The sequence below is a fragment of the Lawsonibacter faecis genome (genome assembly GCF_014287675.1).
Lineage (GTDB): Bacteria > Bacillota > Clostridia > Oscillospirales > Oscillospiraceae > Pseudoflavonifractor > Pseudoflavonifractor faecis.
On sequence record NZ_JACOPQ010000004.1, the window covers coordinates 115,344 to 172,391 of the forward strand.

Sequence of the window (57,048 nt, forward strand, 5' to 3'; positions counted from 1 at the left end):
CGGAACTGAATTTATCACCGTTACAGAAGGGCGTGATCTGCTGGAAACAGTAGGAACTGACGACCAGGCAGAATTCACATTTGGCAGCGGAAAGAACCAGGATAATATCATTGAATTCCAATTTGCCATTCCCGACGGCGCCAATATGCAGCTGGTGAGTGTGGAGAGCAGTGGTCCGCAGCCATACTCAGTCCGGGAAAGACCTTGGGATTCTTCGGGAGGGGAGGCATACACTTACTCTTTTCTTAACCCACGCTGTGATTTCACGATTACGATAAACGCCATCACAGAGGGGGATCTCTCCTACAGTAAGCTGACGGCGAAAAACGAGCTGACGGAAGCCTACAACGCCTACTCCAAGACAGCCTACACGGCTGAAAACTGGAGCAAGCTGACAGCATTTTACAACGATGGACTGGCGGCTATTGATGCTGCTGAGGACGAGGAAAGCATTGCATCGGCAAAGAACGCAGCCATTGCCGCTATGAAGACGGTGGAAGAAGGGTTCCTGGTAGATGAAACCGTCGGAGAGCTGGGCAGCGTCCATGTAATCATTGAGAACACCACCTATTCCGGTGCGCCTGACTCGCTGCGCGGTACATTTGTAGATGCCTATGTGGCGCTTAATCATGACAGCACCATGATGAGCTGCATTACCGCCGCGCTAACTCGCGAGGGTTACGGATGGGAAGGCACGGGCGGAAGCCAGGGCGGCGTGAATGATCCCGGCATCACCTACATCTCCGCAATTACCTATGGTGACGACAAGCTGGAAGAGTTTGACGGGAAGAACACATCCGGCTGGATGGGAGTCCTCAACGACTGGTTTACCAATGAAGGCTTCGCCTCTTTCAGCGCTTCGGCCCAACAACGGGATTACCGAATTGTAGACGGCGATGAAATCCGCGTCATGTTCACGCTGGAGGGCTATGGCGCGGATTTGGGCGGCTCCTGGTCGAGCAGTGATACCAGCCTGGCGGATCTTGAGGTAGATGGCGGAACATTGTCCCCGAGTTTTGACGGAGATGTCCTGGAATACGTCCTGGTCGCCAACGGCAGCCGCGTATCTGTAACACCCACTGCTGCGAACAAAAACTATCAGGTCAAAACTTTCCTGAATGAAAAAGTTGTTGAACGAAATGTAGATTTCTACCGCCGGGGCGAGTCGATCCCGGTCAAGGCCGGCGATATCATCTACATCGGCGTAGGTGAGCCGACATGGTTGTCCATGAACAACCAGGAAACGGAAGCCATCAAGTATACCGGCACCTGGTACACCATCAAGGTCATGGACAGCAACAGCGCGGAAAGCGTCGTTGAGCTTATCGACGCCATCCCCACCATCACCTACGCCGGCTATAAGACGCAGGCAGAAGCGGTGAAACTGGCTCGGGACGCCTATGATGCCCTCAACGCGGAAGCCAAGACCAAGGTTACCAATTTGAACAAACTGACATCGGCGGAAGAAGCAATCCAATTCTACACCGAGATTGACGACGTCAAGGATCTGCTGTCCAAGATCCCCTCTGTAAACAAACTGACCACTGCGGACAGGGGGATGGTGCAGGCCGCCCGGAATGCCTACGATGCGCTGGATGAGGATCAGAAGCTCTATATCACCATCGCCGATGTGGAGAAATTCAACGCCGCGGTGGAGTGGATGGAGGAACACGGCAGCAGCATCAGCGGCGGGACCATCGCCGGCGTCGAAGAGATGCCGGAGGAAGTCGGGGAAACCGGCGGCGGCTCCATCACCATCACACCGGAAGCCTCTGTGAACAGCAAGGGCGAGGCCACCGCCAAGGTGGACGCCGAAACGGTGGAACAGGTGCTGGAGCAGGCCGCTGAGGACGGCAGCATCTCCACCATCGTGGTGGCCCCCGAGATCGACGGGGACGCCTCCAAGGTTACGGTGGAGCTGCCGAAGTCATCGGTCAGCGACATCGCCGGCGACAGCCTGGATCTGACGGTGTCCACTCCCATCGCCGGCATGACCATCCCCAGCGAGGGCCTGTCTGAGCTGGCGAAGCAGAGCGGCAGCACCGTGTCGTTCACCGCGGAATCGGTCACTGTGACCGGCGCCGGCGGCAGCAAGTCGGACGCCATCCGGCTGGATGTGGCGGTGAACGGCAAGAGCGTGGATACCGTGCCCGGCGGTCTGACTGTGACCGTCCCCGCCGCAGACGCCGGCAGCGTGCTGGTGCTGGTGGCGGAAGACGGCACGGAAACCATCATCCGGAAATCCGTCACCGCGGACGGAGAGGTCGCCGGCCTGGTGGACGGCCCCTGCACCGTGAAGGTGGTGGACAACGCCAAGACGTTCACGGACACCAGCGGGCACTGGGCGGCGGACGCCATCGACTTCGCCTCCAGCCGCGAGCTGTTCAACGGCACCAGCGCCACGGCCTTCTCCCCCAACGAGGAGATGACCCGCGCCATGCTGGTCACGGTGCTCCGCCGGATGGAGGACGAAGCGGAAACCGCGGCGGAGAACGCCTTTGCGAACATCCCGGACGATACCTGGTACACCGATGCGGTGATCTGGGCCAGCGAGAACGGGATCGTCAACGGCGTGGCGGAGGGACACTTCGATCCCGACGCCAACATTACCCGGGAGCAGCTGGCGGCCATGATGTACCGCTACGCGGACTTCCTGGGCATGGATACCGCCGCATCCGGCAGCCTGAGCCGCTTCCACGACGGCAGCCAGGTGTCCCCGTGGGCATCCGACGCCATGAAGTGGGCGGTCAGGAACGGCCTCATCTCCGGGAAGAGCCCCACAATTTTGGATCCCAAGGGCAACGCCACCCGCGCGGAGGTCGCGACGATCCTGCAGCGGATGACCGCGCTCATGGTGAAATAAGCGCATCCCCCTAAAAAGGGCGCCCGCAGCCTGCCATTGTGACTGCGGGCGCCCGGACAAAAATGAATACCAGATAAAGAGCGTGAAACCCGCCGCAGGCTTACCCCTCCCGTAACAGCCGGGACAACACACCGGACCGCGCGGGATGGGCGCGGCCAACGAGAGATCATGCGGGACCCATCCGTTGGATGGGTCCCGCATCTTTTCGTACAGCGAGGAGGTGGAGGCAGGAACGTGGAGCCCAGCGAAGTCCTCCGGCTGAAGCAGGCGCTTGCTTTGGACGCGGCGAACGCCGCCGGAGACCGGGAAAGCACCGCATGGCTGGAGCCGGAGCAGTGGAAGAACTATATGGGAAAAGAAACGCGCAAGGCGCTGTACGGCGCGTTTCCCGACGAGGAGCTGCTGGCCGTCCTGCGGGAAACGGCGGCGCGGCTGGGGCGGAATCCCAGCAAGAAAGAGGTGTTCTGCGTCTACCGCGTCTTCCTGATCCAGCGGTTCGGCAACTGGCCCCGGGCGCTGACCGCCGCCGGATTGAAGAGGCCCCGCGAGCAGCGGCGAGCGGACAACCGAAGAAGGAATGAGGAAGCGCTCCGGCGCAGGAAGGCACAGGAATTGTCTGGGCAGGCGGCAGCAAAAGAGGCCGGCCTGACAACAAAAACGGAAGGAGAAGCATGATGAAGGAACGCTTAAAACGCGGCGCGGCCGCGCTCCTGGCATTGATTATGGTGCTGGGGCTGTCGGGAAACGCCTTTGCGGCGGTGTCGGATGACACCTTAACGGCGGCCATCGAGGACACGGCGCAGTACATTTATGAGACGGTGAAAAGCCCGCAGGTGGGCTCCATCGGCGGGGAATGGGCCGTGCTGGGCCTGGTCCGGAGCGGCTATACCGTACCGGAGGAATACTATCAGGACTACTACGCCACCGTGGAATCGTATGTCAGAGCCTGCAAGGGCGAACTCCACGACAAGAAATACACCGAATACAGCCGCGTCATTGTGGCCCTCAGCGCTATTGGAAAAGACGCCCGCAGCGTGGCCGGCTATGACCTGACCAAGGCCCTGGGGGACTACGACAAGACCATCTGGCAGGGGCTCAACGGCCCCATCTGGGCGCTCATTGCCCTGGATTCCCGGGATTATCCCATGCCGGTAAATCCGGAGGCTAAGACGCAGGCCACCCGGCAGATGTATATCGACCGCATTCTGGAGTGCCAGCTCCCGGACGGCGGCTGGAGCCTGTTCGGCGGAACAGAGGCCGCCGGCTCCGGGGACGGCGTATCCGATCCGGACATCACCGGCATGGCGCTGCAAGCCCTGGCAAAGTATCAGGACCAGCCGGCCGTGGCCGAAGCCACAGAAGAGGCGCTGGCCTGTATGTCGAAAAAGCAGAGCACGGACGGCGGCTTCGCCTCCTGGGGTACCGCCAACTCTGAGAGCGTTGTGCAGATGATCGTGGCCCTGTGCGAGCTGGGCATCTCCCTGGACGATCCCCGGTTTGTGAAGGGCGGGAACACCATGCTGGACAACCTCATGACCTTCTATCAACCCGGAAACGGGTTCCTGCATACCCAAAACGGATCCGGCTCCAACCAGATGGCGACGGAGCAGGCGTTCTACGGCATGGTTGCCGCGCAGCGGGCGCGGCAGAACAAAAACAGCCTCTACCGCATGGGGGACGCCATCACCGTGGCGGAGGGTGAAGAAACCCCGTCCGGCGCCGGGCTGGAGGGCAAGCACGCCGACGTAAAGGCCGTGCCGATTACCCAGATGGGCAAGACCTTTGACGACATCACCGGAGCCAACGCCCATGAAAATCAGCCGGCCATCGAGGCGCTGGCCGCCCGGGGGATCATCGATGGCATGGGGGACGGCCTGTTCCATCCCGAGGCGAGCATGACCCGCGCCCAGTTCGCCGCCATCGTGGTGCGGGCCCTGGGCCTGACGCCCGCCGCCAGCGAGGCCTTTACAGACGTGCCCTCCACCGCATGGTATGCCCCCTATGTGGGGACCGCCAGCACCTACGGCCTCATCAACGGCGTGGGCGAAGGCCGCTTCAACCCGGACGGCACCATTACCAAACAGGAGGCCGCCGTCATGGTGGCCCGGGCCGCAAAACTCTGCGGTATGGACACGGCGCTGGACACCGCCGCCGTGCGGGATGTGCTGGCCCAGTTCACCGACTATGTGACCACGCCGGAGTGGGCCCGGGAGGGCCTGGCCTTCTGCTATCAGGAGGGGATTCTGGACGACTCCGCCATGGAGATTCAGGGGAAGACAGAAATCCTGCGCTGCGAGATTGCCCAGATGCTTTACAACCTGCTCAGCAGCGCCAAGCTCCTGTAAAGGAGAGCGCCTATGTGGTGGAAAAAGAACAAGTGGAAAGTGATCGTCCCGGTCCTGATCGTGGCCGTGCTGGCCGCCGCCTTTTGGTACGGCGGCGGCGCGCCGGGCCTGCAGGGCTGGAATGTGGCGGACAATAATACCACGCTGTCCGGCCAACCGGACGCTGCGCCGGAGGACTCAGGAACTGATACCGGGCATTCCGGAGAAACTGTTCCCGAAGAAACGGGCAGCGCGGAGGACGGGACGCAGGAAGCGCCGGAAACGGAACAGCCGGACCTGTCAGAACAGGGCGTTGAAACGGAAGATCCCCCGCAGGAAACGCAGACGGATCTGATTTCCCCGGATGATGAAACCCCGGCAGAGGGCATTGAGAGCCGCCCTGGTGGGACAGAGGGCGGCATGACCGCGCAGGAAAAGCTGGACGCCGCCGCGGAACTCGCCGGCGGGTCCTCCCCCGGCGTGCAGGCCGGCGACAAGGCGTACTCCGAGTCCCAGGGCATGGTCATTGACCCGGATACCGGCAAGGATCAGTATCTCACTGACCCGGTGCCGGAGGGGAAACCCCTGCCGGTGGAGCCCCAGGATGTGGAGATCTCCGACACGGCCTACACCTGCACCATTTCCATCTCCTGCGCCACCATCCTGGACCACATGGACTGGCTGGACCCGGAGAAGGTGGAGCTGGTGCCGGAGGACGGCTGGATCCTGGAGCCCACGGAGGTCACCTTCTACGAGGGTGAGAGTGTTTTTAACGTGCTCCAGCGGACCGGCAAGCAGCAGGGCATCCACATGGAGTTTGAGAACACCCCCATGTACAACAGCGCCTACATCGAGGGCATCCACAACCTCTATGAGTTCGACTGCGGGGAGCTCTCCGGCTGGATGTACCAGGTGAACGGCTGGTTCCCCAACTACGGCTGCTCCCGCTACCAGCTGCAGGCCGGGGACGTCATTGAGTGGGAGTACACCTGCGATCTGGGCGTGGATGTGGGCGGCTACTACTCCACGGGAAGTTAAAACCAGAGATTCCATAGCCGGGGGCGGCTGCTGCCGTCCCCGCGTTCCCGCCCTTTTTCAATGGCCCCTGTCTGCCGACGGAGGCCATCGAAAGAGAGCGGAGCACCGTCAAGAAAGAAGGGAACCGTATCCTATGCCGAACAGAGACGCCTTTTCCAGCTATCACCCTGTCATCAATTTTATGTATTTCGCGCTGGTGCTGGTGTTCAGTATGTTCTTCATGCACCCTGTCAGCCTGCTCATCTCCCTCGCCGGCGCCATCGCCTACCATCTCTACCTGAACGGTCGGAAGGCCCTGCGGTTCCAGCTGCTGTTCCTGCTGCCCATGGCCCTGATGGCCGCCCTCATCAACCCGGCCTTCAACCACGAGGGGGCGACGCTGCTGGCCTACCTGCCCTCCGGCAACCCCCTGACCCTGGAGAGCATCGCCTACGGATTTGCAGCGGCCGCCATGCTGGCTGCCGTGGTCCTGTGGTTCTCCTGCTATACGGCGGTGATGACCTCAGACAAGTTTGTCTATCTCTTTGGCCGGGTCATCCCGGCCCTCAGCCTGGTGCTGAGCATGACGCTGCGGTTCGTGCCCAAGTTTAAGGCGCAGATCCAGGTGGTCAGCGAGGCCCAGCGCTGCGTGGGGCGGGACGTGTCCAACGGCAGCGTGCTCCAGCGGCTGCGAAACGGCATCACCATCCTCTCCATCATGGTGACCTGGGCCTTGGAGAACGCCATTGAAACGGCGGACAGCATGAAGAGCCGGGGCTACGGGCTGCCGGGCCGCACCGCCTTCTCCATCTACCGCTTCGACAGCCGGGACAAAGCGGCCCTGGCCTGGCTCCTTTTCTGCGGCTTCTTTATCCTCTGCGGCTGGATGGCCGGCGGACTCTCCTATCGGTATTACCCCACCATGAAGGGCGCGGCGCTCACGCCCATGACCATCAGTTTCCAGCTGGTCTATCTGGCCCTGTGCCTGACGCCGGTCCTCGTGGACCGCTGGGCGGACTGGTCCTGGCGGAAGCTGGAGAAAGCGGAGGGACAGACGTGCGCCAGAGCATGAACCTGCCGCTGTGCGAGCGGACAAGAGAAGAGTACGGCGGCTGGGACGGCCTGCGGCGGGCCTGCGCCGCTCTGGGGCTGGACGGCGTGGAAGGCATCTGGAGCGGCGGGGACATCCCGGCGGATTTCCCGAAGGACCTGCTGGCGGGCTATCACCTGACTTTCTTCCCGGACTGGCTGGACTTCTACCGGGAGGACCGAAAACGGCTGCTATATAAGTTCGGCAGCATGGACGCCGTGGCGTGGTACTACGGCGGGCGGACGCCGGAAACGCTTGTGGACCTGTACCGGGCGGACCTCCGGCGGGCCGCCGCACTGGACGCCGCCTATGTGGTGTTCCATGTCACCGATGTATCCGTGGAGGAGAATTACACCTACCGCTGGCTCCACACCAACGAGGAGATCATCGACGCCGCGGCAGAGCTCATCAATCTCCTGCTGGGAGACGCCGAGTGGCCCTTTGCTTTTCTGGTGGAAAACCAGTGGTGGCCGGGATTTACGCTGACGGAGCCGGAGAACACCTCCTGCCTGCTGGAGGGCATCCGGTATCCCCGCAAGGGCATTCTGCTGGATACCGGCCACCTGATGAACGCGGAGCGCTCCATTGCCACGCAGCGGGACGGGGTACGGTTTATCCTGGAAATGCTGGACCGCCACGGGCCGCTGTGCCGGTATATTCAGGGGATGCACCTCCACCAGAGCATCAGCGGCGCATATGTCCGCCGGCACTGCGGCGCGCTGCCGATAGACTTCCCGAAGGATCTGCCGGGGCAGTACCGCGCCTGCTATGCCCATATCCAGAACATAGACCGGCACGAGCCGTGGACGGATCCGGCGGTGCGGGAGATTGTTGACCGGGTCCAGCCGGCGTATCTCACCCACGAGCTGGCGGCGCCGGACCGGCAGGCAAAGCTGCGGGCGATCCGTCAGCAGCTTGATACGATTGAGAGAGGAGGCGAGCGTCTTGAATAACCGGAAAGCGCCCTGCCTGTGCATGGACCATCTGACCTTTACCTACCCGGAACAGCCATCCCCCGCCCTCCGTGATTTCTCTCTGACCATCCGGCAGGGTGAATTTGTGGTGCTCTGCGGCCCATCGGGCTGCGGGAAGAGCACCCTCCTGCGGCAGCTGAAGCGGGCCCTGGCGCCCCACGGGAAGCGCGGCGGGACCATCCTCTTTGAGGGCAAGCTGCTGGGGGAACTGGACCAGCGGACGGAGAGCCAGCGCATCGGCTTTGTCCAGCAGAGCCCGGAAAACCAGGTGGTCACCGACAAGGTGTGGCACGAGCTGGCCTTTGGGCTGGAGAGCTTGGGGTACGACACGCCCACCATCCGCCGCCGGGTGGCGGAGATGGCCTCCTTCTTCGGCATCCAGACCTGGTTTTATAAAAACGTCACGGAGCTCTCCGGCGGACAGAAGCAGCTTTTGAATCTGGCCTCCATTATGGCCATGCAGCCCTCCGTCCTCATCCTGGACGAACCCACCAGCCAGCTGGACCCCATTGCCGCAAGTGACTTTCTGGCCACGCTGGGGAAGATCAACCGGGAGCTGGGCACCACCATCCTCCTCACCGAGCACCGGCTGGAGGAGGCGTTCCCGCTGGCGACCACAGTAGCGGTGATGGACCGGGGGGCGCTCCTCTGTACCGGGACGCCCCAAGAGGTGGGCGAGCAGCTACGGCAGAGCGGACATACCATGTTCCTGGCCATGCCCACCCCCATGCGGATCTGGGCAGCCGTGAACGACAGCGCCCCCTGCCCGGTCACCGTCCGGGAGGGCCGGGAGTGGCTGGCCAGTTTCGCAGGCCGGAAGGAAATCGAACCGCTGCGCCCGGAACCACAGCTTCCAAAGGGCGGCGATGTGGTGCTGCGGGGGCGCGAGCTGTGGTTCAAGTATGACAAGGACCTGCCGGATGTGGTCAAGGGCCTCTCCCTGTCCCTGCGGAAGGGGGAATTCCTCGCTTTGCTGGGGGGCAACGGCACCGGGAAGACCACCAGCCTCAAGCTGCTCTCCGGCCTGCGGAAGCCCTATCGGGGGGAGCTGGAAATCTCCGGCTCCGTGGGGATGCTGCCCCAGAACCCCCAGACCCTGTTCGTCAAAAAGACGGTGCGGGAGGACCTGTATGAGATCCTCAAGGGCAGGAAACTCTCCAAAGAGCGGCAGGACCAGCGCGTAGCCCATGTGACGGCCCTGTGCCGGCTGGAGGAGCTGCTGGACCGGCACCCCTACGACCTCTCCGGTGGGGAGCAGCAGCGGGCCGCCCTGGCCAAGGTGCTGTTGCTGAATCCGGAAATTTTGCTCCTGGACGAGCCCACCAAAGGGCTGGATGCGGAATTCAAGCAGGTGTTCGCGGAGATCCTGCAGATCCTGCTCCGCCGCGGCACAGCAGTGCTGATGGTCAGCCACGACATTGAGTTCTGCGCCCGGTATGCCCACCGCTGCGCCCTTTTCTTCGACGGTGGCATCGTCACCGAGGGGACGCCGCGGAACTTCTTCTCCGGCAACAGCTTCTACACCACCGCCGCAAACCGCATGGCCCGACAGCTGCTGCCCCGGGCGGTGACGGTGGAGGATGTGATCGCCGCCTGCGGCGGACAGGTGCCTCCCGCCCCGGCCTTGCCGGAAGATATTCCGCTGCTGCCGGAACCGGAGGAAGCCAGCGCAGACTACAAGCCCAAACCGCTGCCCTGGTGGCGCAAGCTGGGGGCCGTCCTCACCGGCGGCGTCGCTCTGCTCTTGTTTTTGCAGTTCATGAACGTCACCGACCTGACGGCGCTGGTGGGCATGGAGGGCATGACCGAGCTGGCGTCGGACCAGCTGGCGCTGTACGCGTTCTTTATCGCCGCGCTGTTCCTCTTTGCCGCCTGCATCACCCGCAGGTCCCACCGGCCGGATTATCTTGTGCAGACCCCGCGTGAAAAGCGGAAGCTGTCCCGCCGCACCCTTTTTGCCACGGCCCTGATTCTGCTGCTGATCCCCCTGACCCTGTATGTGGGCGTGTTCTATCTGGATAACAAAAAGTACTATTTTATCTCTCTGATGGTGCTTTTGGAGTGTATGGCCCCCTTCTTCCTGATTTTCGAGGGGCGCAAGCCCAAGGCCAGGGAGCTTGTGATCATCGCCGTGCTCTGCGCCATCGCCATTGCCGGACGGGCCGCACTCTTTATGCTGCCACAGTTCAAGCCAGTTATTGCCATGACGATAATATCCGGCGTGGCATTCGGCGGGGAGACAGGCTTTTTGGTGGGTGCCATGACCATGCTGGCCTCCAATGTGATGTTCTCCCAGGGACCATGGACGCCCTGGCAGATGTTCGCTGTGGGCATCATCGGATTTTTTGCCGGCGTCCTGTTCCGAAAGGGGTGGCTGCGGCGCAGCCGGGGGGCGCTGTGCGTCTTTGGGGCGCTGTCCGCCATCCTCATCTACGGTGGGATTATGAACCCGGCGTCGGCGCTGATGTGGGCGCCCGAGCTCAACTGGAAGGTGATTCTTACCTACTACGTCACCGGCTTCCCCTTTGACTGCATCCAGGCCGCCGCCACATGGTTGTTTTTGTGGTTTGCCGCCGAGCCCATGCTGGAGAAGCTGGACCGCATCAAGGTCAAGTACGGGCTGGTGGAGTAGGGGTGGATAGAGAGGAACGATACGATGCAAAATGAAAGCCAACGGAGAATAATTACTTTGCTGCACCTTCTTCTGGAGCAAACGGACGAACGCCATTATGTGACCGGTGCGGACATCCTTCGCTTTTGGGAGGCCCACGACATCCATGCCAGCCGGAAAAACGTCTACAGCGATATCCAACTGCTCGTGGATTCCGGTGTGGACATCATCTGCATCAAAAGCACGCAGAACCGCTACTTCATCGGCTCCCGGCTGTTGGAGCTGCCGGAACTGAAACTGCTGGTGGACGCCGTGGAGTCCTCCCATCTCATCACGGAGAAGAAGAGTGCCGCCCTCATCGAGAAGTTGGGCCATCTCACCAGCCGGTACAACGCCGCGCTCCTGAACCGCCCTGTCTACATGGAGGGCACAGCCAAGCCGGACAACGAGGCTGTGTACTACGCCATCGACGCCATCCAGACGGCGATCCACGAACAGCGGGCCATCTCCTTCCAGTATTTCGAGTATACGCCGAAAAAAGAAAAGGTCCTGAAACACAAGGGGTACCGCTATGGCTTCAGCCCCTACGCCCTCATCTGGAACCGGGATTTCTACTACGCCGTGGGCTGGTCGGAAAAGCACAGGAAACTGGCCCAGTTCCGTGTGGACCGCATGACAGCCATTCAGGAGTCGGACGCCCCCTACATAGCAGACCCGTCCTTCGATCCGGCATCCTATCTCCGGGAGGTCTTTGGCATGTACCATGACGCGCCCCGGCGGGTGACGCTGCTGTGTGAAAACCGCACCATGCGGAGCGTCATAGACCACTTTGGGGAGGATGTGGCCACAGAGGTGGTGGACGCCAAACACTTCCGGGCCACCGTGGATGTGGCGCCCACCCCGCCGTTCTTTTCCTGGGTGTTCACCTTCGGCGGCGCTATCCGCATCGAGGAGCCTGCGGAGGTACTGGAGAAGATGCGGGACATGGCCGCATGGCTGCATACATAAAAACAAGAGGGATCTGTCCAGGGAAGGCCGGGCAGATCCCTCTCACCTTTATGAGGCAGGAGAACCTCTGCGGGGGATGTATCCCCGCAGAGGCCCTTCCCGATTTTAGTCCGAAAAGTATACCGGCCTGCCAATGGATGTAAAGCCCTCGATGCCGGTGATCACCACATTGTTGTATCCGCTGGCGCAGTGGATGATGAGCAGATTGCCGCTCTCGTCCCTGCCGCCTACAATGCCCACATGGGAGTCCTCTGGATAGAATACCAGATCGCCGGGCAGCGCCTCGTCCCAAGCGATGGTGGTGCAGTAACTGTGCTGTGCGGCCGCTCCGCCGCCGTGGCCGATGATGTACTCGCCGCCTGTGGCATTATAGAATACCCAATCAACGTACCCTGAGCAATCCATCCCGTAGGGCCGGTAGGTGCCGGAACTGGAGCTGCCGGGGGCCGTGACCTGCATGGTGGTCCCCCAGCGGGAGTCCCAGCCGAGGACAAGGCTTTTGCCGCCCCAGAAGTAATTGACCTTACCCACCAGCTGGCAGGCGGTTTCTATGATCTCCCGGCGCTCGGCGCTCAGGTCCGCCGGCAACGAGGCAAGCAGTTCCTTGGCGTCGGCCTCCGTCACAGCCAGATTCCCAATGGCCCCGCCCAGAAGGTCGAGATTCTCCAACAGATCGTCCAGCATGTCGTTCTGCTCATCGGTAAAGGCGTAGTGCTCCCGCATCTCGTCCACGGTCTTTCCCGTGACGGAGATCGTCAGGATGGTTTCCGTCCAGCTGTCGTCCTCGCCGTCATCCGGGTCGCTGTCCGGGTGGTCTATGGTTTCCACCTCGGAGGATAGGACGGTCATAGCCCAGAACACCTCCTTCAGCCGTGCTACCCGGTCGGCGTCCAGGGTGACCACATCGACGCCGTCATTGGTCCCCGCGGTTTTCACCGCAAACACCGCCACGATCTCCCGCCAGTCCGGTGGGGCACCGTCTATGATGATCTGGTCGTAGTCCCCGGCCTGCAGTTCCTCCAGCTTGTCGGCATATTCCACATTGACCTGGGCGATGGCTGTACTGAGCGCCACGGAACTGCTGTCTGCAGGTTCGTTGGCGAACAGGATACCGAAGGGCGAGGCGATGAGCATGCCGATCAGGCAGATGAACACCAGCAGGGCGAGGACAACGGAACCGCCGGCGGCCGCCGCGGCGATCAGGCCCCTTGCCGCCGCGAGGATGGCCCGCAGGGCGTTCCCCGCTTTGGCGGCGGCCTTTTTCGCCGCACTGCCGGCCTGCTTTGCCGCCTGGCGGGACATAACCGTCTGCTGTGCCGCACGGGCTGCTTTGGCGCTCTGGGCGGCACGAGCGGCCCCACGCCCCGCCTGGGCGGCGGTTCTCCCGGCATGGTCCGCTGTCTTTACCGCCTGCCTGGGGGCGCCGGCAGCCGGCTTTGCGCGGCGTACCGCCCGGTTCCGGCCAGCCTCCTTTATGGCAGGCGTTCTGCGTTTCCCTTTTGGCAGCGGGCCGGTATCCTGGGCAGGCTCCGCCTTTGGCCGCATGGGCGATACGGTCCCGTCCTGCCTGCCCCCATTCCCAAGCGCAGTTCTGCCGGAGGGCCGGGAATCTCCCACAGGCTGAGCAGACTCCTGCCCACCGCCTGCCGGGTGCCGCATCTGCTCGGCTTTGGCTTGCGCGGACTTCTGCGCCGCCTGCCGTCCGCGCTCCCGGATGAAGGGATGCTGGCCCTGGGTGCGCTCCGGGGTCAGGCCAGACGCCGGCGTTAACGGCTGGGCGCGCAGGTATGTGTCCTTGGTCTTGATCCGCTGCCCGGCGTTACCGGCTGGTTCCGCCGGCCGGCCTGCCGCCGCGGTGTTGACACGGCTTTCCTGCCCCCGTGTACGAACCTCCGGCACGGGATCCCCGGCTGCGGGATCTGCGGGGCTGCCGCCGCGGGAGTCATGCTTTTTCCGTTTCTCCTTGATGAGCTTTTCCGCGCCGCGCTCCATGCGGCGCATACCGCCTGCGGCGGCGTCCTCGATTTGGTCGCCGCCGTAGTCATCCCGCCGCCCCTGCTGGGCGGCGTCCCGGAGCTGCGTCCGCAGTCGGTCCGATCCGTCCTCCAGGCCGCGATGGACCAGTTCCTTCGGCGCGGCCTTTATCTTCTCCCGGACGGAGGCCACAGTATGGGGTTTTTCCTTGATCTTATCCATCCGGCCGCCTCCCCATGAAAGCGGGCCGCATTACGCGGCCCGCCCCGGCGCATGGCTGCCGTCCGTGTCGGAGGGCCTGGTGGTCATCAGGCGGTACAGCCGGTTTTTGGGGAAGTTGTCCATAAAGGGCACGATGGCACTGCCGCACTTGATGAGGCCGCGGCCGGAGTCCACATTGGTGATGTAGGAGAGCTGGTTGTCCGAGATGTTCAGCAGCCTGGCCAGCTCCGTCCGGTCCGTCGCCGCCTGGTTGAGCATGACGAGGAACTCGCTGTTGGCCAGCATGGTCCGGGCGGTGTGGGACTGGAGCAGGTCGTCCACATTCTGTGTGATGCCGGTGCAGCAGGCCCGATACTTACGGACACGTTTCCAGAGGGTGAACAGGAAGTTTGCGCTGTACTCGTGCTGAAACAGCAGGTAAATTTCGTCGATGTAGATCCAGGTATTCCGCCCCTGCTGGCGGTTGCGGATGATGCGGTTGAAGATGCTGTCCAGCACCACCAGCATGCCCACGGGCAGGAGCTGGCGGCCCAGATCCCGGATGTCATAACAGAGGATGCGGGAATTGGTGTCCACATTGGTGGGTTTGGCGAAGGTGTTCAGGCTGCCCTCGGTGAACAGTTCAATAGCCAGCGCCACATCCCGCGCTTCCGGCTCCGGCTGGCGGAGCAGTTCGGCGTGGAAGTCCTGCAGGGTAGGTACAGTGCCCTTATAATCACTGCGGATGTAGTCCCGGTAGCACTGAGCGGCACAGCGGTCGATGATGGACTTCTCTTTTGCGGAGAGTTTCCCAGATCCCATAAGTTGCTCACACAGAGACAGCAGAAACTCGGACTTCAGCACCACCGGGTTCTCCCCGTCGCCGTAGCCCTGCTCCATGTCCATGGCGTTGATGTGGTTGGGCGAGGTGGCAGACACCTCGATGACCTCGCCGCCTAAGCCCTCGATGAGCGGCCGGTATTCGGATTCTGGGTCGATGACAATGATGTCATCCGGCAGGCCGCCTGCGCCGTTCTCCGCTGCCAGGGCCAGCCCCACCATCTCGCGCTTGGCGGTGAAGGACTTGCCGGAGCCGGACACGCCGAGGACAAAGCCGTTGGCGTTGAGCAGTTCCCAGCGGTTGGCGAGGATGAGGTTCTTGCTGATGACATTCTGCCCGTAGTACACGCCGCCCTGATGGCGGATCTCCTGGGCCTTGAAGGGCATGAGGACAGCCAGCGCCTCGGTGGTAAGGGTGCGGAGGGCATCGATGCGGCGCAGGCCCAAGGGTAGCGCCGTCACCAGCCCCTCCGCCTGCTGCCAGTTGAGGGTGGAGAGCTGGCACAGGTGCTTGCGGGCAATGGACTGGAGGGTTTCCGTGTCGCTGTCCAGTTCCTCCTTGGTGTCTGCCAGATGCACCAGCGTCACCACGGCGAACATCATGCGCTGGTCGCGGGTAGTGAGATCGTCCAGCATCTCGCGGGTTTCCTTGCGCTGCTGTTCAAGGTCATACGGGACAACGGCGGAGAAGTTGTTGTTGCTGTTCTGCCGGCGCTGCCAGTTGGTCACATTGGTTTCCACGCCCAGCAGCCGGTTCTGCATCTCCCGCACCGCCTCGTCCGTGGGGACGGGGATCACGTCGATGGACAGCATGAGCGTCCGGTTCAGCTCCGTCAACTCATTGATCATGGAGTCCTTGATGTAGGAGGCGTACTCCTTGAGGAACAGGACCCGTCCGAACTTATCACCCATGACAAAGTGGTCCTTCTTGAACTCCATGCTGTCCGGGCAGATGGCGTCCTTATAGGAGGCCCCCTTCCGCATGCCGTCCTTGAGGTCAAAGTGAAATTCGGTTTCCTCACCTACCCGGTAGAAGTCATGGAGGATCCGCAGACGTTCGATGGCGTCCAGTTCCTCGCTGCGGGAGTCCAATTTGTTGAGCCGGCTGGTAATGTCATTGGTAACACGGTCAAAGAAGGTCTTGGCCTCATCCACATTTTTCTTGTGGGTGGAGACGGTAATGTACCGCTCCTGCACCACGCTGTTGGATGCGTCGGTGACCTTGTCCGTGAGCATGGTGTTGTATTCGGCCCGGTATCCGTCCAGAAAATCCCCACGGGGCGGAAGTAGGATGGTTTCCTCAAAGTTCTGGCGGTTGAGCCGCTTGTTGTTGATGGTGATCTTGGTGGTGGAGCCAGTGTCCAGCGCATTGAGCAATTCGGAATAATTCAGGAACATGGCCGTCTTGTCCTCTTTGGAGGCGATGGCGTAGTTGATATCCGAAAAGCGGATGCACTTGGAGAACTTACTCCCAAACTGAAAAATCCCATCCGGCCAGATGCGGCGGATGGGGATGGTGTCCTGTACAGATCTTGGTACGGTAAATTGTTCCTTGTCCTGCCTCAATGTATTTTGCAGGGTTTTAATCAATCTTCAGGGCCTCCTTCATACTCGAACGCTCCATGAGTTTCGCGTACAGATTGTCCGATTTGAAGACGAGCCGGTGAGGATATATAAATTCCGTGCGGATATAAGCAAGTAGAAACCGCTCCAGCGTCATGCCATTGTACTGGAAAAAACCGCCGAGAGCGAACGGGAAAGCGCACAGGACGCAGACCCATCCGATCTCGGCGGTCGCCAGCACGGAGCGCAGGCCAAAATACACGCCTACGGCAACGGCGACGGCCAGCAGCGCGAAGATGAGCTGGCGGAGCGACAGCCCGAAAAACAGGCTCTCCTGATAGTTTCGGACCTCTTTGTTGATGCGTACCTCGATTGGATTTCACCTCCGTTTCCGTTCCTGGACTTTTGGCAGACAGGAGTTGCCATGTCCGCCGGGGTATGCTAACATCAAAGTGAAAAAATAGCGAGAGGGGTGTACCCATGTTATATGCATATATTTTCCTGGGAGCCGGGATCCTGATCCTGTCCATCCTGTTCCGCCTGGCCGCGGTGTTCCGTCTGACCATCCCGCTGCTGTACGCGCTGGTGGTACCGACGCTGCTGAGCGACTGGTACTACGCCCACTACACGCTGGCCAATGTAATATGGTACGTCCTGCTGGCAGTGACGGTTCTGTCCTGGGTGTACTCCCTGGTGCGGAAAATCTCCGCCATCATGGAGCGGCGCCGGCGCGAGAAAGAAAAAGAGGAAATTTTGATCCAGCGGGTGCGCGAGGCCGGCCGCAACGGCGGCGGTATCGTCCATATCGATGACCTGCAGGATTAACCAAGGCCCATCAGCTCCCGCACCAGACGGTCGCTCATCTTGATAGCGCCCACCAGGACCAGCATGTTGAAAATCAACTCCCCGATATAGTTCCAAACGATAGTAGCGGCAGCCATTGTGTCATCCGCGATGGCTGGCGGCGCCGCGGCAAACTGGGAAAAGATAATACAGGCCAAAACGATCATACAGCCCTCCAGGCAGATGGCGGCGTAGCTCTTGATAAAAGCCACGCCGATGCTGCTGGAGGGCTGTCCCGCGAAACTGGCCAGCGGGATGGGTGCGATGGCCGACGCCATGTAGAGTTTGAAAAAGCGGGAATACACGGTGAGGATCATCACCAGCGAGAGGACCCAGATAAACAGGGATCCCAGGAGCGTCACCGCCCACAGCGGGATACTCTCCAGAAAGCCCACGTCCTCGATGATGGCCACCATCTCATCCGGCAGTGCCGTGTCGGACATGGCCGTGAGGCCGGAGGCATCCATGATGGTGGACACCGCCCCCTGAGCGATGCTGAACAGGGCCATCATCAGTTCCAGACCGTAGGTGACGGCCCCCTGCGCCAGCGCGAACCGCACAAAGGTCTTGACCGCCACCTCCGGGCGCTTGAGTTCCGTAAAGCTGCCGCAGGTCTTGACCACGCCGGCCACGAAAAACAGCACCAGCAGGGCGTAGCCGATGGCTCTCAGCGCGTCATGGATATTGAGAATGACGTCCCAGATCCCGCCGCCTTTGAATTCTTCCGGCGACGTGGAGATGAGCGTCCAGATCTCGGTGAGCTTGTCGTTCCAGGTAGCAAGGGCTGAGTTTAGATTGTCAACGATCCAGTTTCCACTTCCCATTGTGCATCACCTCCGTGTGGGAAGGGTGCGGGAGGACGCCACGTGCGCCCTCCCGCTTTGCCCACTCAGCCGGTGATGAGGGTGAGGATCTCCTTGGTAAATGTGATCACAATGCCGCCAGCGATGGTGAGCATGCCGTTGGCGCGCTGGGAGGGGTCGTGGCTCTTGAGGGACAGGCCCAGCTGGAGGACGCCGAAACCCAGCAGGATGAGGCCGATGGCCCGGATGAGGGAAAAGATGAAGTCGCTCAGATTCGTCACAACCGCCAGTGGGTCGTCCGCCGCGAAGGCGGGGCAGACGGTCATGACGGCGACCAGCACAAAGCAGGAAAGCATTGTGTAAATGCGCTTGACCCGCTTTTCAAATAGATGGTTCATGCTGCATTCTCCTTTTCTTCATTGGCGTCATCGGTGGAAAATGCCGCAAACAATTCATGTCCAGAGATCACCGATGCTTGGTTTTGCCCGTGGTGGATATAGGGTGGCCCGCCGGCCAGCGAAGTCTGACGGACCGCGGGGTGTTTCATCAAATCGTATTTCAGGTCCATCACCGGCCCCGCGCCGCGGATGAGCAGGACGGCGTACCGGTTGTCCAGCCGGCGTACCTCGTCCGGCGTCAGCAGCTCCCGCCCGTTGATCTGCATGTTGGTGGACCAGGAGCCGGACTTGCCCTTGGTTTCCCCGTGGGTCTTGGTGTCGATGGTGGATTTGCCGAGGGCCTCGGAGATGTACTTGTGGGTGCTGGACTCGTTGCCGCCGAGGTACAGCAAGGTGTCCGAGTTGCCGGGGATGGTTTCCCAGGAGTCCTTGAACTGCTCCTTGATCTGCGCCATGTTCTGGATGATGGTGCTGCAGGAGATGTTTCTCGACCTCATGGTTGCCAGTTCACGGGGCAGCCCCGGCAGATTGACCGAGGGTGCCTCGTCCAATATGAAGTGGACGTGCCGGGGCAGCGGGCCGTGGTGGATCTGATCGGCGCAGTAGTAGAGGGTCTGGAACACCTGGGAGTAGAGCAGACTCACCAAAAAGTTGTAGGTGGTGTCATTGTCCGGGATGACGGCATACAGGGCGCACTTCTTCTCCCCCAGGGTGTAGAGATCCATATCGTCGTGGTCCGTGATGGCCCGGATCTGGGGCAGGTTGAAGGGCGCCAAGCGCACAGCGGTGGACACAAGGATACTCTTGGAAGTCTTGCCCGCCGCCATCTTAAAGACCTTATATTGCCGGACGGCGACGCTGTCCGGCTTCTCCCGTTCAATGGCGCTGAACAGCAGATCCAGCGGTGAGACGTGGTCCTCGTCGTCCTCCTTTACCTCCGCATACTCCAGCACCCGCATGACCATGGAAAAGTTCTGCTCGGACTCCGGCGCCTCCTGAAACAGCATGAGGATGATGGCCTGCAGCAGCGCCGTTTCGGCCTTGGTCCAGAACGGGTCCGACTCATGGCTGTTCTTGGGCGTGGTGGCCTGGATGAGGTTGTTGACCAGCCGCAGGGCGTCCTTCTCATCCCGGATATAGCGGAAGGGGTTGTATCCGTCCGACTGCTCCAGGTTAACGAGGTTCAGCACCCGCACATCATAGCCCTGGCTTTTAAGGTAGCCGCCGGTGGCGGTGAGCACCTCCATTTTGGGGTCGGTGATTACATAGTTTGTATTGGCCTCCAGAATGTTGGGCAGCACATAGCTGCGGGTCTTGGCCGCGCCGCTGCCGCCGATGACCAGTACGTTGAGGGACCGGCGGTGCTTGTGGGTATCCAGCCCCAGGCGGACATGCTTTGTCAGGGGCTTATTCTGCTTTTGACAGAACATGGCGTTGACCTGTTTGGGGGACGCCCACTGGGCGGAGCCGTGTTCCTCGCCGTCGCGGGTACGGCCCTGGGTGGTGCGGTAGAGGCAGATCCCCATGACATAGAGGCCGGTGCAGGCGAGAATGCTCATCAGGCTGTGTTCCGTCCAGCGGATCTTCAAAGGGGTCTGCAGGGCTGCGGTCAGGTTCGTCAGCAGTTCCGGCAGGCCGTCCCCGAGGGACTGGGCGATCAGGAGCGCGGCCCAGACCACGGGGATGTAGAGAAACAGATACGGGAGAAGCCCTCCCGATCTGCCCGGTTGATTCAGCGGCATTCACCTCCAAATGTAAAAACAGGGGGCGCACCGCAGTAGTGCGCCCCGTAGGCTGATGGGATGTATGCCCGTTTGATCAGTCCTGTTCGAAGGGATACAGGATGTCCACGCCGAGGGTATGCATTCGGTCCTCATACCGCAGGAGGCCCCGCAGGTCATGGCCCCGGTAGATCCGATCCCGTTTACAGGAAAGGATATAATCCATTTTCTTTTCCGCAGCCTGCTGCTCCAGGAACTGAAGGCCGGGCCTCCGGAGATCCCGCCCGCTCATATAATCCTTGTATACGCCGGCGATCTGCATGCCGTTTTCTTCCGCGAATTGGCGCAGGTAAGTGTCCTGCCCACTGATGCCGATCTCGTCTGCCATCGGGTTGCCGGTATCCACCCGAAGATACAGCCAGCAGCGTTTTCCCCGCAACTGTGCCTTGGGCGGCAGGCTCCCGTGCGCGAACAGCCTTTTCAGCAGTGCCATATCCTCCAGGAGCAGGAATCCTGCGCTGCCGGTGTGTCCTCTGTAGTAGTAAACGGCTTTCATGTGATTTGGCCTCCTTCCACTTTTTTGCAACTCAACCATACCCGAACCGGCCCGGAATATCCAGCACTTTCCCCGAACAGCACCCGATCATCTGGCCTTGGTCCGCGTCTTGGTTTTCTGCCTGGCCGGGGCACGCTGACGCTGTTCCTCCAACCGAGCGCGATAGCCCTGCAGGCGGCCCTCAACAGAGGGCCGCTCCTCACTCGTCGTCCTCGCCGCGCTCCCGGCGCGCGTAGGAGAGCTGGTGCCGGTATCGCGTGAGGCGCGTCCCGACCGGGAATCTTTTTTTGGCGTTCCTGGTTCCATCTCCGGCTGCCGCTCCCGATCCGGCTGCTCCTTTCGGGGGAACTCCGGTTGCTGGTACATCATCTTCTGGAACACCAAATTGGCCCGTTCCACCTCTGTGGCCGGCATGACAACATCTACCATGCTGTTCGGGCCATTGGAGTCCCGGGAGTTTTGGATGGCCGCATAGAGCAATTTCGGTTCCCGCGCCTTGAGCCTGAACTCCCGGTATTCCTCCTGCGTCATGGGAAACACCCGCAGATCCCGCGTCTGCTGCAGCATTTTGCCCATGCGGACCTTGCCGCTGATCTTCTTGTGGTTTTTCGCCAGCGCCAGCGACATGGCCAGCAGGTTCTTGGCTGCTGAACCGCCCAGCCGGACGGCCACCTCTCCGCCGGAGAGCAGCATGCGGACCAGTTGGTCCGCGGCCTCACCGCCTCCGATATTCATCTCGTTCCACCTCCTTTGCCGTGGCCTCGGCCACCTGAATATCATGTTCCATCTGGGGCCGGTTTCGTTCAATAGTGTCACACATGGAAATTTCTTTCCGTGCCTGCCGGATCTCCCGGTTGACGTCCGCCAACTGTCGGTATAGTTCAGCCTTTTCCGCCAGCAACTGCTCCCTGGGGATCCCGCACCGCTCCAGCGTGGAGACGGCGTCCATGTAGCGGGTAAAGGGTTCCTCCATGCCGGGCATGCCGGACTCATAGCAGTCCTTCGCCGGGGCGAGGGCCTCTGCGTCGGAGAGGGCGTCGTAGAGCGCCCGCCGTTTCTTCTTCCGCACATTGAGGATGGTGCGCTGTTTCATCAGGCTGGCCAGCGTTTCCTCTGTGCGGGTATGGACGGCCTGCAGGCCCTCTGCCGTGGAGACGCCATGCGCCCGCAGGAAGGCGAACTGCTCCTTGTAGCTCTCAAACTTCATGATCTCCCTCCTGAGATGGGGCGTCATCTTCGGCGGGTACTGCCGCTGCCCGGCCTTGCCCAGCAGATAGAGGTAGTGGACATACAGGGCCATGAATCCGGTGTACTTCTGCGGGTGGCGCCTGCGGTACGGCTCATACCGGGGCCGATAGACGATGGATGGGCGAGCACCGGCGGCGATCTCATCCAGGTTCCCCTCGATGGCGGCGCGGATCCCATCCTCGGTGAAAAGCGGATTCTTCCGGCCTGGTATCATGAGCCGCTCCTGTCCTTTGAGGCGGAAGCTGAGGCGATTCCCATGCTTGATCTCATATCCCTTATGCTCCATAATGAGGAAGAAGTGGCCGATATCGTTGGCGTCCTCTATGGCCTCCCGGAGATCCGCCTCCAGCATGGCGCGGAAGGTGGGCTGGCCCTTGCTTTGCCGCAGCCACTCGATGTAACTGACCGCCTTTTCTCCCTTGCCCTCCATGATGATGGACAAGCCGTGCTCCCGGCACAGCCGGTCTGAGATGGCACGGATCTGGCTGTAGTAACTGCGGGCATTGCTGTGGTATTTCTCGCCGGTATCCGCATTTACGGAGTTGAAAATGGTGTGCGCGTGGATATGCTCCTTGTCCACATGAACGCCGATGACCGCCTGGTAGCCGGACAGATGCTCTGCGGCGAACTCCTTTGCGATCTCCAGCGCCAGTTCTGGGGTGGCCTCGCCGGGCTTGAAGGATTGGATGATGTGATAATACTGGACGCCGTCCGTCTGACGATAGTGCCGCTTGGTTTTCATCATACGGCTGACGGCGTGCTCCGTGGAGCAGCCCTGGCTGGCGGTCAGGATCTGTTCCTCTGTTTTATCCCCATTGAGGACATACCGGACCCCCACGTCCAGCCGTCCCTTGCGGGCGAGGATCTTCGTAACCGCCATTACAGATCCGCGACCTTTTCCATGAGCAGGTACACCTGCCGCAGCAGGAACAGCGCCTCTTTTGCGTCTTGTCGGGTGGCGATGCCGGCGTTGACGCTCCGGGCGATTTGATTGATATTTACGCCGATTCGGTTGATCTCCCGATATAAGTCGTTGATCTCCGCCGGCTGGCGCTGGCGGATCTCCGTGCGGTTGATGCAGGAGCGGATGACGTTACTTAGAGACAGGCCAGACTCTCTGGCCAGTCGGTCCAGGTGTTCCCGTTCCTCTGCGGTCAGCCGCACAGAGAGAAATTTGCTTTTTTCCTGCACACGTCACCTCCTTTTTCTGCCTGCAGGCGGCATTGGGGCCAGGGGGATTCCCCCTGCAAGCGCATTTGTCATACAAATGCTATGCTTGCGCCATCGCCGCGCAGGGCGCGGCCATTTTCAAGCGGTAGGTGGATTTCAATTCCCTCTCCTGCGGAAAAGAAAAATGCTCACCGCTCACGGGCCTTGAGGTTCAGGTTATCCCGCGGGACGCCGGCCAGATCCAGTTCGCGCTTGTCCCGCACATACGCCGCATAGCGGGCGTAGGCGTAACCTTCGCTGTCAACGAGGATGCCGTCCTGCCGCTTGCGGGTAGAGACCAGCAGGCAGCGGAAGCGGCCGGACTTCTCACTGTACCCGGTAAGGTGGGTCCTGGCGGCGATGAAAGGGGTCTCGGCCAGCAGATCCGCTTGAAAGCGGCGGTATTTGGATTCCGACAGGATGATCTCCCGCACCACTGTAAAGGGGGCGGCCTTGATGATTGGGGTGGTATCTTGCAGAGCAGACACAGAAACCGGCTTTCTGAAAAATCGTGCATACTGTTCTTTTGCTATGGTGCAGACCTCCCTTCAAAAAAGGGTGTATCATTGGACGCCCTTATCATCTGAAACGGGAAAGCAAGGGCGTGTCATTGGACGTCCTCCAGCCCCTGTTCCAGCGCCTGACGGATCCGGCCTCTGGCCAGTGCGGCATAGGCGTCTGTCACCTCGATGCCGGTGGCGGAGTAGCCCTCCAGCACAGCGGCCAGCACCGTGGTGCCGCTGCCGGCAAAGGGGTCCAGGATCCGTCCGCCCGGCTCGGTGATCTTCACGATGTCCCGCATAAGCTGCAGGGGCTTTTCTGTCAGGTGGATGCGATCCTGCGGGTTCCCGTATTTGAATACACCGGGCAGGCAGGGCACGGGACGGCTAATGGGCATGTCCCCGTTGGATCCCCAGACGATGTACTCCGCCTGCTGGCGGAAGCGTCCTTTCTGGGGCCGGCTGTTGCCCTTGTCCCAGACGGCGGTGCCACGCCAGATCCAACCAGCCCACTGGAGGGCGTCCGTAGCTGCGGGGAGCTGCCGCCAGTCGATGAACATACACACCGGGGCGCCGGGCTTACAGATTTTTCTGGCGTCGTACAGCCACTCCGCCGCCCAGCGCGTCCAGGACCGCTGATCCTTGGCGTCGCCGTCAAAGGGCGGCGGGGCATGGTCGCCCATGTTGGAGTATTTCTTGGCCGTGGACTTGTTCTTTTCCGCCTGGGTGCGCCCGCCGGATGCGTAGGGCGGGTCTGTGATCACCGCGTCGAAGGTCCCAAGCGCAAAGCCGGACAGCACCTTCAGCGCGTCGCCTTGGATGATTTCCCACTGGGGGTTATCGCTCATAGGCAGGTTTCTCCTTCTTCTTATTCTTTTGGGGTGTTTGCAGTACAGGTTCCTGATATTCTTCCAAATGCACTGTTCCGCCTTTTTCCGTTATGATTGCAGGCCGGTGGACCCGCTGGCCGAGATCCAGCAGTGTTCCTTCGATGGCATCCGCTACTTCGCCTATATAATGCATATCCCAGGGAAATTCATCTTCCGTCTTGTTGAGGAAGGTGAGGATCGTTTGGTAAACGGCATTGTCGATGGCATCCAACTGCTCGATCTGCCTGCCTGATAATTCGATCTCCGGTTCTTCTGGCGGAATGTTGTCCACCATCACATCATCGCTCCTTCCCTTGCTTGGTTCGCCGGTGCGGGGGCTTTCCCAGCTCCTTCTGGTCTGTCAGGACAGGGATCCCCAGCCTCTCGGCGTGGTTGATCTCCGCCCACATGCCCTCCGTCCAGACGGGGCCGTAGACATTGACCTGCTGGCAGAACTCTACCAGCCGCAGGCCCATCTCCCGTGCCGCCTGATCCTGTGCCGGATTACCAGTGTCGGCAATAGGCGGAAATAAGAGGTGCGGGCAGACGGGCACGTTGCCCTCCGCGAACACCTCCCGCGCTTTTTCTCTGGCGAAGGCGATATTTTTCTCTACCTCGCCACGCAGCGGGGCGCAGATGTAAACGAGTTTCGGGCCGTCCTGCCGGCGCTCCGTCACACGATCCCGAAACACGTCCAGGTACTCGCTCACAGCCTGCCGCATGGCGGAATAGTCCGCCGCGGTTGGGCGGAAGGCATACCACTCCGCCTTTCCGCCATCTTCCCAGATATGCGGTGATACGCCATTACGGAAGTTGGGGTTGCCCGGCACCTGCTTGATGCCGAGGATATCCTTCAGCCGGAGGCGGAGCTTATCTACCACGCCGTCTGTGCGGTTCAGCACCGTAACGCTGATGGCGTCATAGTGGTCCGCATAGCCGGATGTCACAAACTGCACACGGACACGGAGATCCTTTCCCAGCGTTCCCAAACAGGCCCGGCCTGTAAACTTGGGGCTGCCGATCACCATGCCGTCCGCAAACAGTTTCCGAAGTTCCTGTTCGTAAAATGTCATCGCTCCGGCCCATCCTTTTGCGCAGGAGCACTTTTCCAGTGGATCTCATGGTGCGTATTGTCGATATGGTTTGGCATATGACCTCCTTTCGCCGCTATGCGGCGTTTTTCCATAGGCTGAGTTGTTCATCCTCTCACCGAAAACCTGCGTCAATTTCCGAAAATGTCATAGTCCGATTGAACTTCTCGCTGACCTTCCCCGGCAGGGCCTGCAGTTCCAGCATCCTGGCCCACAGATCCGGGTGGTGGTCATAGAGATGGCGGAGTTCCCGCTGTCTGGCGTTGGGGCAGAACCAGCAGCCGCCCCTGTCGGTGAAGTCATAGACAGGCGAAAGCAGCCCCGCCTCCCGGCAGAGCTGCTTTGCGTCCTGTTCCGTATAGCCGTATTTGTCCAGCAGGGAGACACGGCGCCCACCCAGCCGGAGCAGCCGCTCCTGCTCATCCCTGGCGATGCCGATGTACTGTACCGTGTCCGGCGGGAGGCTTTTCTGGTACCGCAAAATCGGTTTCAGTTTGCAGTCCCGCTGGACGGCGCATCGCCCACAGATGGGAAAAGAGCGGAGCAGGCCCTTTTTCGGCCCACGGGTGATCCGCCCGGTGAACAGCCCCACATAGGTCTGCGGTCCACGGAGGACGCGGATCTTTACGCCCATGCGCTCCAGTGCGGGGATGGCCGTGCCATAGATGAAGTCCCGGTGCTCCGGCACCTCGCCGGAGATATGGCTGTCAAACATCACTTCGCAGTACACCGCCTCATCCAACGGTTCCCCGTAACGGAGCGCCAGCAGGATGGTGGCGATGCTGTCCTTTCCAAAGGAACAGGATGCTATATGTTTCAGCCGCCATCATCTCCGCACTCCAGCTCTGCACACAACTCCGCAAACTTTCCAGCCTGCCCGGTCAGCTCCCACGGCAGGCTTGCCCTGGTGAAGTGGCCATAGTTGCAGGCGTCCGCGAAGATGGGCCGGTCCAGTTGTAGGGCGCGGATCATACCCGCGGGCGTGAGGTCAAAGAAACAGCGGACCGCCTGTTCCAGCAGTTCGTCCGGGTATGTGCCGGTGAGGTGGGTATCTACATCCACAGCCACCGGCTCAGCCCGTCCGATGGCATAGGCCAGGGCGACCGTGCATTTCTCCGCGAGGCCGGCGGCCACAATGTTCTTTGCGATGCAGCGGGCCATGTAGGCGCCGCTGCGGTCCACTTTGGTCCCGTCCTTGCCGGACAGCGCGCCACCGCCGTGGGGCGCCAGCCCTCCATAGGTGTCCACCATCAGCTTGCGGCCGGTCAGCCCGGTGTCTGCCTCGATCCCGCCCAGCACAAAGCGGCCAGAGGGGTTGATGAGGATCTCCGTATCCTCATCCGCGGGGAAGATGCGGAGGGCGGGCTGAATGACAAACTCCAGCAGTTCCTCCCGCAGCCGGGACAGGTCCTTATCCTCCGCATGCTGACAGGAGAGGACGATGGCGGAGATCCGCCGGGGAACGCCGAAGGCGTACTCTACGGACACCTGCGCCTTTCCGTCCGGCCGCAGGCCGCTGATCCTGCCCATCGTCCGCGCACAGGCGAGCAGGGCGGTCAGGCGGTGGGCCAACACCACTGGCAGGGGCAGGAGGTTTTCCGTTTCGCTGCAGGCGTAGCCATACACGATCCCCTGATCACCGGCTGCGGTCTGTTCCCCGTGTTGTACTGCCTCTGCGATGTCTGGGCTTTGAGGCTGGATGAGGACCTCCACGTCAAAGTTCCTGCAGTTGTAGCCGGCCCGTCGCACCGTGTCGCGCACGATGGAAGGGATATCCGGGATCGTCAGCGCGGTGATCTCGCCGGCCACCACGAATTTGCCCGCCGTCGCCAGAACTTCACAGGCGACGCGGGCGTCGGGGTCGTGTTCCAGGCAGCAGTCCAGCACCGTGTCCGCTATGGTGTCGCACAGTTTGTCCGGGTGGCCTGCCGTGACGGACTCCGCTGTCAGAATGGTCTTATCTTTCATGCTCATTCCTTCTCTCTTTCTTTTTGGGGAGCGGGAACAGCATCTCTCGGCTGTACAGGGATTCATATTTTCGAAGCTGTTCCGGCGTCAAAGACACAAAGGTTTCCCCGCCGAGGCCGGCGAGGAAAAAGGTGCCGCACACGACATCATACGGATCCCCGTTTTCCAGCCGGAGGAGGCGGTTTGGCTGCAGGCCGGCAAACTTGCCGCTGCTGTTAAATATAAGCGCCACGGGATCCTCATAGGGGTATGTGGCGTCGATGTCCCCGCCGACAATCTCCTGCATGGCCTGCAGGGTGTCTGGGATCTGCCGGGGATATGGCGGTTTCCCCGGCTCTACAACGAGGATTGTCAGATGGTTATCGCTCATGGCAATCCTTCCTCTTGGCGGGAGCGCCCTGTTGACTGCTGCGGCCTGTATCCCGTTGCACAACTTCGCGCTCCCGTTCTATTTGTTGAAACATTTTCAGCGTTTCCCGAAATGCCATATACTGCTGGATCCGTTTCGGGTCATCTGTAATTGTACGCACAGTTTCCCAAAAGGGACTCCCATGTAAGCTGACATCTTCCTGTACAACCAGCGCCGGCCGCTCGCCATTCTCCATTGTGACACGGCAATCCCGCAGATCTTCCGCATGGTCATAAACACCATACGCGATACCAACGATTTTCAATGTTTCCAGTGCATCTACGGTTACGGAAAATCCTGTGGAATTCATGTGCAGTTCTCCCGTCAGAGAGATGGTTTTTCTTGCCATACCGCGCCTCTCTTTCTCTTATCGCTCATGGTGGCCCTTCTTCCTGCCTGGCTTTTCGCCGGAAAACAGATCCATTTCCTGCATGCGCTCGAAGTGCCGGGCTTGCCGCACCTCGTCGTGCACATTTTTCAGCGCAGCCTCCAGTTCCGGCACCGGCAGGCCGTTCTGGCGGTATCCCTCCAGAATGCCGCCATAGTAGGCGGGAGAAGGGATGGCGGGATCCCGCCACAGTTCCCCGGTCATGATGTAGGCCATGACGGTCACGTCTTTTCCGTCACCGGTGCGGACCGTGATATCCTCTTTTTCGTACAGGCGCGGGTATCCCTCATAGACGTCCAAGGATTGCTCACACTCCGTCGTCAGTTTCCACAGCAGGCCGTGGACCTGGCTGCCGGGCAGAGGCTCGATGGTGGCGACGCCGGTCCCGCGCCGGTTGCCGCGGAACAGCAGTTCATAGCCGTCCAGCACCGCAGGTCCAACCACTTGAGCGGCAGGACAGCGGATCGCCATCTGCTCCAAATTGATATTGCTGCCATAGGCAAAATACAGCCGTTCCGTCATATCAGTTCTCCAAAATCGTGAGAGCGCCCACTTTCGCCAACTGGGCAAACATCATGCGGGCCTGCTGCTCCACATCCCCATCCGGCAGCGGGAAGTCCAGGCCGGTAGTTCGCATCACATTGTTCCGCAGAAACCAGATGTAGCTCTCCGTGTCAGGAAACTCCGTGGGGTCAAACACACGGGCGCGCAGCTGGTCCATGATCTCCGCCCCGGTACCGGACAGGATATCTTCTTCCATGCGGATCTTCATCTCGTCACCTCTCCATCTCTCGGTTCTTTTTCTTCTTTTTATTGACTTCGTAACTGTCCTTGTCGTAGCGCCAGGCGCGGTCACCGTCCAGGTTGGCCAGCAGATGGTCGCGGGTATTCTTAAACTCCGGCCCATTGAGGCCCAGGCGCACCAGCCAGACACGGAAGGTGAACAGCTCATTGTCGCTGTGGGTTTTCCGCATGACGGTGCTGCGCTGGGCGATGGCCTGGGCGGACATGGCGAGGCACAGGTTGATGTACGCCGCGGCCCGGCCTGCATGGAGGGTGGAGTTGAAACAGCGCCACTCCACCGTGCCGCGATAGAACACCGAGTGCAGGTTTAAGGCATAATAGCGTGTCCAGTTGTAATGCTCTCCGGAACTGATATCCCCTTCATACCAAATGCGTTCCAACTGCGTCAGATCCTTGGTTTCTTCGGCAGAGAGGGTGCGGGCCTGCCGCAGCATGGGTTCCCGCACTTTTTGACAATATTCCCGCACCCTGTTTGGGTTCACCTGCAATGCCTTAAATAGAATATCTTCTTTGGAGTACATGATGCTCAGGAGGTTTTTCAGGCTCTGGCGGTTGTGGTTGGCAGCGTCCACATGGACATGGAGGCCGCAGGAGCTGTTGACCTTTGCCCCCGCATGCCGGACCTGCCGCACACACTCCTGAAACTTGGGCAGTTCTGCATAGGTGAGCTTTGGCGACACCATTTCAACTTTATACCGTCTGTCGTTTGTATGTTTATAGCCATCCAACGTCTTACACTCACCGTAGATACTGCCATCGCTCATCAGTTTCCATTCTTTGTTTTCTGTGTCTTTAACGACCCATGTATCATAGGCGCCACCTTTATACCGGGGCACTGTTCCAAAATAGTCCGCCAGCGCCTGCGCGGCCTGCTCGCGGGTGATGCCAGTCATCTCTACCTCGACGCCGAAATACTGGTCCTTCATCCCAGTCATGCTGCCGCCTCCTTCCGCAGTTCTTCATCCACGGCCCGGATGCGCCGGCCAATGGCCTCGATTACTGTGACGGTGACGCTGTTGCCTGCCTGCTTGTAGGCTTGGGCATCTGAGTTGATGGCGAGGATCTTGTCGATCTGCTCATCTTCAAAGCCCTGCAGGCGCAGGCACTCTCTGGGCATCAGGCGGCGGATGCGTCCGCCGCGCTCTACAATGCCCTGTACACTGGCGGCATCATGGGCGACTCCAGCCCCGACCCGTCCGGCACGTGTGGAGCTGCCCGGATAGCCCAAGTCCACGCTGTCGCCGGGCACCGCTTCCTGATAACCTTTTCGGGTGGCTTCCTTGATCAGCAGCGCCCCAGAGCGTTCCCCTTTGTGGTTGGACAGAGTTGTCTGACCATAGCGGGCGGTGATGCACCTGGCTTGCCGTGTCCGTTTCGGATGCCCTGCGCACAGATCTACAAAGGGCGCATCCGGCGGAAGCAGGTACAGCCCGGTTTTCACACCGAGGCCGCCACCGCCCGCCGTCTGGGTGCAGGCTACTCCTTCCGGGTCATAGACTCGGTGCCCTTGGGCGCCGCCGAGGAGTTGTATAAGAGCCTTCGCACCATTTCCGAAGACAGGTAATATTTTTCCGGCGAATCGGGGATCAAGATAGCAGATAAGGAACACCCTTCGCCTTGACTGGGGGACTCCAAAATGTTTGCTGTTAAGCACAGACCATTCGACATGGTACCCCAGGTCAGAAAGCGCGGAGAGGATGGCCGCAAACGTCCTGCCGCCGTCATGGTTAAGCAGTCCTGGAACATTTTCGAGCAGAAGATACGAAGGCCGTCTGGCTTCAGCCAGGCGGGCAATTTCAAAGAAGAGAGTACCTCTTGCATCGTCAAATCCTTTTCTGCGGCCAGCGAGAGAAAATGCCTGGCAGGGGAATCCCCCGCATAAGAGGTCAAATTCGGGCAGGTCGTTGGGGTCAATGGTCCGGGCGTCTGGATAGTATCGTTCCTCCTTCCTGATGTCGTGGATCGCACGGTAACTGGCCTCGGCATATTTGTCTATCTCGCAGTGTCCAACGCACTGGAAGCCGCCGGCGCGGGTCAGCCCCGCCCGAAAGCCGCCGATCCCGGCGAACATATCAAAATATCGAATCAGATGGTATCATCTCCCTCCTGCAGCGCACGGAGAAAGCCGAGGACGTCCTCATCGACGGCCCCAGCCTGCTCCGGCTGCGTTGTGGTCTTTGTAAAGGAAACGCCTGTCAGTTCCTCCCGGATGGTTCTGCGGACGGCTTCCAGCAGTTCCTGCTGTTCCATGTAGCCGTTAATCATCCTGCACACGGCTTCCATACGCTGTCCAGGCGCAACGGCGGACAGGCGCTCCCATGCGTCCCGCTGCTCCCGCTGGGCCAGGGAGAAGGAAAGGCTGAGCCGTCGCTTCTCAGGCATGGGCGCCGCTCCCCGACATCTGCCGTACAAGCCGTTCATAGCCCTTGGCGTTCAGGGATACGTCATCGAGGATCACGGGCCGGCACAGGCCGTTTGTGGCCGAAACACGGCGTTTCAGGAGCGCCGCTCCGCCTCCCATAAAAATAGCGGGCATGGCGCGGGTGTCCAGGCCGCACTCCGTGATAGCGGAGAGCAGGTTCTGCACATACAGGTCCGCCTGGGCATGGATGATGCTTTTTGCCTCGTCCGGGAGACTGCTGACGTCGCCCCGCAGGACACACTCGATCTGCGCCGCTGTCAGGGAAAGGCCCAGGGCGCGCCGCACCTGTTCCCCGATCTCGTCGATGCAGCGGATCATGCCTAATTCCAGGCTGCGGCAGGTGGCGGCGTTGGGGAGGCGGTTGTCCAGACGCATCAGGTCCACCGTCCAGCCGCCGATGTCCGCCACTATGACGGACGGCTCGTCCAGCAGCTCCGTCTGTGTCAGCACGGCGGCATAGCCCTGGGGGAACAGTTTCACATCCCGGACGGTGACGGCATAGTCCCGGCCCTCGTAGCGAAAGGACACCGGCTTGCCGTCCCGCAGCAGATAGGCGCGGAACTTCTTCTTGTCCCGGCCAAAACTGGTCAGGGGCAGGCCGGCGGCCAAAATAACGGAGCAAGTGCGCTCGGCGCTGCGGCAGTCCATCTCCCTGGCGATGGCCGCCAGGGTCAGCAGATAGTAGTCCTCCGTCCGGGTCTTGTCTTTCTGCAGGGGCTGCCTGCCGCTGCCCACCACATAGTACGTTCCGCCGTATTCCAGCACATTCTTCTGGGTGTACGGCTCATGCTCATAGGCCACCAGCCCCGAGGGGAAGGAACCGTGGACAGTTTTCATGGCCGCGTAGCCGTGGTCCACGCCGATGGTGATGGAATCTTTTATCGGGTGTCACCACCTTTCTCCGGTTTCTCCCGCTGATGCTTTGCCCACTCCAGCGGAAGGCAGAAACCGTACAGGGAAAAATTCCAGACACAGGGATCCACATCGAATCGCTCTGTGCCGCCGTATTTGGCGCAAAGCCTTGGCATCATCTTGGGGAAGGCCCGCGGACCGCTGGGGACGTGGATACCGTCCCGATATACAACCTCGCTTTGGAGTTCATCTCGCAGTTTCAGATACCCGGCAGTATCGAGATCGCCATAGGCATCTTGCCCGGTCAAGTTGTGGTACACGTCGTTGCCAACATAGGCGATGCTCTCGAAGCTGCAATCTCCATATGGTTCCACATCCGCCAGCGTGTCCGGATCCCGCAGCGCGTTCAGGTATACCGCTTTGCCCTGGGCGATCAGCCAAGCCCGGAAATCAATGAATCCCTCCAGCGTGCAGCCGTTTTCCTTGATGATACTGGCCGCATCCCATAGGCCGAACGGCTCTGCCAAGTCCATGTAAGCCTGAAATATATTGTGAAATTGCCGCGCGGCCCCGGTCCCCATTATCAAAAGGCCGTCCCGCAGATGCTCCGTTATGGCGTCCATATCCTGACCGCAGGCGGTTTTCGCCTCCTGAATCAGCGCCCAGAAGGTATCCTTGCTCATCCCATTGTCAGGTTTCTGTTCTATCGCTCAGCACCTTCCTTCCATTTTTCTTTTTGTTTGCCCGTCTGACGCTCCTGCTTCTGGGGCAGAAGGTCCTGAAAGCCCAGGTCATGCAGTACCCGCGTATAGAGCTGCTTTTCAAAGGCCCGGTATTCCGGGGCAGCGGTATCCACATCCAGCAGGACAGCCTTTTCACAAGTCGTGCCGGGCACGACCTCCCACCGGACGGCGTGGAACCGCAGGGCGGTCAAGTACTGCAGGAGCTGGTGTCCGTCAGCATAGTCAAAAACACCGCGGTTGTCCTCATAGGGGAACTCGCCGGGAATGTTGGGATAGCCGGAGATCGCCAGGGCGGCGTCGTAGAGGCGGAAACCGCCCTCATCAAAATCCGGGGCAATGGTGTCGTAGAACCGCCGGAGCTGCTCCGTACTGTCCAGGGCCGGATAAAAGGACGCAAAGGCTTTCTTCAGCGTTTCCACTATCTGGCGCTCCTGATTAGCGGCATATTCCTTACTGCAGCTCTCCTGGTAGTATTCATCAATGAGCGGTTCCAGTTCATTGATCTTGCTCTGGAGCTGCGCGCATTCCATTCGGCTGAGGTCCAATTCGGCGTTGGATTCCTCCAACGCCTGCCGCAGAGCGGGGTAGTCCCGAACCGCGGCGATCAGGTCCCTGACTTTCATGTCACGCCGCCTTTCTGAGCCGGGCGATCAGGCGGTCCAGCACGGCGATGCGGGATCTCACCTTGCCGGCGGAGGCGTTCAGGCCATGCGCCTGATTTTGGATGCGGCGACGGATGGCCGCGAGCTGCTGGCGGTCCCGGCAGCACTCCAGCACAACATACCGGCCCCGCCCGTTGGACAGGACCTCGCGCTCACCGGAGGCGTCCCGGAGGCTGGCCATGAGGCGCTGGCCCAGCTGCCTGCGGTAGCGGTCCTGCAGGACGTCGGCGTCGCAGGAGACATGGTGCTTTTTCAAAATGGCCGCGATCTCATCGCCGCTGATCTCCATGTTGGCAAACAGCACCTCCAGGATCTCAGTTTTGGCTTTGGGTGGCAGCGCGGGGCGGCCGTGGGATCTCCTGGTCATCGCGTCTGCTCCTTCCTGCGCTGTGCGCGCTGCACCACGTCGGCCCTGTCCAGGGCGGGCGCCTCGCTTGGGAAAACATAGAGCATGCAGTGATGTTCTGCAAGTTCTGCAGGAAAGCCCTGGGGGACATGCTCCGGAGAGTCCGAAACCGCAACCGTCCGGTACTTCCAGTCACGGGGGGACTGGTAGGCGAACAGGTGCTCCCCCGCCCGCCGGATGCTGTAGCTGCTTTTCCCCTCGTGCTGCCGGACATATTCGCCCACAGCCGCTTTCTCCAGCACGAAGCGAGGCTGGATCCCCTGCGCCAGCTCCGGCGCGATGGCATTGATGTATTTCACCATGTCACGGACATTGCCGCATTCAAATTCCGGCGCGTCATAGCCATACCGCTCTGTAACGAGCGCCCACTTCATACGCTCATGAGGGCTGTCCAAAGAAACGACAAAGTATTTCCCGTCGCGCTCCCCGGTGAGAGGCTCAAACCGGACGTCGTCATAGAGCGGCCCATCCAGCGGGCAGTTGTTCTTGAACCACACATAGTAGTTGTCCAGAATGAAGGGATCCGTGATCCCCAGCACAACGCCGGAGATTTTTTTCAGGCGTCCGGCCAGGGCGTCGTCCCGGCAAAACCAGTCATACCAGCCGGCCTCGCACTGCACAGCACGATCCCGGCTGCTGAAGTCCCCTGCACGGAAGCGTTTCTGCCACTCCCGCACACTCATCTCATTCATAGCGTCCCCCTCTCCGGCAGGAGGCGTTCCACGAGGCCGGCAATGGCAGTGAACACGCCGGCCAGTTCACGGGACTCCCTGATGGTGTCCTCCATTTCCTCCCTGGTCATGCGGGTGCATTTGACCCAGATCCGCACATTTTCCTCTGTGGGCGTCAGCAGAACGGCCTTTTCATAAGCCTTGCAGAACACGCCGGCGATCTTGCTCTGGCGGTCGATTTCGGCGTCCTTCTCCCGAATCTCCTTTTTCGCTTTTTCCAGCTCCACCAGCTCCAATGCCGCCTGCCCCTGCTCGTCCTCCGGCAGATCCTGTATCTGCCGGGTGATCTGATACCCCTGGTTGATGGACAGTTCTTTTTTGTCCAGGGCTTCCTTCACGGCGGCGGGGGCGTGTTCGTCGATCTGCATCACCTTGCCCATCGTGCGCTCCCCAAGGCCGACAGAGGCGGCCAACTCTTTGCGGGTGTCCACAGGGGCGGAGTGGACTTCCGGCAATGTTGCCGAAGGTCCACTCTCATACTGGTTCCCGTGGTACGCCTGCTGGTTGGCCTTTGCCCTGGCCTCGATCTCCGGCCGCAGTTTCAGGGCGATCTTGCCCAACTCCCATTTGTCCAGGTTGCGGCGGCCCTTCTGGGTGTCCAGCGCCCACTGCTTGGCCTCCAGCAGATCGTCAAAGGCAAACACCGCCATCTTATAGGGCAGGCTGTGCCGGGTGCAGATCTGCTGGCGGTTGTGGCCGTCTACGATGACCAGGTCCTCATTGACGATAATGGGCGCATAGCAGCCGTTTTGCAGGATGTCCTTCTCCAGCGCGGCAAGCTGCTCCCCGCTGAGAGGGGGGAGCAGCTCCGCCAGTTCCGGCAGGATGGTGGGGGTGCGTTCCGCACTGGTGTATTCAATGCCTGTATTCCGCATGGCGCTCAGGCTGCGGCCTCATCCATGCCGTCCGCAGGCATGGACGCGGCGTTTTCCTCCACCCGGCGGGGAGACAGGAACTCCACCTCCGTGGCTTTGATGAGGAAACCGGGCTGACGCTCCGGCTCGTCCGCGAAAGTGATGGTTTCAAAGTCGCCGGAGGCGGCCAGCTTGCAGCCCTTCCAGGCAAACTCCGCGCAGCGTTCCGCCAGCGGGCCGCGGACCTTGATGGAGATGAAATCCGTCAGGCGGTTGCCCTCCTTGTCCCGGTAGCGGCGGTCCGAGGCGATCCGCAGGATGGCATAGGGCTTTCCGGTGGCCTCATGGATCTTCAGCTCCACGTCGTTGGTCAGGTTTCCGATTGCTACGATTTTCAGCATAGGTGCATTTCTCCTTCTTTATTATTTAATGTAGAGTGAATTGTGGGATAAAAGCGCCGCGGCCCACAGCGGGGCCGCGGCACAGCGGGTGGATCACTTGTCCCAGGTTTCGGGGTCGGTAAGGATGGCGGTGTGGGCGTTGGCGGCCTCCAGCACCTGGTAGTAGGCCCAGTGACGGGAGGACACGTCGGGGAACATCACCAGCTGGCGGCGGTTGTCCGCGATGTAGTCCTCGTCGGCCTCGCGGCCCAGCAGACGGTTGACGATGGTGACGACTTCCGCCCGGTCGATGGGGTCATCTGCCCGGAAGGTGCCGTCGCCGTAGCCCTCCACCCAGCCGTGGATGGCGGCGTCCTTGATATACTCCGCAGCCCAATAGCCGTCGCTCACATCGTCAAAGCCCTCGTACTGCTCCATGATTTCCTCGTCGCCATCGCCGTACACATCAAAGAACCGCGCCGCCATAGCGGTGAACTCGGCGCGGGTGATGGCCTGGTCGCCACGGTAGGTGCGGTCATTGTAGCCCACGGCCACGCCGTAGCCGGTCAGGTACTCCACATAGCCGGCGTACCACGCCTCCGGGTCCACGTCTGTAAACTTCACATTGGCCCCGCTGGGGATGTGCTCGTCCAGCTTGTCAGAGAGCAGGCGGGCGAAGATGGCCGCCGCCTCGCTCCGGCTCATGCTGCGCTCCGGGCCGAAGGTGCCGTCTGTGTAGCCCACAATATAGGCCCCGTGGTACTCGGTATCTGTGACAGCGGGAACGGTCAGTTTGCCGCCCTCATCGGTTTCGCCGCGCTCGCTCTGGCCCAGATCGCCCTTGACAATCACCGTCACGCCCTCCTGCGGGTCGCGCTCATTGTCTGTGACCGTGACGGTGATGCGGTTGTCCTCGTCCATATCGGTCCCGTCCGGCAGGGTGACGGTGATGTTGCCGCCCTTGCCGATGGACACCTCCGCGCCCTCGATGGGGCGTCCGGTTTCGTAGTCCTCCACGGTGACAGTCAGGGTCCAGCGGTCGCCGTCCTCGTCCTCCCAGCCTACGGTGGCGTCGCCGTCCTCATTGGTCGTGCCGGTGGTGCCGGGAACAGTGAGCTGCCCGTTGCTGCCAGTGTTACCGGCACAGTAGTTGTCGTGCTTATCCGTCACGGCGATGAACATATCTTCCACGGGGGACTTATCTTTCACCAGTTGGACGGTGATCGTGGTCTGGTCGGCATAGTCCAGCAGGCGGGAATTGGGCAGACGGATGGACAGGGTATCGTCCGCGTGGAGGGTCACGGTGGCATTGGCAACGGGGTCCTTGGTGTCGGTATCCGTGACGATCACCAGATAACCGCCCACAACGGCCTCTCCCTTGCTGTCCGTGGTGGCCTGATTGTAGATTTTCTCGATTTCCTCGGTTTCCAGCGTTTCACCGCAGACCTCGCACTCCTTGTGCTTGCTGCCCTCGCTGTCGGTGGTAGGCTCCTTGTCGATGATCCAGTCACCGGGCTTGTGGCCTGCCGCCTCGGTGTAGTCGCCCTTGTAGGCGTCGCCGCAGCGGGTGCAGGTGTAGGTGGTGTAGCCCATCTCCGTACAGGTCGGCTCGGTCACAACGGTTTCATAGTCATGACCCAAAGCGTTCTCAATGACGGCCCCACAGCGGGTGCAGAGCTGGGGATCGGTGCAGGTGGCCGGGTCGCCGGGGATATGGCCTGCGGCCTCATCGCCCTCCAGACGGGTGGCTCCACAGCGGATGCAGGTGTACTCGGTCATGCCCTCGCCGGTGCAGGTGGAGTCGGTGATCTCCTTGCCCTCGTCCCAACTGTGGCCCAGCGGGTCGGTATAGTCGGTGATGAACGAACTGCCGCAGCCCTCGCAGATATGGAGGGTACGCCCGCCGCCCTCACAGGTGGCCGGGGTCACTTTGGAAACGTAGTTGTGGGGCAGTGCAGAGGTAATGTCCTCGATGTGGCGCTCCCCGCAGACGGTACACTCCCGCAGGGTGTAGCCGGGGCTGGTGCAGGTAGCGGGAATGACGGTGGTGGAAAACTCATGCTCGGTCTGAGGCAGGTTGGTTTCTTTCACATTGCCGCACCGCTCACAAATATCGATGGTCTTGCCGGGGACTTCACAGGTGGCGTCCCGAACCACCACACTCTGGTAGGCGTGGCCCAGCGCGGCCTCATAGTCCCGCTTTTCGATCATGCCGCAGTCTACGCACAGGTAGCGGTCATAGCCGAGGGTCAGGCAGGTCGCCGGGGTGCTATCCAGCAGCGTCCAGTTGTGATTCTCACCGCAGCCCTTGTCGTCACAACAGCAACCGTCACAGTCCGGGTCTTGACAGCCGCAGTCGGGATTGTCGCAGCCGCAGGTGCAGGAACCATCCTCGGCGGTGGTTTCGTCCCGCAGGTGGACAAAGGCAACACCGTCCTCCACCATGTCGGTATCGTGGTAGGTGTAGGTGATTTCATAGTAAACCGGATAGTCCCCGGCCTCGGTGTAGTTGGGGGCAGAAGTCAGAGTGCAGGCGTCCGCGCTGTGGCCGTAGCGGATGGCGGTGGTCACGCCAGCCTCGGACAAGTCCGACACCGTGACCGTGTGGGGCTGGCCGTCCACCACGCCGAAGTAATCCGCAATGACGGCCTTGGCGACGGTGTAGGCAGTTTCGGCATAGCCGCAGTCAGCGCAGGCGTCCATCTCGACGAACCTATCGTGAGCCAACTCCGGGCGGATGCTGCTTTCCATTGCGTGACGCTCCAGTGTGGAGTTTTCCTCCTTGAAGGTGCCATAGCAGAAAGCGCAATACTCCCCGCTGGTGGTGATGACACGGTGATACTCGCTGTCTACTTGCTCAACGGTGACTTCCTCGGGCAGCTCCTCGAAGAAGTCTGCCGCACAGTCATAGAGCCAATACACATTTTTGCCGCAGGCATAGCTGGTGGCCCCCATGTTGGTATTGAACGTTCCACAGGTCTGGCACACCGCTTTCGTCCAGTGGTAGCCAGTGTAGTAGGCGTCCTGACCAGGGGTGCCGTCCAGCAGGTCGCCCTTGCTCTCCCCGTCCAGGCAGGTGCCGTCTGAATACTTGACGTTGCGGGTCAGGGCCGTTTCTCCATTGCGGGTGTACTCCGGCACACGGAATACCTGGAACGAGGTGGCCTGCCCGCACTCACAGCAGGTAAATGTTTCGATGGTCACCACGGAGTTGGCATCCAATTCGTTGGTACGGTTGAGCGCCTCAATCCAGTGTTCCGCCGGGTCGTGATAGTTGTCCTCCTGGGCGGCAAAGGCGCTGGGCACCATGCCGACGCAGAGCACGACTGCCAGCAGCAGGGCCGTCATGCGCTTCAGGCCATGCCTGGTTGTCTTGCTTTTCAAGTGGTTTTTCCTCCTTTTTTGTGTAGAAATTGCTGGTTTAGCTCTCTTTACTTGCGTTTACTTGGTCACCGCCCCCTTTCCCGGAACTGCTGCACAAAGGTCAGATAGGCGTTCCAGTCCTTCCGGGAGGGAGGGGACAGTGTCTGCACGGCGTAGCCCTCCGCCGCGTATTTTCGGCCCATGCGCTCCGCGGCCTCCTGGCCGGGGCGGTCGTGATCCAGGCACAGGACGACCTTCCGCACCGCAGGGTGCTCCCGGAGAAACACCGACAGGGCACGGTCATCCAGGCAGCACAGGGCCAGCGCATTGCTGTGGAATCCCCGGTGCAGGGTGCAGTAACTCATAAGGTCAATGGGAGCCTCGAACACATACACGGTCCTGCTGTCCGGGACATACGGCAGGCGGAAGCCAACGGATTTGTCGCTGCCGGCGGCGTCGCCCTTGAAACCGCTGCCGTCCCGGTCGTAGGTGCCCCGCAGGCTGGCGAAGGCAGCCTTGCCGTCCCCACCGTAGCCGACGAACACGCAGTTGTGGTGCCCGGCGTCCTCATACAGCAGTCCGGCGTCGAGAAAGCTGCGGATGACGCGAGGTGCGATCCCGCGTTTTTTCAGGTAGGCGCACACCCGGCGGGCATCGGTGTGCCTCGGCGGCAATGCAAACGGTTTCGGCGGTTCCGGCGCCTGCTCAGTCTGCCTGCTCCGCTCCGCGGGGGCATCCCTGGCGTGGCCGTGGAAGGCCAGCAGATCCTCCACCGCCTGTGGGAAACTCCTGCCGCAAAAATGCTGCAGGAAAGTGATGGCATCCCCACCCGTCTGCTCAGAGTAGCGGTACCAGGTGCGGCGGTTCTTGATCCGCAGGCTGTCCATCTCCTTGGTGGAGTGGTAGTGGCCTACCCGCGTTACGGTGTAGCCGAGAGACGTCAGCAGGTCCGGCAGGTCCGTCCCGCGGGCGATCTCCATCTCCTGTTCTGTGAAACGATTGGATCTCGGTTCTGACGTTTTCTCACCTCCAGTCCTCTTGTGAAACAGACCGCCCGGGGCGTCCCTGTCGGGCGCTCCGGGCGGTTCTGGGATCCTGATTTACTTGGTTGTTCTCTTTCTGGGCGGCCGCTCCACATACTCGGAAACGTCGCAGTCGCAGCTGATGAGCTGCCCACCGCATACGGGGCACCGCTCCGCATCACATCCCACATGGTGGTAATGGCCCGGCTTGGCGCCGCAGTCGTGGCAGCGGGCGTCGTCATACGCCATGCCGTCCTCACCGTACTTGATGCGGCGGTAGTAACGGCTGCCGCATTTCACATGGGTCCAGGTGCAGCCGTCTACTTTCAGCATTCGCTGGCCGCAGGCCCTGCAGGGTGCGCCGCCGGCGGCAATCATGGCCTCTAACTCATTCTGCCACATCCTCGTCGCCTCCTTCCTCGGATCCCTCGTCCTCAGACTCCATTTCGGCATTTGCATCCTGGCTCTCAGCGGGGGTGGGGATATCGTCAGGGGCGGATTCCGCCGCCTCCTGCTCCGCCTGCCGTAAGGCGTCCTCGATCAGCCCCAGGACGAACTCCCGCTGGGTCACCTTCCGTCCCTGGCGCTCACTCTCGCGGGCCAGGTAGTCCTTGATCCGCTGGAACAGGTCCTCGCTGATTTGAAATGCCATTGTTCTCGTCTGTGCCATGTCGTTTTTTCCTCTGTTTTCATAGTAGTTGGTGAGCAGTTCCGTGATGTACTCGCTGAGGGACTGGTTTGCCGCGACGCGCTCCGCCGTCACCCTGGCATGCAGGGATTCCGGGATCTGGCAGGAGAGGCCCTTGGTGTGCTCCATGTCTGATTGCCTCCTTTGCTTGATTTGCAACGCAAGTATAGCCGGAAAGCATCACGAAAGCCATTACCAACACCACCAAGGAATGGCGAACAGACGCAGCAAATGCAACAATTTCATCCTGCGTTGGGGAGATGGAAATAACCGGCGTCCTTGTGGTCACGGTAGAACTGTTCCACTGCCCGCAGGCTGCCCGTCACCGGCATCTCCGGCAGGGCCTCCGCCATGCTCTGGAAATATCTCCGGCCGCGGGCGGCGCGGGGATCCAGCACGGCGACGGCACAGGTGTCTGTTTCCGTGCGGATGGCCCGGCCAAAGCCCTGCCGCAGTTTGATCTGCATTTCCGGGATGACAACGGAGCGCAGGAACTCCCGCAGGTTCGGGTAGTCCTCCCGCTCTTTTTCTTTGACAGCGTCCGGGTAGGCGAAGGGCAGGCGCGGGATGATGAGCAGGGACACGCCGTCGCCGGCGAAGTCCAGCCCCTCCCATGCCGCGCCGGTGGCCAGCAGGATACTGCCGGGGGCGGCCCGAAACGCCGCCAGGGTGCGGGCTGGGCGTCGGCCCATCGTAAATACGGGAAAGGGCAGCGCCGCGGCCTGCAGCCGTTCCTTGACCGCCGACATGGCGAGGTAAGAAGTGAACAGCACCAGGGCGTGGCCGTGGGACGCCGCCGCCAGCTGCCGGATCTGCGCGGCCAGCCGGTCATAGTAGTCCGCCGCGTCCAGCGGGATCGGGTCCGGGGGGAGATAGAGGAGGCAGTTGTGCTGATAGTCAAAGGGGGACGGACACACAGTTTCCGTCACGGGCCGCTCCCCTGTCAGGCCGGTGGCGGTGCGGAACCGGCTGAAGTCCTTCCCAACGGCAAGGGTGCCGGAGGTCAGGATGATGGGCTGGTCCTGCCGCCAGAGCGTGGCTTTGAGCTGCGCGGCCAATTCCGACACCGTGCCGCACAGCATGGCCCCGCCGTGGTCGTCGTCTGCCGCGTAGAAGATCATCTCAGGATTCCCCAGATAAAAGAGGGACACAGTAGAGGCGACAGCGGACAGCAGGCGCCAGGTTTCCCTGGTCAGCAGGCCCTCCAGTTGACGGCAGATTACCGTCAGGATCTGATGCGGCCGCTCCAGGAACATCTGGTAGGTTTCAAATCCAGCTCCTTCCTCCACCGGGACCGACAGTCTTTCCGTCAGCGGCGCCACGGCCTCGGAGAGCAGTTCCGCCGCGAGGACATACCGTTCCACATGCAGGCTGCGGATCAGCTCCGAAAAGTCCTGGGCGTTCAGCGTCACGCCGAACATCTGCCGGGCGGTTTCCGGCAGCTTGTGTGCCTCGTCTATGATGATGGCCGCGTTGTCCGGCAGGATGGGCTTTTTCTTTTGGCCGCGGTGGATGAGGTCCGCCAGCAGGAGGTTGTGGTTGCAGATCTGGACCGTGTACTGCCCGCTCTGGCAGGCGTCCAGAAAACAGCGGTACCGGCAGTCCTTCCGTCGGCAATTACACCGCTTGGGGACGCAGATCCGCTCCCGGTCGTAACTGCTCATCCCGGACAGCTGGTCCAGATCCAGCACATGCCGGGCGGCGTGCAGGGCTTGGCGGGCGGCGGGGTTCTTATGGCTGCCCCCCACCTGCCGGATCCGCCGTTCCAGACGGGCATCGCAGACGTAGTGGGCCTTGCCCTTGCGGATGACCGCCTCAATGGGTGCGGAGACCAGCCCCTCGGACAGCAGCACGCCGGACAGCAGGGGCAGGTACTCCTTCTGGATGGCGTTCTGCAGCGCGATGCTGGAGGTGGAGATCAGGATAGGGCGCTGCGGCCTGCCCTCTGCCGCCCGGCACTTGCCATGCAGGATGCCGGCGGTCAGGTAGGCGAAGGTCTTGCCGATGCCGGTTCCTGCGTCGCACAGGGCGATGCCGCCGTCCAGCATGGCATCCAGGATGCTGTGGCACAGCCGGATCTGTTCCGGCCGTTCCGCCATACTCCTTTGGGGCAGCAGGACTTTGAAAATACGGTCAACTTCTTCATGGGCCTTTTCATGGGTGTATTTTTTCATGGATCATTCCGTCCTTTTATCTTTTTTCGTGTTCCCATCGTATTCGCACTCGCCCCCCCGATGGGTTTCGGGAACAATGCGGGCAGGCCCCTGGCCAGGGCCTCACGGGCATATTTCCGGGATCTCTACTGCTTTCAATCCCGGAGCAGCGCCGCCTGTCTTACGCGCAGGCCGTGCTTGGTGTGTCATTGTATGAGCCGTCCCATCTCTTGCCCGGCCTGCCAGGGCCGGCCGCAGGCGGAATCGCTCGCCGGCCGCTGGGGCCGGGTCCTGGCGCGCTGTGGGGTGGGTACGGCTGCGTGTTACCCGCATTGCTGGTATGCACTTTTCAAGGAGCAGCGAAGGGGGAGGTATTTCCCCCTTCCGCTGTCCTCCCCAAAAAGGGGCTGAGTGAATACCCTCACGCCGCAGATTTTTCAAAATATTTTTTCAGGTCCTTCAGGATCCGGTCCCTGCGCTTGATGACGGCCCGCTGGGTCACGCCGATTCGCCGGGCGTATTCTCTGGTGGAGAGGTGGTCGTAGAACAGCGCGGTGATGAGCTGCCTGTCCCGGTCCTCCAAGGAGATAAGCGCCGCCAGCAGCAGGCTGGTCAGTTCTTCCCGCTCCCGTTCCGACTCCCGTGCAAGGACGCAGTCCTCGGCGCTGGGCGCCGTTTCCGCACCCACATAGTCCGGTAAAACGCCGTCCTCTGCCATCTGTTCCAGGGAGAGGACCTTGCCAGTGGGCAGATCCTCGCTGAGATACCGCTCCCGCCGGTCCATCTGGGCATACGCCGCGAATACGTCCTCTGTGACCGCCACATCCCTACCATCCACGGTGATGATATGGGCGACGACTTCGCCGCTGTCGTCACGGATCTTCCTGTAATTCCGGTTTTCCTGCCATTTTTTCATGGTTGTGATCTCCAATCTCAGATTTTTTAGGAAAAACTTCTGAGTTGGCGATCACGGGTATTTCGCTATGTAGGGCTGCCAGGCGTTCCGCATATCGTGCCTTTCCGCTGTTCTGCCGCGGAAAAGCGCAAAAAAAGAGCCTTACAGCACAGCAGAACTGCTGCCTGTAAGGCTCCGAACACGGTGGATCCCGCTGCTGATGCGGGCGGTTGGTGCGCTTGACGAGGTCGATACTCTATATTTTATTTGCTTTTAGGAATATCCGGTCTTTTCAAAGGAGATGCCGATCTGCAGCCCACACTTGGGGCATTTGGAGAACAACTCCGCCTTGTCCGCATGCTCCGGGCCGTAGAGGCGCAGGCGCCCCGGATCCACGTCGGCCGCGGCGTCAATCACACGCCCGCGGCCGCACACAGGGCAGCGCACCGCACGGGTCCTTTTTATCTGTTGCATGGCGTTCCTCCTTGCAAAGTGTTCTCTATTTTGAGAACACTACGGTAAAAAATTTTACAGCAGGTGGTGGTTGGTGAGACGGATCCGCATAGCCTGGCGGGACACCTGGAACACCTCCGACATGGCTTGGACAATGGCCTGACTGTCCCGGCCGGACCGCATTTGATAAAAACACCGTTTCACCATTGGCATGGGCATGAGCAGGGCGGACCCAAGCATATTCGCCTGGATCTCCATACTGGTTTCCTTGACGGCAGGCTGCAGCGCCGCGCTCTCCCCGGTACCCACATACAGCCCCTTATGCAGGATCCAGTGGGACAGTTCGTGGGCCTCGGTAAACCGCAGGCGGCCGGTGCTGGTTTCTTCTTCACACAGCGAGGCGTCTATGAGGATGGTTCCGGCTTTCACCGGGAACAGGGTATACTCGCCCAGTTCCATGTCGTACACGGCCTCCAGGCCGGTGTCAAACACAGTTTTCCCCAGGATCCGGCCATTCTTGCGGAGGTACTGGAATTCCAGTGTCAGGCCGTGGCGCTCGATGAGGTCCTCGATGGGGATGGCGCGGGGCTGCCCACGGTAGAGGCGCTCATCGTAGGCATCCAGCACACGCCGGGCGATGCTCTCCATCGTCTGCTCAGTATAATACTTCCGCATGCGCTTGCCTCCCTTCTCACTCGCCCCGCTTTCCCCGCTGGGTGATGCGGTCTATAAATTCCTGCCATTCCTCGTCTGTGGCGTCCACTTCCTTGGCTGTCCGCAGGGCGGCCCGGACGATATCCCGTTCCATGATGTACTCCGGCAGGTCTGCGGACACCCGCTGTGTTCTGGATTTGGCGGCCAGATCCAACAGCAACTCGGCGTCTGTCTGACAGAGTCCCAGGATCTCAATGAGGTGGTTCAGTTTCTCCATGGTTGGCGCCGGCCTCCGGTCATTTTCGATGTTGCTCATATAGACCGGAGACACCTCCAGCTTTGCTGCCAGAGCGCGCAGGGACAGCCCGCGGGCCATTCGTTTCTCCCGCACATAACTGCCGAATGTCTGCTCCATTGCGGTGTGCCTCCTATCTGTTCTCTTTTTCGAGAACGGCTATGCTTAGTATACACGCCTCCATCTCATGCCGCAAGAGGCCAAACGCGAGGTGCTCCTTTTATGGGACACCTCGCGCTTTTTCTTAATATGGGTATTCACTTGGCCTTTTTTCGGGTAAGAAGATGAAGGGGAGTTTTCTTTTCGGGCATGAACGTAAGCCGGGACCGGATTTGGCAACGCTGCCGGACCCGATCCGCCGTTTCCTGGCCCCTCACATTCTGTAGAGGAGGGACGCAATGCCCAAAATCATTCCCATGCCCGGCCGGGCAGGAAAAGTTGTGGCCGAGCGCGACCAGATGAGTCACGGACGGCTGATCCATGTGGTTTCCGTGTTCCCTGCGGACGGCGCCTGTTCGCCGGAGGACAAACTCAAAACGCTCATTGACATGGACTTGAAAAATTCCCGCACAGTTTCGGAAAGGGGTGGACAAACCGCCCCGGCAGAGGTAACATCACACAAACTCTGGACGGTTTGACTGGAGAAAAGGAGGACCGAATGAGTCAGTCAAACCAAATGAAAATCACCGCCCTATACTGCCGTCTGAGCCAGGACGACGGTCTGGACGGAGAGTCCAACAGCATCCAAAACCAAAGGCGTATCCTCGAAACATATGCCCGTGAGCACCGCTTTCCCAACATCCAATTCTATGTGGATGACGGATACTCCGGGGCCAGTTTCAACCGGCCGGATTTCCAGCGCATGATGGCGGACATGGAGGACGGGAAAATCGGGATCATCATCACCAAGGATCTCAGCCGTCTGGGGCGAAACCAGTTGCACACAGGGCTGTACATCGAGGAGCGGTTCCCGCAGTTCGGCGTCCGCTACATCGCCATCAACGACAATGTGGACACGGAAAACGCCGAGAGCAACGACCTGATGCCCTTCAAAAACCTGTTCAACGAGTGGTTCGTGCGGGACACCAGCCGGAAGATCCGGGCGGTACAGCGGGCCAAGGCTCAGCGCGGGGAGCGCCTGGGGACACGGGCACCCTACGGCTACAAAAAGGATGAGAATGCCAAGGGCAAGCTCATTGTGGACGAGGAGGCTGCCGCAGTGGTGCGCCGCATCTTCGCCCTCTGCGCTGCCGGCAACGGCCCCAGCCAGATTGCCCGCCTCCTGAAAAGTGAGCAGGTACTGTGTCCGACTATGTATGCCTATGAGCGTTTTGGTACTAAGCACATGGGACTCTCGCTGGGTAAGCCCTACAACTGGGAAAAAAGCACCGTCGCGCATATGCTGGAGAATGAGTTGTATATTGGCAACACGATCAATATGCGATTCAGCAGTAAATCTTACAAGGACAAACGTAAAATAGAGCATCCGCGGGAGGAATGTATCGTCATTGAGGGCAGCCATGAGGCCATCATTGACCGGGAAACGTGGGATATCGTTCAGCGGGTACGGCAAAACCGAAAGCGCCCCACAAAGATGGAGGAACTCAACAAGTATTCCGGCCTTGTCATCTGCGCCGATTGCGGTTCCACAATGGTTCTTCATCGGGCGCATACCATGAAACCAACGCAGACTAATTTCACCTGTCGCACCTACAAAAAGGAGGGCGCCGAGGTCTGTACAGCCCACTACATCCGGGAGTGTGTCCTCGACGAGATCGTGCTGGAGGACATCCGCAGGGTCACGGCGATGGCGCGGGAGCACACGCAGGAGTTCGCCGCCTACATCTGTGACCGGCAGTCCGCTGAACTTCGGCGGGAGATCCGCAGGCAGGAGTTGGAACTTTCAGGCATGAAAAAGCGCGAGGCGGAACTGGAGGCCATTTTCAAACGGCTGTATGAGGACTCGGTACTGGGCCGCATCACCACAGAGCAGTTCCAGACACTCTCCACCAGTTATGTGGCGGAGCAGGAGCAGTTGAAAACCGCCATCCCGCAAAGGGAGCGGGAGGTCGCCAAACGGAAGGCCACGGTGTCCGGCGCTGACAACTTCATTTCAAAAGCCAGGCGCTACACCGACATCCAGGAACTGACGCCGGAACTGCTGCGGCTGTTCATTGAGAAAATCGTGGTGCATGAGAAGGATGTGAAGTGGTCCAAACATGCGAGGCAGACTGTGGAGATCCACTACACGGACATTGGCGTGGTTGGGAACATGAGTACCACGAAAAGTGCATAAAGGAACTGGCAGGTGCTGCCTTCGCAACACCTGCCTATCCTTAAAATTCGTAGTTGTCCTTGTGAGGGCACGCCTAATGGCTGCCACCGGTTTTCAGTTTGGTTTCCTGCCTTGTATTGGCGCCTCCTCCTCTGTGCAGTGACTTGATAAAGCCGGCGTAAACGATGGGCCGGGAGATAACTGGAAACAATATCACTGCGAAAATATACGCCATGTAGAGAGAAACTGAGGTAAGTATCCGCCGGCAGTTTAATAGTCCTTATCTTTTACAAGGTCCGCGACGTCGACAATCACCTTTTTGCAGTCCGGGCAGAAGAATGCGTCATGCTGGATTTCAGGCCACGAGGCGGTCATGGGGACACGCTTCCTGAACAGCCGTCCGGGTTTCCGATCGTCGGACACCCATTTGATTGCGTGACCGTCCCCGGTGATGGTGCCCTCCTCCATCGGGGTATCGCAAAACGGACAGTTCATTGCCCTGCCTCCCTCTTTTGGCGTGATACGGAAAATTGATCTGGGGGCATATGGCCGCCCACTCAAGATTAAGGTAAAATCCGACCCTGCAGTTTCGCCTGTCGTTCATTTTTAGAGGCGCGGAAAGTCAAAATGGGGAATGTCATAGTCCAGAATAGTGACGTCCCCAGTCAACAGATAATGTTCGTCCTGACTTTCCACCTCAAGCTGCAGGCAATATTCTGACACAATGCCTGACGTATTGTTTACAGTGACTGTCCATGTGCCGGCCTGTATCGTGGTTGCCCGCGCCTGTCTTATTTTGGATTCCAATGCTGCTTTACCGGAGTCGTTTGCCTCTTCCGATGCGAGATAGTTTTCAAGCGCGGATCGGTTGTTCTCCACCTCTTTTGACATCAGCTCATCCAGACCCTCTGATGTGTATGTTATCTCATAAACGGTTTCATCTTGCGCCATTTTGTGTGTTACGGACACAATTTGTCCTTCCGTTGCCTCCAGCGTCAACACAAAGTCAATATAACCGTATTTGCTGCCCTCCAGCACAGGGCCAACGTCTGTCCAGACCGGCGGTGCCGTTGATGTCCCGTCAAAAGAAACATGGTTTCCAGCGTCGTCTACCATTCCCTGCAGTGTATAAAGCCTTCCGGAGTAGTATAGCTGTTCCGACTGCAATGAACCGGTCCCATCTGGGTATGGGCTCCTTGTACTGCTATAAGCATTGAACCAATGATTCTCTCTTGTGAAACAACCGGTCGTCTGTACTCCAGACTGTACGGTCGCTTCCAACTATTTGCTCATTTCGACTGTGAACGTCTCGGGTTACGTACCATTTTGTAATTGTGCCATGTGCCCCTGCGCTGTATTTATGTCCTCAATATGGTCTTCCATTCCACTGCAACCGGCTGTTAAACAAAGAAGGGACGCGAATAAGAGTATAAAAAGACAGACTCCGCTATATTTTTTCATAATTTATAATGAAAAGTAATCGGTGCGTTTACACTGATTTATCATAATAATCATATCAGCACTCCTGATATAAGGTGAATATAACCGGCTGCCTTTTTGATCCAGATAGGCATAGCTGTGTCTCGTCAGTTATCCGCTTGTGCACCGCTCCATGATAAATAGATATTGCAGCAGAGCGCGAGTATCATACCGGGCATGGAGAGCGGCAGCCAAAAACGTGATGAGAAAAAAACAACACCGGACAAGAGAAGAATACCACATATAAAAAAAAGCGGGGCAACAATTGAATGGCTTATTCTAAAAACGCGCAAACCCTGGTATATAAGTGTAAAAGCATATAAAACTGCAAAAAACTCAAATAGATTTGCTTGCGACGAAAAAACACCAAAAACATGGGCAATAAAATAAATTATGGTTGTAAAGACAATTAAAAATAAGACTTCCCAGACACTCCACCGACGCTTATACATTTTTTGGAAATACATATCCGCCACCGCCTTTCAGACTGAATCGTTTTGTTGTTAACAGCACGATATGCGGGACCAATTTAACTGGAGCTTATTTAAAACATTACACAGGAGTGTAATCGCTCGGCGCCCTTTTAGAAAGTAGATAAACAACCACGACCAAGGGGTACAACAGGATTAAAAACCACATAACGCCGAATCTGAACAAAAGCGTGAGGATAGCCATATAAGTACACCAAAGGGAAAACGGGGCCTGAAAGAAAGCCTTCTAATCAATAATTAATTTAAGAAGCAGATTTGTTGCAGAAAACAAATAATATTATTTAAAACGTAGGATGGCCAGCCACCCGACGTTTTACTATTTATGACAAATAATATATAGTTTTTCCTCTTCTTTTTGTAGTGCGACTATTACAGGCATCGGGGCTACCCGCCGCACGACTGAAACGGCGGACATTTGATGATTCCCATTTCACGCTTCGCGTGAGGTAAGTAGAACCAATGGGGCAGGGGGCAAGCCGTGATCTTGTCTCTTGTATTACTTGGCGGCTAATTATAAATTAAGGTAAGGGTAAATTTTTGCAAATTAATTTCCGAGAAACAATATTACAATTATTCCAAAATACCAGCAGATTGTTTTCAGATACCTTATAGACGCTATTGTGAATGGAAATATACAAGGATAGTCGAACGACCCATCAACGTCTTAAAGACAACGGTAAGGGAGCGCGCAGACATTGGACCGACAAGGGCCCTGCGGGACGGTATTATCGTCCCGCAGGGCCCTTGTTTACCCGAAAGTTAAGATACTGGTCACTCCTCGTCCAGCTTGAGGACCGCCATAAACGCCTCGGTTGGAATTTGAACGCTGCCCAGGGAGCGCATTTTCTTTTTGCCCTCTTTCTGCTTCTCCAGCAGCTTCTTTTTCCGGGTGATGTCGCCGCCGTAGCACTTGGCCAAAACGTCCTTGCGCATGGCCTTGACGGTCTCCCGGGCGATGATCTTGCCGCCGATGGCGGCCTGTACCGGCACCTCGAAGAGCTGGCGGGGAATATTGTCCTTCAGCTTTTCGCAGAGCCTTCTCGCCCGGGGGTAGGCCTTGTCCCGGTGGGCGATGAAGCTGAGGGCGTCCACGCCGTCCCCGTTGAGAAGCATATCCACCTTGACCAGATCGCTGGGGAGATACTTGTCAAGCTCGTAGTCCAGGGAGGCGTAACCCTTGGTGCGGGCCTTGAGAGTGTCGAAAAAGTCGTAGATAATCTCATTGAGGGGCATGGAGTAGTGCAGCTCCACCAGGTTGGTGTCCAGATACTGCATATCCTTAAACTCAGCCCGACGCTCCTGGCACATGGGCATGATGTTGCCCACGTAGTCCGGCGGGGAGATGATGGAGACCTTGGCGTAGGGCTCCTTGGCCTCCAGAATCAGGGCCGGGTCGGGATAGTTATGGGGATTGTCCACCAGCACCACCGTTCCGTCGGTCTTGGTGATCTCATAGATGACTGAGGGGAGGGTGGTGATGAGGTCCAGGTCAAACTCCCGCTCAATGCGCTCCTGGATGATTTCCATATGGAGCATCCCCAAAAAGCCGCAGCGGAAGCCGAAGCCCAGGGCGGCGGAGGATTCCGGCTCAAAGGAGAGGGAGGCGTCGTTGAGCTGGAGCTTCTCCAGCGCGTCCCGCAGGTCGGGGTACTCGGAGCCGTCCTCGGTATAGATGCCGCAGTAGACCATGGCCTTGGCGGGCCGGTAGCCGGGCAGAGGCTGGGCCGCGGGGTTCTCGGTACCGGTGACGGTGTCGCCCACCTGGGTGTCTTTCACGTTCTTGATGGAGGCGGTAAAGTAGCCCACCTCGCCGGCGATCAGCTCCTTGCAGGGCTCCATGCCCAGGGGGAGGAGATGGCCGCACTCCAGGACCTCGTACTTGGCGCCGGAGGCCATCATCTTTACGCCCATGCCCATGCGGAGGGTGCCCTCCATGACCCTGAAGTAGACGATGACGCCCCGGTAGGCATCGTACTGGCTGTCAAACACCAGGGCCTTGAGGGGGGCGGCGGGGTCCCCCTTGGGAGGGGGCACATGGGTGACGATATCCTCCAGCACGGCGTCGATATTGACGCCCAGCTTGGCGGAGATCTCGGGGGCGTCCTGGGCCTCCAGGCCGATGATGTCCTCCACCTCCTTCTTGACCCGCTGGGGGTCGGCGGCGGGAAGGTCAATCTTGTTGATCACCGGGCGGATCTCCAGGTCATGCTCCAGGGCCAGATAGGTGTTGGCCAGGGTCTGGGCCTCAATGCCCTGGGCGGCGTCCACCACGAGAACGGCCCCCTCGCAGGCCGCCAGGCTGCGGGAGACCTCGTAATTGAAGTCCACATGGCCCGGGGTGTCGATGAGGTTCAGCTCATAAATCTGGCCGTCGGCCGCGGCGTAGTTGAGCTTCACCGCCCGGGCCTTGATGGTGATGCCCCGCTCCCGCTCCAGGTCCATGTTGTCCAGGAGCTGGCTCTCCATCTCACGGGCCTCCACCGCGTCGCACTTCTCAATAAGGCGGTCGGACAGCGTAGATTTACCGTGATCGATGTGGGCAATAATGCTAAAATTACGGATCTTGGATTGGTCGGTCAAATAAATCACCTCAAATTTGAGTGAAGAAATAATACATATAATATAAGAACTGAAGGTGAAAAAGTAAATTGGGTTCAGCCTGCGCCGGCACCCTCATCTTGTACCCTTCACATATGTGTAAGGCCCGGCTTTTCGTTTTCACAGTTCACTTATTTCGTCTCCGCCCGCCGGGCGGCCATGCGGCGGTTCACCCGCTCCCCGGTATTGTGGATGATCTGCAGGAGGGACTGGTAGGGGCCGGGGTAGTTTTGGGAGAGGGCGTCGTGGTTCATAGGGGGAAAAGTCCCCTTCTCCTTTGCGTGAAGGGCCAGGGCGTCCACGTAGTCCACCTGGGCACAGATCATATCCGCGTCGGCAAGGCCGGCGGCAAACTCCCGGGCGGGGACGGCGAAAAAGTCCTCGTTCTGGGTGCCATCCGCCCGGTAGAGGTGACGGAACATCTGGTAGACGGCGGTGGAGATGTAGTCGCTGGCCGCCCGGATGGCGTCCCTGCGGCCCACCTTGCCCAGCAGATCGAAAAGGACGCTGATGGAGTTCACCAGCAGCTTTTTGGAGAGGGTGGCCATAATGCTGCCGTGGAGGACGTTGTCCTTCTCGGCGGAGTAGTCGTAGAGCTCGTCGGCGCCGATGGTGGTGCCGTCCCGGGTGAGGGTGCGGCCCAGGAGAAAGTCGGCGGATACGCTGTAGTAGTTGCAGGCCTTTACCACAAAGGCGAGGCCCGGCTCACGGATACCGTTTTCATAGTGGCTGAGCAGTGCCTGGGAGATGCCCAGGTCCTTGGCCGCCGAGCGCTGGGAGACGCCCTTTTCCTGCCGCAGCAGGGAGAGGGAACGGGAAAAATTGGAACTCATTCTTGCACACACCTTATTTATGATCTCTTCGTCACGCTTCGACGGCTGCGCGACGGCATATAAGCCGCAGCTCCGCGAAAAATGCCGACGGACCTTGCGGGGGACGGTCCGTCCTGTTTTTTCGTCTGCGCTCCGTCTTATATGCCTGCTCCGCGCGTCTTGGCGCTTCCTTGTCACGCCTCGCACCCTGCGCGACGGGTCCTAACTCCGCCGACTGCGCAAAAAGCGCCGAGAGCTTGCGCGGTCCGCCCTCTCTGCTTTTCGCTGCGCTGTGTCGTTAGTCCCCTGCTCCGCGGCGCTCAGCACTTCCTTGTCACGCCTCGCACCCTGCGCGACGGGTCCTAACTCCGCCGACTGCGCAAAAAGCGCCGAGGGCTTGCGCGGTCCGCCCTCTCTGCTTTTCGCTCCGCTGTGTCGTTAGTCCCCTGCTCCGTGGTGCTCAGCGCTTACTCTTATGACAGCTAGTATAGTATAGAGAAGGAAATACAAAAAGTAAAGCCATTTTTTCAAAAGTGCTGCCCTTTAGGGGCGTAACGGGATAATTTTTCTCCATTCTTTTCCCCGCAGCCGTTGAGAATCATACCCTCTTGGGTGTATAATGAGACAACATGGGCGGATTTTGAAGCCGCAGAGCAATAGATTGATATAGGATGGTGGAGCAAGAAATGACCGATATGTTTGAAAACCTGATCGACACCCTGAAGAAGAACCCCAAGAAAATAGTCTTTACCGAGGGCACCGACCCCCGCATCCTGGAGGCCAGCGCCCGGCTGCTGGGCGGCAACTGGCTTACCCCCGTGCTGGTGGGCAACCCCGGCGAGGTAAAGGCCGCCGCCGCCAAGGGCGACTACAAGATCGACGGCGCGGTAATCCTGGATCCCGCCAGCTACGAGGGCATGGATGCCATGGTGGAGAAGATGGTGGAGCTGCGCAAGGGCAAGATGACCGCCGACGAGTGCCGCGCGGCCCTCCAGAAGGGCAACTACTTCGGCACCATGCTGGTGAAGATGGGCGTGGCCGACTGTCTGCTGGGCGGCGCAACCTACTCCACCGCCGACACCGTCCGCCCCGCCCTCCAGCTCATCAAGACCAAGCCGGGCAACAAGATCGTCTCCTCCTGCTTTATTCTGGTGCGCGAAAACGCCACCGGCGGCGCCGAGACCCTGGCCATGGGCGACTGTGCAATCAACATCAAGCCCAGCGACGACGAGCTGGTGGAGATTGCCCTGGAGACCGCCAAGTGCGCCCAGATCTTCGGCATGGACCCCAAGGTGGCCTTCCTCTCTTACTCAACAAAGGGCTCCGGCAAGGGCGAGGATGTGGATAAGATGCGCTCCGCCTGCGAAAAGGCCAAGGCCGCGGCCCCGGAGCTCGCCATCGACGGCGAGATGCAGTTCGACGCCGCCGTCTCCCCCACCGTTGGACAGCTTAAGTTCCCCGGCTCCCAGGTGGCAGGCTACGCCAACACCTTTATTTTCCCCGACATCAACGCCGGCAACATCGGTTATAAAATTGCCCAGCGCCTGGGCGGCTTCGAGGCTTACGGCCCCATCCTTCTGGGCCTGAACGCCCCCATCAACGACCTCTCCCGGGGCTGCAATGCCGCCGAGGTCTACTCGATGGCGATCATCACAGCCGCGCTGTCCTGAGTATTAAGGCAGCGAAAAGCCCGGACCGCAGATTTCCTGCGGCCCGGGCTTTCTGCTGCCTGCGGGAGAAGATGCACGGAGCATGCCCCTCTCACGGAAGGCGGGCCAATATGGTGACGGATGTTTGTGCAGCGGAGGATTTAATTGCCGTCAAAGTGACAAAATTTCCGGATCAGACGCCCCCGCTTTTGTTGCCATTTCCCCTCTAATTGGGGTTTTTAGTGCCAGAAAACCCCTCCTGCACAACATATCGTATGGCTCCCACTTGCTAGAGCCGCAAGCCCTAGCGGACTTTTGCCGACGAAAAAAGACTTGACGCGGGCGGGGAAAGCGTGTATGATACCGTTTGTAACCAGATTGTAATCTTTTATAGCCGGGCTGTCATCAAGCCGGCTATTTTCTATGGACACCAGAACAAGAGGAGGCCATGCTCGGATGGATGAGATATTGCACTCCCCCGACCGCAAGAGCGCCGGTGAACCCGCCTACCGGGTGGTGGAGACGCTTTCCGCGGATCAGGAAGCCCCCGCCGCGTCCGTGAGCAGCCGCCTGCACCGCATGACCTCTGTCGCAGCCGACGGCCTCACTGTGGCCCGCCGGGCCGCGGCGGGCGTATTTCACCGGGCCGACTCCGCCGCCGCGGGCCATAAGCTCATGGGCCCCCTGATCTTTTTGCTGGTGGCGGGCGTCCTGGGTGTGCTCCTGGTCGTGAACACCGTGTATATGCCCAGCTACGTGGTGTCTGTGGACGGCGTCGTGGTGGGGACCGTGGCCGAGCCCGCCGTCTTTGAGGGCGCTGTGGAGCGGGTGGAGGCCAGAGCCGCCGGCATCCTGGGCCACGACTATACCCTGAACCATGAGATTACCTACGAATTCGCCCTGACGGAGAAGGACAAGCTCTCTCCTGTCGGCGAGTTTGAGACCTACCTTTTCGACCAGATTGGCGAGGTGATGAAGAGCTATGTCCTCACCGTGGACGGCGAGTTCATCGGCGCCGCCACCGACGAAGCGCAGCTGACCGCCATGCTGGACGCCATCAAGGCGCCCTATGTCACCGACACCACCACCTCCGCCGAGTTTGTGGAGAATGTCTCCATCGTCCGGGAGTACACCCCCTCCGATGTGGAGCAGAATCTGAGCGTGATGAACGCCGTCCTCACCGAGAACACCAGCGGGCAGACCACCTATGAGGTCCAGAAGGGCGACACCTTTATGCAGCTGGCCTACGACAACAACATGACCATGGCAGAGCTGGAGGCGCTCAACCCCGGTATCGACATCAACAAGCTCTATATCGGTCAGATTCTCAACGTCAAGGAGGTTGTCCCTTACCTTTCCGTGAAGACCACGGAGACAGTCACCTACACCGAACCCATCGCCTGCCCCGTGGAGGAGGTCAAGGACGACTCCATGTATCAGGGCGACACCAAGGTGCTGGACGCCGGCGTGGAGGGCGTGGCCCAAATTACCGCCGATATCACCTACGTCAACGGCAACGAGCGTGAGCGCGCCGTCACCGACACTGTGACCATCTCCGAGCCCACCACCAAGGTGGTTGCCGTGGGCACCAAGGCCCGGCCCAAGACCCTGCCCAACGGCTACTTTATCTGGCCTCTCAACGGCCATATCACCTCCTACTTCGGCTACCGCTATATCTTCGGCAGCTACAGCTACCACTCCGGCCTGGATATCGCCGCCCCCTACGGCACCTCCATCAAGGCCGCCGACGGCGGCACCGTGGTGTGGTCCGGCACAGGCACCGGCAGCAACTGGAGCTACGGCAAGTACGTGATCATCGACCACGGGAACGGTCTGCAGACCTACTACGCCCACTGCTCCAGCCTGGCGGTCTCCACCGGCGACAAGGTCTACCAGGGC

57 protein-coding genes (2 of these 57 running past the window's edge) are annotated in these 57,048 nt (G+C 60.0%); 13 read left to right on the forward strand and 44 right to left on the reverse strand.

What is annotated here, in order from left to right:
• The 8 genes from H8S62_RS06335 to H8S62_RS06370 form a co-directional block, all read left to right on the forward strand.
• Positions 1-2,863: the 3' portion of an S-layer homology domain-containing protein gene (locus H8S62_RS06335; RefSeq protein ID WP_186918808.1), read on the forward strand. The gene continues 2,693 nt to the left of window position 1, outside the view; the window shows 2,863 of its 5,556 coding nt (coding positions 2,694-5,556); its start codon lies beyond the left edge, outside the window; its stop codon occupies positions 2,861-2,863.
• Between the two features lie 276 nt (positions 2,864-3,139).
• Positions 3,140-3,538 (forward strand): homing endonuclease associated repeat-containing protein, encoded by a 399-nt coding sequence (locus H8S62_RS06340; RefSeq protein ID WP_155154456.1) that lies wholly within the window; start codon positions 3,140-3,142, stop codon positions 3,536-3,538.
• Positions 3,538-5,208 (forward strand): S-layer homology domain-containing protein, encoded by a 1,671-nt coding sequence (locus tag H8S62_RS06345; RefSeq protein WP_155151080.1) that lies wholly within the window; start codon positions 3,538-3,540, stop codon positions 5,206-5,208. Before H8S62_RS06340 ends, H8S62_RS06345 begins: the two co-directional genes overlap by 1 nt.
• Before the next feature lie 12 nt (positions 5,209-5,220).
• The gene (locus tag H8S62_RS06350; protein WP_155151077.1) at positions 5,221-6,225 is read left to right on the forward strand and encodes a DUF4430 domain-containing protein; all 1,005 of its coding nucleotides are present in this window, start codon (positions 5,221-5,223) and stop codon (positions 6,223-6,225) included.
• 133 nt (positions 6,226-6,358) lie between these two features.
• Entirely contained in the window at positions 6,359-7,276 is a 918-nt protein-coding gene (locus tag H8S62_RS06355; RefSeq protein ID WP_155151074.1) for an energy-coupling factor transporter transmembrane component T, read from the forward strand.
• A complete protein-coding gene (locus H8S62_RS06360; protein ID WP_256274442.1) occupies positions 7,261-8,247 on the forward strand; it encodes a TIM barrel protein in 987 nt (328 codons plus the stop codon). Before H8S62_RS06355 ends, H8S62_RS06360 begins: the two co-directional genes overlap by 16 nt.
• Positions 8,248-8,269: 22 nt before the next feature.
• The gene (locus H8S62_RS06365; protein ID WP_155151135.1) at positions 8,270-10,900 is read left to right on the forward strand and encodes an ATP-binding cassette domain-containing protein; all 2,631 of its coding nucleotides are present in this window, start codon (positions 8,270-8,272) and stop codon (positions 10,898-10,900) included.
• Positions 10,901-10,957: 57 nt separating this feature from the next.
• Positions 10,958-11,887, forward strand: a complete 930-nt coding sequence (locus H8S62_RS06370; RefSeq protein WP_243141896.1) for a helix-turn-helix transcriptional regulator — start codon at positions 10,958-10,960, stop codon at positions 11,885-11,887.
• 105 nt (positions 11,888-11,992) lie between these two features.
• Here the strand turns inward: H8S62_RS06370 and H8S62_RS06375 are convergent, their stop codons facing one another.
• The 3 genes from H8S62_RS06375 to H8S62_RS06385 are packed head-to-tail and all read right to left on the reverse strand — an operon-like array spanning position 11,993 to position 16,838.
• On the reverse strand, positions 11,993-14,083 hold the full coding sequence (locus H8S62_RS06375) for a C40 family peptidase (RefSeq protein ID WP_173023581.1): 2,091 nt from the start codon (positions 14,081-14,083) through the stop codon (positions 11,993-11,995).
• 30 nt (positions 14,084-14,113) lie between these two features.
• A complete protein-coding gene (locus H8S62_RS06380; RefSeq protein ID WP_155152922.1) occupies positions 14,114-16,492 on the reverse strand; it encodes a VirB4-like conjugal transfer ATPase, CD1110 family in 2,379 nt (792 codons plus the stop codon).
• Positions 16,485-16,838, reverse strand: a complete 354-nt coding sequence (locus H8S62_RS06385; RefSeq protein WP_173023887.1) for a PrgI family protein — start codon at positions 16,836-16,838, stop codon at positions 16,485-16,487. Before H8S62_RS06385 ends, H8S62_RS06380 begins: the two co-directional genes overlap by 8 nt.
• A 107-nt stretch (positions 16,839-16,945) precedes the next feature.
• Here H8S62_RS06385 and H8S62_RS06390 point away from each other — a divergent pair, with 107 nt between their 5' ends.
• Positions 16,946-17,290, forward strand: a complete 345-nt coding sequence (locus H8S62_RS06390) for a molecular chaperone GrpE (RefSeq protein WP_155151066.1) — start codon at positions 16,946-16,948, stop codon at positions 17,288-17,290.
• Here H8S62_RS06390 and H8S62_RS06395 read toward each other — a convergent pair.
• The 36 genes from H8S62_RS06395 to H8S62_RS06570 all read right to left on the reverse strand — a co-directional run bounded on the left by H8S62_RS06395 (position 17,287) and on the right by H8S62_RS06570 (position 45,965).
• On the reverse strand, positions 17,287-18,132 hold the full coding sequence (locus tag H8S62_RS06395; protein ID WP_155151065.1) for a VirB6/TrbL-like conjugal transfer protein, CD1112 family: 846 nt from the start codon (positions 18,130-18,132) through the stop codon (positions 17,287-17,289). The two genes, H8S62_RS06390 and H8S62_RS06395, sit on opposite strands and share 4 nt — an antisense overlap.
• A 65-nt stretch (positions 18,133-18,197) precedes the next feature.
• Positions 18,198-18,467, reverse strand: a complete 270-nt coding sequence (locus H8S62_RS06400; RefSeq protein ID WP_226928282.1) for a formate hydrogenlyase — start codon at positions 18,465-18,467, stop codon at positions 18,198-18,200.
• A gap of 38 nt (positions 18,468-18,505) precedes the next feature.
• Entirely contained in the window at positions 18,506-20,251 is a 1,746-nt protein-coding gene (locus tag H8S62_RS06405) for a VirD4-like conjugal transfer protein, CD1115 family (RefSeq protein ID WP_172698298.1), read from the reverse strand.
• A 76-nt stretch (positions 20,252-20,327) separates the two neighbouring features.
• On the reverse strand, positions 20,328-20,723 hold the full coding sequence (locus H8S62_RS06410) for a recombinase family protein (protein ID WP_173023591.1): 396 nt from the start codon (positions 20,721-20,723) through the stop codon (positions 20,328-20,330).
• Positions 20,724-20,873: 150 nt separating this feature from the next.
• A complete protein-coding gene (locus H8S62_RS06415) occupies positions 20,874-21,521 on the reverse strand; it encodes a DUF3801 domain-containing protein (RefSeq protein ID WP_155151681.1) in 648 nt (215 codons plus the stop codon).
• Positions 21,502-22,914 carry a relaxase/mobilization nuclease domain-containing protein gene (locus tag H8S62_RS06420; protein ID WP_155151677.1) on the reverse strand — a complete coding sequence of 471 codons (1,413 nt, stop codon included), beginning with the start codon at positions 22,912-22,914 and terminating at the stop codon, positions 21,502-21,504. The genes H8S62_RS06415 and H8S62_RS06420 overlap by 20 nt, the downstream gene beginning before the upstream one ends.
• Entirely contained in the window at positions 22,914-23,225 is a 312-nt protein-coding gene (locus H8S62_RS06425) for a plasmid mobilization protein (protein ID WP_173023939.1), read from the reverse strand. Before H8S62_RS06425 ends, H8S62_RS06420 begins: the two co-directional genes overlap by 1 nt.
• A 167-nt stretch (positions 23,226-23,392) precedes the next feature.
• On the reverse strand, positions 23,393-23,731 hold the full coding sequence (locus H8S62_RS06430; protein ID WP_155151674.1) for a DUF6329 domain-containing protein: 339 nt from the start codon (positions 23,729-23,731) through the stop codon (positions 23,393-23,395).
• A 119-nt stretch (positions 23,732-23,850) separates the two neighbouring features.
• Positions 23,851-24,591: a DNA-methyltransferase gene (locus H8S62_RS06435; RefSeq protein WP_155151672.1), complete on the reverse strand. Its 741-nt coding sequence runs from the start codon at positions 24,589-24,591 to the stop codon at positions 23,851-23,853.
• Entirely contained in the window at positions 24,581-24,910 is a 330-nt protein-coding gene (locus tag H8S62_RS06440; protein ID WP_155151667.1) for a hypothetical protein, read from the reverse strand. The genes H8S62_RS06435 and H8S62_RS06440 overlap by 11 nt, the downstream gene beginning before the upstream one ends.
• 1 nt (position 24,911) lies before the next feature.
• On the reverse strand, positions 24,912-25,685 hold the full coding sequence (locus H8S62_RS06445; protein WP_155151664.1) for a DUF7768 domain-containing protein: 774 nt from the start codon (positions 25,683-25,685) through the stop codon (positions 24,912-24,914).
• Between the two features lie 133 nt (positions 25,686-25,818).
• Positions 25,819-26,523, reverse strand: a complete 705-nt coding sequence (locus tag H8S62_RS06450) for a phosphoadenosine phosphosulfate reductase (protein WP_155151662.1) — start codon at positions 26,521-26,523, stop codon at positions 25,819-25,821.
• Positions 26,520-27,671, reverse strand: coding sequence for a methionine adenosyltransferase (gene metK / locus H8S62_RS06455; RefSeq protein WP_155151659.1), 1,152 nt, complete (start codon positions 27,669-27,671; stop codon positions 26,520-26,522). Before metK ends, H8S62_RS06450 begins: the two co-directional genes overlap by 4 nt.
• Positions 27,661-28,041, reverse strand: coding sequence for a DUF3846 domain-containing protein (locus H8S62_RS06460; protein WP_009258915.1), 381 nt, complete (start codon positions 28,039-28,041; stop codon positions 27,661-27,663). The genes metK and H8S62_RS06460 overlap by 11 nt, the downstream gene beginning before the upstream one ends.
• Positions 28,031-28,429 (reverse strand): hypothetical protein, encoded by a 399-nt coding sequence (locus tag H8S62_RS06465; RefSeq protein WP_155151656.1) that lies wholly within the window; start codon positions 28,427-28,429, stop codon positions 28,031-28,033. The genes H8S62_RS06460 and H8S62_RS06465 overlap by 11 nt, the downstream gene beginning before the upstream one ends.
• A gap of 18 nt (positions 28,430-28,447) precedes the next feature.
• On the reverse strand, positions 28,448-28,990 hold the full coding sequence (locus tag H8S62_RS06470; RefSeq protein ID WP_155151654.1) for a gamma-glutamylcyclotransferase family protein: 543 nt from the start codon (positions 28,988-28,990) through the stop codon (positions 28,448-28,450).
• Between the two features lies 1 nt (position 28,991).
• Entirely contained in the window at positions 28,992-29,240 is a 249-nt protein-coding gene (locus H8S62_RS06475) for a hypothetical protein (RefSeq protein ID WP_155151651.1), read from the reverse strand.
• Positions 29,241-29,244: 4 nt separating this feature from the next.
• Positions 29,245-30,207 (reverse strand): amidoligase family protein, encoded by a 963-nt coding sequence (locus H8S62_RS06480; RefSeq protein WP_155151649.1) that lies wholly within the window; start codon positions 30,205-30,207, stop codon positions 29,245-29,247.
• Positions 30,204-31,343, reverse strand: coding sequence for a DNA (cytosine-5-)-methyltransferase (gene dcm, locus H8S62_RS06485; protein ID WP_155151646.1), 1,140 nt, complete (start codon positions 31,341-31,343; stop codon positions 30,204-30,206). The genes H8S62_RS06480 and dcm overlap by 4 nt, the downstream gene beginning before the upstream one ends.
• Positions 31,344-31,357: 14 nt before the next feature.
• Positions 31,358-31,654, reverse strand: coding sequence for a hypothetical protein (locus tag H8S62_RS06490; protein ID WP_155151643.1), 297 nt, complete (start codon positions 31,652-31,654; stop codon positions 31,358-31,360).
• Positions 31,647-32,576, reverse strand: a complete 930-nt coding sequence (locus H8S62_RS06495; protein WP_173023941.1) for a ParM/StbA family protein — start codon at positions 32,574-32,576, stop codon at positions 31,647-31,649. The genes H8S62_RS06490 and H8S62_RS06495 overlap by 8 nt, the downstream gene beginning before the upstream one ends.
• Positions 32,573-33,229, reverse strand: coding sequence for a DUF4240 domain-containing protein (locus tag H8S62_RS06500; protein WP_155151638.1), 657 nt, complete (start codon positions 33,227-33,229; stop codon positions 32,573-32,575). The genes H8S62_RS06495 and H8S62_RS06500 overlap by 4 nt, the downstream gene beginning before the upstream one ends.
• Before the next feature lie 20 nt (positions 33,230-33,249).
• A complete protein-coding gene (locus tag H8S62_RS17990; RefSeq protein ID WP_243141969.1) occupies positions 33,250-33,912 on the reverse strand; it encodes a hypothetical protein in 663 nt (220 codons plus the stop codon).
• Position 33,913: 1 nt separating this feature from the next.
• Positions 33,914-34,318 (reverse strand): synapsin-1 (Synapsin I), encoded by a 405-nt coding sequence (locus H8S62_RS06510; protein ID WP_155151635.1) that lies wholly within the window; start codon positions 34,316-34,318, stop codon positions 33,914-33,916.
• Positions 34,315-35,049 carry a hypothetical protein gene (locus H8S62_RS06515; RefSeq protein WP_155151632.1) on the reverse strand — a complete coding sequence of 245 codons (735 nt, stop codon included), beginning with the start codon at positions 35,047-35,049 and terminating at the stop codon, positions 34,315-34,317. The genes H8S62_RS06510 and H8S62_RS06515 overlap by 4 nt, the downstream gene beginning before the upstream one ends.
• A complete protein-coding gene (locus H8S62_RS06520) occupies positions 35,046-35,963 on the reverse strand; it encodes a ParB N-terminal domain-containing protein (RefSeq protein WP_155151628.1) in 918 nt (305 codons plus the stop codon). Before H8S62_RS06520 ends, H8S62_RS06515 begins: the two co-directional genes overlap by 4 nt.
• A gap of 5 nt (positions 35,964-35,968) precedes the next feature.
• A complete protein-coding gene (locus H8S62_RS06525) occupies positions 35,969-36,343 on the reverse strand; it encodes a single-stranded DNA-binding protein (RefSeq protein WP_155151625.1) in 375 nt (124 codons plus the stop codon).
• Between the two features lie 93 nt (positions 36,344-36,436).
• Positions 36,437-39,706 (reverse strand): S-layer homology domain-containing protein, encoded by a 3,270-nt coding sequence (locus H8S62_RS06530; protein WP_243141968.1) that lies wholly within the window; start codon positions 39,704-39,706, stop codon positions 36,437-36,439.
• 65 nt (positions 39,707-39,771) lie between these two features.
• On the reverse strand, positions 39,772-40,665 hold the full coding sequence (locus H8S62_RS06535; protein WP_155151622.1) for a toprim domain-containing protein: 894 nt from the start codon (positions 40,663-40,665) through the stop codon (positions 39,772-39,774).
• A gap of 120 nt (positions 40,666-40,785) precedes the next feature.
• On the reverse strand, positions 40,786-41,109 hold the full coding sequence (locus tag H8S62_RS06540; RefSeq protein ID WP_155151619.1) for a hypothetical protein: 324 nt from the start codon (positions 41,107-41,109) through the stop codon (positions 40,786-40,788).
• Complete coding sequence (locus H8S62_RS06545; protein WP_186918809.1) at positions 41,096-41,524, reverse strand: translation initiation factor 2; 429 nt, start codon at positions 41,522-41,524, stop codon at positions 41,096-41,098. The genes H8S62_RS06540 and H8S62_RS06545 overlap by 14 nt, the downstream gene beginning before the upstream one ends.
• Positions 41,525-41,637: 113 nt before the next feature.
• Entirely contained in the window at positions 41,638-43,494 is a 1,857-nt protein-coding gene (locus H8S62_RS06550; protein ID WP_243141967.1) for an ATP-dependent DNA helicase, read from the reverse strand.
• Between the two features lie 475 nt (positions 43,495-43,969).
• The gene (locus H8S62_RS06555; protein WP_155151614.1) at positions 43,970-44,464 is read right to left on the reverse strand and encodes a sigma-70 family RNA polymerase sigma factor; all 495 of its coding nucleotides are present in this window, start codon (positions 44,462-44,464) and stop codon (positions 43,970-43,972) included.
• Between the two features lie 252 nt (positions 44,465-44,716).
• Complete coding sequence (locus H8S62_RS06560) at positions 44,717-44,917, reverse strand: hypothetical protein (RefSeq protein ID WP_155151611.1); 201 nt, start codon at positions 44,915-44,917, stop codon at positions 44,717-44,719.
• Between the two features lie 54 nt (positions 44,918-44,971).
• A complete protein-coding gene (locus H8S62_RS06565; RefSeq protein ID WP_155151608.1) occupies positions 44,972-45,571 on the reverse strand; it encodes an ImmA/IrrE family metallo-endopeptidase in 600 nt (199 codons plus the stop codon).
• Positions 45,572-45,587: 16 nt separating this feature from the next.
• Positions 45,588-45,965 (reverse strand): helix-turn-helix domain-containing protein, encoded by a 378-nt coding sequence (locus H8S62_RS06570; RefSeq protein ID WP_155151605.1) that lies wholly within the window; start codon positions 45,963-45,965, stop codon positions 45,588-45,590.
• Between the two features lie 278 nt (positions 45,966-46,243).
• On the opposite strand from H8S62_RS06570, the gene H8S62_RS06575 reads away from it, so the two are divergent.
• Positions 46,244-46,483: a hypothetical protein gene (locus H8S62_RS06575; RefSeq protein WP_155151602.1), complete on the forward strand. Its 240-nt coding sequence runs from the start codon at positions 46,244-46,246 to the stop codon at positions 46,481-46,483.
• A gap of 20 nt (positions 46,484-46,503) precedes the next feature.
• A complete protein-coding gene (locus H8S62_RS06580; RefSeq protein ID WP_172698305.1) occupies positions 46,504-48,141 on the forward strand; it encodes a recombinase family protein in 1,638 nt (545 codons plus the stop codon).
• A gap of 249 nt (positions 48,142-48,390) precedes the next feature.
• Here the strand turns inward: H8S62_RS06580 and H8S62_RS06585 are convergent, their stop codons facing one another.
• The 5 genes from H8S62_RS06585 to H8S62_RS06605 all read right to left on the reverse strand — a co-directional run bounded on the left by H8S62_RS06585 (position 48,391) and on the right by H8S62_RS06605 (position 53,521).
• Positions 48,391-48,615, reverse strand: a complete 225-nt coding sequence (locus H8S62_RS06585; RefSeq protein WP_186918810.1) for a PF20097 family protein — start codon at positions 48,613-48,615, stop codon at positions 48,391-48,393.
• Positions 48,616-48,726: 111 nt separating this feature from the next.
• The gene (locus H8S62_RS06590) at positions 48,727-49,287 is read right to left on the reverse strand and encodes a hypothetical protein (RefSeq protein ID WP_186918811.1); all 561 of its coding nucleotides are present in this window, start codon (positions 49,285-49,287) and stop codon (positions 48,727-48,729) included.
• A gap of 419 nt (positions 49,288-49,706) precedes the next feature.
• Positions 49,707-50,066 (reverse strand): hypothetical protein, encoded by a 360-nt coding sequence (locus H8S62_RS06595; protein WP_186918812.1) that lies wholly within the window; start codon positions 50,064-50,066, stop codon positions 49,707-49,709.
• Between the two features lie 795 nt (positions 50,067-50,861).
• Complete coding sequence (gene lepA / locus H8S62_RS06600; protein ID WP_155150491.1) at positions 50,862-52,670, reverse strand: translation elongation factor 4; 1,809 nt, start codon at positions 52,668-52,670, stop codon at positions 50,862-50,864.
• 149 nt (positions 52,671-52,819) lie between these two features.
• Positions 52,820-53,521: a helix-turn-helix domain-containing protein gene (locus tag H8S62_RS06605; RefSeq protein WP_155150488.1), complete on the reverse strand. Its 702-nt coding sequence runs from the start codon at positions 53,519-53,521 to the stop codon at positions 52,820-52,822.
• Between the two features lie 674 nt (positions 53,522-54,195).
• On the opposite strand from H8S62_RS06605, the gene pta reads away from it, so the two are divergent.
• Entirely contained in the window at positions 54,196-55,170 is a 975-nt protein-coding gene (pta, locus tag H8S62_RS06610; RefSeq protein ID WP_186918899.1) for a phosphate acetyltransferase, read from the forward strand.
• A 435-nt stretch (positions 55,171-55,605) separates the two neighbouring features.
• Positions 55,606-57,048, forward strand: partial view of a peptidoglycan DD-metalloendopeptidase family protein gene (locus H8S62_RS06615; RefSeq protein WP_155150485.1) — the 5' portion only. It continues 108 nt past the right edge of the window; only the first 1,443 of its 1,551 coding nucleotides appear in the window; the start codon lies at positions 55,606-55,608; the stop codon falls past the right edge of the window.

Excerpts from the sequence above, each read along its gene's own strand:
- H8S62_RS06345 (WP_155151080.1), top strand. The coding sequence starts at position 3,538 with ATGAAGGAACGCTTAAAACGCGGCGCGGCCGCGCTCCTGGCATTGATT.
- H8S62_RS06350 (WP_155151077.1), top strand. The coding sequence starts at position 5,221 with ATGTGGTGGAAAAAGAACAAGTGGAAAGTGATCGTCCCGGTCCTGATC.
- H8S62_RS06355 (WP_155151074.1), top strand. The coding sequence starts at position 6,359 with ATGCCGAACAGAGACGCCTTTTCCAGCTATCACCCTGTCATCAATTTT.
- H8S62_RS06365 (WP_155151135.1), top strand. The coding sequence starts at position 8,270 with ATGGACCATCTGACCTTTACCTACCCGGAACAGCCATCCCCCGCCCTC.
- H8S62_RS06375 (WP_173023581.1), bottom strand. The coding sequence starts at position 14,083 with ATGGATAAGATCAAGGAAAAACCCCATACTGTGGCCTCCGTCCGGGAG.
- H8S62_RS06390 (WP_155151066.1), top strand. The coding sequence starts at position 16,946 with ATGTTATATGCATATATTTTCCTGGGAGCCGGGATCCTGATCCTGTCC.
- H8S62_RS06395 (WP_155151065.1), bottom strand. The coding sequence starts at position 18,132 with ATGGGAAGTGGAAACTGGATCGTTGACAATCTAAACTCAGCCCTTGCT.
- H8S62_RS06400 (WP_226928282.1), bottom strand. The coding sequence starts at position 18,467 with ATGCTTTCCTGCTTTGTGCTGGTCGCCGTCATGACCGTCTGCCCCGCC.
- H8S62_RS06405 (WP_172698298.1), bottom strand. The coding sequence starts at position 20,251 with ATGCCGCTGAATCAACCGGGCAGATCGGGAGGGCTTCTCCCGTATCTG.
- H8S62_RS06410 (WP_173023591.1), bottom strand. The coding sequence starts at position 20,723 with ATGGCACTGCTGAAAAGGCTGTTCGCGCACGGGAGCCTGCCGCCCAAG.
- H8S62_RS06415 (WP_155151681.1), bottom strand. The coding sequence starts at position 21,521 with ATGAATATCGGAGGCGGTGAGGCCGCGGACCAACTGGTCCGCATGCTG.
- H8S62_RS06420 (WP_155151677.1), bottom strand. The coding sequence starts at position 22,914 with ATGGCGGTTACGAAGATCCTCGCCCGCAAGGGACGGCTGGACGTGGGG.
- H8S62_RS06435 (WP_155151672.1), bottom strand. The coding sequence starts at position 24,591 with ATGAGCGATAACCCCCAGTGGGAAATCATCCAAGGCGACGCGCTGAAG.
- H8S62_RS06445 (WP_155151664.1), bottom strand. The coding sequence starts at position 25,685 with ATGACATTTTACGAACAGGAACTTCGGAAACTGTTTGCGGACGGCATG.
- metK (WP_155151659.1), bottom strand. The coding sequence starts at position 27,671 with ATGAAAGATAAGACCATTCTGACAGCGGAGTCCGTCACGGCAGGCCAC.
- H8S62_RS06460 (WP_009258915.1), bottom strand. The coding sequence starts at position 28,041 with ATGAGCGATAACCATCTGACAATCCTCGTTGTAGAGCCGGGGAAACCG.
- H8S62_RS06465 (WP_155151656.1), bottom strand. The coding sequence starts at position 28,429 with ATGGCAAGAAAAACCATCTCTCTGACGGGAGAACTGCACATGAATTCC.
- H8S62_RS06470 (WP_155151654.1), bottom strand. The coding sequence starts at position 28,990 with ATGACGGAACGGCTGTATTTTGCCTATGGCAGCAATATCAATTTGGAG.
- H8S62_RS06475 (WP_155151651.1), bottom strand. The coding sequence starts at position 29,240 with ATGAAGATCCGCATGGAAGAAGATATCCTGTCCGGTACCGGGGCGGAG.
- H8S62_RS06480 (WP_155151649.1), bottom strand. The coding sequence starts at position 30,207 with ATGACTGGGATGAAGGACCAGTATTTCGGCGTCGAGGTAGAGATGACT.
- dcm (WP_155151646.1), bottom strand. The coding sequence starts at position 31,343 with ATGTTCGCCGGGATCGGCGGCTTTCGGGCGGGGCTGACCCGCGCCGGC.
- H8S62_RS06490 (WP_155151643.1), bottom strand. The coding sequence starts at position 31,654 with ATGCCTGAGAAGCGACGGCTCAGCCTTTCCTTCTCCCTGGCCCAGCGG.
- H8S62_RS06500 (WP_155151638.1), bottom strand. The coding sequence starts at position 33,229 with ATGAGCAAGGATACCTTCTGGGCGCTGATTCAGGAGGCGAAAACCGCC.
- H8S62_RS17990 (WP_243141969.1), bottom strand. The coding sequence starts at position 33,912 with ATGAAAGTCAGGGACCTGATCGCCGCGGTTCGGGACTACCCCGCTCTG.
- H8S62_RS06510 (WP_155151635.1), bottom strand. The coding sequence starts at position 34,318 with ATGACCAGGAGATCCCACGGCCGCCCCGCGCTGCCACCCAAAGCCAAA.
- H8S62_RS06515 (WP_155151632.1), bottom strand. The coding sequence starts at position 35,049 with ATGAATGAGATGAGTGTGCGGGAGTGGCAGAAACGCTTCCGTGCAGGG.
- H8S62_RS06520 (WP_155151628.1), bottom strand. The coding sequence starts at position 35,963 with ATGCGGAATACAGGCATTGAATACACCAGTGCGGAACGCACCCCCACC.
- H8S62_RS06525 (WP_155151625.1), bottom strand. The coding sequence starts at position 36,343 with ATGCTGAAAATCGTAGCAATCGGAAACCTGACCAACGACGTGGAGCTG.
- H8S62_RS06535 (WP_155151622.1), bottom strand. The coding sequence starts at position 40,665 with ATGGAGATCGCCCGCGGGACGGACCTGCCGGACCTGCTGACGTCTCTC.
- H8S62_RS06540 (WP_155151619.1), bottom strand. The coding sequence starts at position 41,109 with ATGTGGCAGAATGAGTTAGAGGCCATGATTGCCGCCGGCGGCGCACCC.
- H8S62_RS06545 (WP_186918809.1), bottom strand. The coding sequence starts at position 41,524 with ATGGAGCACACCAAGGGCCTCTCCTGCCAGATCCCGGAATCCCTGCAT.
- H8S62_RS06550 (WP_243141967.1), bottom strand. The coding sequence starts at position 43,494 with ATGGCGGAACGGCCGGAACAGATCCGGCTGTGCCACAGCATCCTGGAT.
- H8S62_RS06555 (WP_155151614.1), bottom strand. The coding sequence starts at position 44,464 with ATGAAAAAATGGCAGGAAAACCGGAATTACAGGAAGATCCGTGACGAC.
- H8S62_RS06560 (WP_155151611.1), bottom strand. The coding sequence starts at position 44,917 with ATGCAACAGATAAAAAGGACCCGTGCGGTGCGCTGCCCTGTGTGCGGC.
- H8S62_RS06565 (WP_155151608.1), bottom strand. The coding sequence starts at position 45,571 with ATGCGGAAGTATTATACTGAGCAGACGATGGAGAGCATCGCCCGGCGT.
- H8S62_RS06570 (WP_155151605.1), bottom strand. The coding sequence starts at position 45,965 with ATGGAGCAGACATTCGGCAGTTATGTGCGGGAGAAACGAATGGCCCGC.
- H8S62_RS06575 (WP_155151602.1), top strand. The coding sequence starts at position 46,244 with ATGCCCAAAATCATTCCCATGCCCGGCCGGGCAGGAAAAGTTGTGGCC.
- H8S62_RS06580 (WP_172698305.1), top strand. The coding sequence starts at position 46,504 with ATGAGTCAGTCAAACCAAATGAAAATCACCGCCCTATACTGCCGTCTG.
- H8S62_RS06585 (WP_186918810.1), bottom strand. The coding sequence starts at position 48,615 with ATGAACTGTCCGTTTTGCGATACCCCGATGGAGGAGGGCACCATCACC.
- H8S62_RS06595 (WP_186918812.1), bottom strand. The coding sequence starts at position 50,066 with ATGTATTTCCAAAAAATGTATAAGCGTCGGTGGAGTGTCTGGGAAGTC.
- H8S62_RS06605 (WP_155150488.1), bottom strand. The coding sequence starts at position 53,521 with ATGAGTTCCAATTTTTCCCGTTCCCTCTCCCTGCTGCGGCAGGAAAAG.
- pta (WP_186918899.1), top strand. The coding sequence starts at position 54,196 with ATGTTTGAAAACCTGATCGACACCCTGAAGAAGAACCCCAAGAAAATA.